This window comes from Paraglaciecola sp., from assembly GCF_039942875.1.
Lineage (GTDB): Bacteria > Pseudomonadota > Gammaproteobacteria > Enterobacterales > Alteromonadaceae > Paraglaciecola.
Map to the genome: position 1 here is coordinate 1 of NZ_JBDVBQ010000039.1, position 57,671 is coordinate 57,671.

At 38.6% G+C, this 57,671-nt stretch carries 49 protein-coding genes and 1 tRNA gene (1 of these 50 running past the window's edge); 43 read left to right on the forward strand and 7 right to left on the reverse strand.

Annotation, left to right across the window (positions count from 1 at the left end):
• The first annotated feature begins 153 nt into the window (after positions 1 to 153).
• From ABJE44_RS12620 to ABJE44_RS12665, 10 genes are all read left to right on the forward strand, one after another.
• On the forward strand, positions 154 to 396 hold the full coding sequence (locus ABJE44_RS12620) for a hypothetical protein (RefSeq protein WP_348110095.1): 243 nt from the start codon (positions 154 to 156) through the stop codon (positions 394 to 396).
• Positions 397 to 486: 90 nt separating this feature from the next.
• Positions 487 to 1,110 (forward strand): hypothetical protein, encoded by a 624-nt coding sequence (locus ABJE44_RS12625; RefSeq protein ID WP_348110096.1) that lies wholly within the window; start codon positions 487 to 489, stop codon positions 1,108 to 1,110.
• Between the two features lie 166 nt (positions 1,111 to 1,276).
• Complete coding sequence (locus tag ABJE44_RS12630) at positions 1,277 to 2,593, forward strand: nitrate- and nitrite sensing domain-containing protein (RefSeq protein WP_348110097.1); 1,317 nt, start codon at positions 1,277 to 1,279, stop codon at positions 2,591 to 2,593.
• A gap of 123 nt (positions 2,594 to 2,716) precedes the next feature.
• Positions 2,717 to 3,235 (forward strand): hypothetical protein, encoded by a 519-nt coding sequence (locus ABJE44_RS12635; RefSeq protein ID WP_348110098.1) that lies wholly within the window; start codon positions 2,717 to 2,719, stop codon positions 3,233 to 3,235.
• Positions 3,236 to 3,312: 77 nt separating this feature from the next.
• Complete coding sequence (locus tag ABJE44_RS12640; RefSeq protein ID WP_348110099.1) at positions 3,313 to 3,648, forward strand: cupin domain-containing protein; 336 nt, start codon at positions 3,313 to 3,315, stop codon at positions 3,646 to 3,648.
• A 359-nt stretch (positions 3,649 to 4,007) separates the two neighbouring features.
• Complete coding sequence (locus ABJE44_RS12645; RefSeq protein ID WP_348110100.1) at positions 4,008 to 4,544, forward strand: hypothetical protein; 537 nt, start codon at positions 4,008 to 4,010, stop codon at positions 4,542 to 4,544.
• A gap of 91 nt (positions 4,545 to 4,635) precedes the next feature.
• Positions 4,636 to 4,971, forward strand: coding sequence for a cupin domain-containing protein (locus ABJE44_RS12650; protein ID WP_348110101.1), 336 nt, complete (start codon positions 4,636 to 4,638; stop codon positions 4,969 to 4,971).
• A gap of 237 nt (positions 4,972 to 5,208) precedes the next feature.
• A complete protein-coding gene (locus tag ABJE44_RS12655) occupies positions 5,209 to 7,926 on the forward strand; it encodes a M14 metallopeptidase family protein (protein ID WP_348110102.1) in 2,718 nt (905 codons plus the stop codon).
• Positions 7,927 to 7,983: 57 nt separating this feature from the next.
• Positions 7,984 to 8,568 (forward strand): glutathione S-transferase family protein, encoded by a 585-nt coding sequence (locus ABJE44_RS12660; RefSeq protein WP_348110103.1) that lies wholly within the window; start codon positions 7,984 to 7,986, stop codon positions 8,566 to 8,568.
• Between the two features lie 21 nt (positions 8,569 to 8,589).
• On the forward strand, positions 8,590 to 8,922 hold the full coding sequence (locus ABJE44_RS12665; RefSeq protein WP_348110104.1) for a DUF1244 domain-containing protein: 333 nt from the start codon (positions 8,590 to 8,592) through the stop codon (positions 8,920 to 8,922).
• A 74-nt stretch (positions 8,923 to 8,996) separates the two neighbouring features.
• Here ABJE44_RS12665 and ABJE44_RS12670 read toward each other — a convergent pair whose 3' ends face one another.
• Positions 8,997 to 9,635 (reverse strand): NAD(P)H-dependent oxidoreductase, encoded by a 639-nt coding sequence (locus ABJE44_RS12670; protein WP_348110105.1) that lies wholly within the window; start codon positions 9,633 to 9,635, stop codon positions 8,997 to 8,999.
• Positions 9,636 to 9,928: 293 nt separating this feature from the next.
• Here ABJE44_RS12670 and ABJE44_RS12675 point away from each other — a divergent pair, with 293 nt between their 5' ends.
• Genes ABJE44_RS12675 through ABJE44_RS12695 form a run of 5 tightly spaced genes read left to right on the forward strand, consistent with a single transcriptional unit; the run spans position 9,929 to position 15,045 of the window.
• Positions 9,929 to 10,618, forward strand: coding sequence for an ABC transporter ATP-binding protein (locus tag ABJE44_RS12675; protein ID WP_348110106.1), 690 nt, complete (start codon positions 9,929 to 9,931; stop codon positions 10,616 to 10,618).
• 5 nt (positions 10,619 to 10,623) lie between these two features.
• The gene (locus ABJE44_RS12680; RefSeq protein ID WP_348110107.1) at positions 10,624 to 11,625 is read left to right on the forward strand and encodes an HlyD family efflux transporter periplasmic adaptor subunit; all 1,002 of its coding nucleotides are present in this window, start codon (positions 10,624 to 10,626) and stop codon (positions 11,623 to 11,625) included.
• The gene (locus tag ABJE44_RS12685; protein WP_348110108.1) at positions 11,622 to 12,629 is read left to right on the forward strand and encodes an efflux RND transporter periplasmic adaptor subunit; all 1,008 of its coding nucleotides are present in this window, start codon (positions 11,622 to 11,624) and stop codon (positions 12,627 to 12,629) included. The genes ABJE44_RS12680 and ABJE44_RS12685 overlap by 4 nt, the downstream gene beginning before the upstream one ends.
• Positions 12,626 to 13,807 carry an efflux RND transporter periplasmic adaptor subunit gene (locus ABJE44_RS12690; RefSeq protein ID WP_348110109.1) on the forward strand — a complete coding sequence of 394 codons (1,182 nt, stop codon included), beginning with the start codon at positions 12,626 to 12,628 and terminating at the stop codon, positions 13,805 to 13,807. The genes ABJE44_RS12685 and ABJE44_RS12690 overlap by 4 nt, the downstream gene beginning before the upstream one ends.
• Positions 13,804 to 15,045 (forward strand): ABC transporter permease, encoded by a 1,242-nt coding sequence (locus ABJE44_RS12695; RefSeq protein ID WP_348110110.1) that lies wholly within the window; start codon positions 13,804 to 13,806, stop codon positions 15,043 to 15,045. Before ABJE44_RS12690 ends, ABJE44_RS12695 begins: the two co-directional genes overlap by 4 nt.
• A gap of 375 nt (positions 15,046 to 15,420) precedes the next feature.
• Here the strand turns inward: ABJE44_RS12695 and ABJE44_RS12700 are convergent, their stop codons facing one another.
• Positions 15,421 to 15,975: a carboxymuconolactone decarboxylase family protein gene (locus tag ABJE44_RS12700; protein WP_348110111.1), complete on the reverse strand. Its 555-nt coding sequence runs from the start codon at positions 15,973 to 15,975 to the stop codon at positions 15,421 to 15,423.
• A 157-nt stretch (positions 15,976 to 16,132) separates the two neighbouring features.
• On the opposite strand from ABJE44_RS12700, the gene ABJE44_RS12705 reads away from it, so the two are divergent.
• Positions 16,133 to 16,720, forward strand: coding sequence for a TetR/AcrR family transcriptional regulator (locus ABJE44_RS12705; protein ID WP_348110112.1), 588 nt, complete (start codon positions 16,133 to 16,135; stop codon positions 16,718 to 16,720).
• 12 nt (positions 16,721 to 16,732) lie between these two features.
• Here the strand turns inward: ABJE44_RS12705 and ABJE44_RS12710 are convergent, their stop codons facing one another.
• On the reverse strand, positions 16,733 to 17,152 hold the full coding sequence (locus ABJE44_RS12710; protein ID WP_348110113.1) for a cytidine deaminase: 420 nt from the start codon (positions 17,150 to 17,152) through the stop codon (positions 16,733 to 16,735).
• A 232-nt stretch (positions 17,153 to 17,384) separates the two neighbouring features.
• Between ABJE44_RS12710 and nlpI the strand changes: the two genes are divergently transcribed.
• The 3 genes from nlpI to nadA all read left to right on the forward strand — a co-directional run bounded on the left by nlpI (position 17,385) and on the right by nadA (position 20,477).
• On the forward strand, positions 17,385 to 18,296 hold the full coding sequence (gene nlpI / locus ABJE44_RS12715; RefSeq protein ID WP_348110114.1) for a lipoprotein NlpI: 912 nt from the start codon (positions 17,385 to 17,387) through the stop codon (positions 18,294 to 18,296).
• Between the two features lie 45 nt (positions 18,297 to 18,341).
• The gene (locus tag ABJE44_RS12720; protein WP_348120789.1) at positions 18,342 to 19,331 is read left to right on the forward strand and encodes a hypothetical protein; all 990 of its coding nucleotides are present in this window, start codon (positions 18,342 to 18,344) and stop codon (positions 19,329 to 19,331) included.
• An 87-nt stretch (positions 19,332 to 19,418) separates the two neighbouring features.
• Complete coding sequence (gene nadA, locus ABJE44_RS12725) at positions 19,419 to 20,477, forward strand: quinolinate synthase NadA (protein ID WP_348110116.1); 1,059 nt, start codon at positions 19,419 to 19,421, stop codon at positions 20,475 to 20,477.
• Positions 20,478 to 20,536: 59 nt separating this feature from the next.
• On the opposite strand, the gene ABJE44_RS12730 is transcribed toward nadA, so the two are convergent.
• Positions 20,537 to 21,655 carry a diguanylate cyclase gene (locus tag ABJE44_RS12730; protein ID WP_348110117.1) on the reverse strand — a complete coding sequence of 373 codons (1,119 nt, stop codon included), beginning with the start codon at positions 21,653 to 21,655 and terminating at the stop codon, positions 20,537 to 20,539.
• Positions 21,656 to 21,964: 309 nt separating this feature from the next.
• On the opposite strand from ABJE44_RS12730, the gene ABJE44_RS12735 reads away from it, so the two are divergent.
• From ABJE44_RS12735 to ABJE44_RS12790, 12 genes are all read left to right on the forward strand, one after another.
• Positions 21,965 to 22,552: a beta-phosphoglucomutase family hydrolase gene (locus ABJE44_RS12735; RefSeq protein WP_348110118.1), complete on the forward strand. Its 588-nt coding sequence runs from the start codon at positions 21,965 to 21,967 to the stop codon at positions 22,550 to 22,552.
• A 443-nt stretch (positions 22,553 to 22,995) separates the two neighbouring features.
• A tRNA-Ser gene (locus ABJE44_RS12740) sits at positions 22,996 to 23,085 on the forward strand.
• 166 nt (positions 23,086 to 23,251) lie between these two features.
• On the forward strand, positions 23,252 to 24,499 hold the full coding sequence (locus ABJE44_RS12745) for an integrase domain-containing protein (protein ID WP_348110119.1): 1,248 nt from the start codon (positions 23,252 to 23,254) through the stop codon (positions 24,497 to 24,499).
• A gap of 34 nt (positions 24,500 to 24,533) precedes the next feature.
• On the forward strand, positions 24,534 to 24,839 hold the full coding sequence (locus ABJE44_RS12750) for a hypothetical protein (protein WP_348110120.1): 306 nt from the start codon (positions 24,534 to 24,536) through the stop codon (positions 24,837 to 24,839).
• 90 nt (positions 24,840 to 24,929) lie between these two features.
• Positions 24,930 to 25,787, forward strand: coding sequence for a hypothetical protein (locus ABJE44_RS12755; protein WP_348110121.1), 858 nt, complete (start codon positions 24,930 to 24,932; stop codon positions 25,785 to 25,787).
• 178 nt (positions 25,788 to 25,965) lie between these two features.
• Positions 25,966 to 26,145 carry an AlpA family transcriptional regulator gene (locus tag ABJE44_RS12760; RefSeq protein ID WP_348110296.1) on the forward strand — a complete coding sequence of 60 codons (180 nt, stop codon included), beginning with the start codon at positions 25,966 to 25,968 and terminating at the stop codon, positions 26,143 to 26,145.
• Positions 26,139 to 26,438, forward strand: a complete 300-nt coding sequence (locus ABJE44_RS12765) for a hypothetical protein (protein ID WP_348110122.1) — start codon at positions 26,139 to 26,141, stop codon at positions 26,436 to 26,438. Before ABJE44_RS12760 ends, ABJE44_RS12765 begins: the two co-directional genes overlap by 7 nt.
• Positions 26,435 to 29,323, forward strand: coding sequence for a DUF927 domain-containing protein (locus ABJE44_RS12770; protein ID WP_348110123.1), 2,889 nt, complete (start codon positions 26,435 to 26,437; stop codon positions 29,321 to 29,323). Before ABJE44_RS12765 ends, ABJE44_RS12770 begins: the two co-directional genes overlap by 4 nt.
• Positions 29,320 to 29,994, forward strand: coding sequence for a hypothetical protein (locus tag ABJE44_RS12775; RefSeq protein WP_348110124.1), 675 nt, complete (start codon positions 29,320 to 29,322; stop codon positions 29,992 to 29,994). Before ABJE44_RS12770 ends, ABJE44_RS12775 begins: the two co-directional genes overlap by 4 nt.
• A gap of 1,138 nt (positions 29,995 to 31,132) precedes the next feature.
• Positions 31,133 to 31,747 carry a DUF5677 domain-containing protein gene (locus ABJE44_RS12780; RefSeq protein WP_348110297.1) on the forward strand — a complete coding sequence of 205 codons (615 nt, stop codon included), beginning with the start codon at positions 31,133 to 31,135 and terminating at the stop codon, positions 31,745 to 31,747.
• A 319-nt stretch (positions 31,748 to 32,066) separates the two neighbouring features.
• Positions 32,067 to 34,211 (forward strand): hypothetical protein, encoded by a 2,145-nt coding sequence (locus ABJE44_RS12785; RefSeq protein ID WP_348110125.1) that lies wholly within the window; start codon positions 32,067 to 32,069, stop codon positions 34,209 to 34,211.
• Positions 34,212 to 34,560: 349 nt separating this feature from the next.
• Complete coding sequence (locus ABJE44_RS12790; RefSeq protein WP_348110126.1) at positions 34,561 to 34,854, forward strand: hypothetical protein; 294 nt, start codon at positions 34,561 to 34,563, stop codon at positions 34,852 to 34,854.
• Between the two features lie 376 nt (positions 34,855 to 35,230).
• Here ABJE44_RS12790 and ABJE44_RS12795 read toward each other — a convergent pair whose 3' ends face one another.
• Entirely contained in the window at positions 35,231 to 35,452 is a 222-nt protein-coding gene (locus ABJE44_RS12795) for a helix-turn-helix transcriptional regulator (RefSeq protein ID WP_348110127.1), read from the reverse strand.
• A gap of 167 nt (positions 35,453 to 35,619) precedes the next feature.
• On the opposite strand from ABJE44_RS12795, the gene ABJE44_RS12800 reads away from it, so the two are divergent.
• The 10 genes from ABJE44_RS12800 (at position 35,620) to ABJE44_RS12845 (ending at position 51,138) form a co-directional block, all read left to right on the forward strand.
• On the forward strand, positions 35,620 to 36,450 hold the full coding sequence (locus tag ABJE44_RS12800; protein WP_348110128.1) for a hypothetical protein: 831 nt from the start codon (positions 35,620 to 35,622) through the stop codon (positions 36,448 to 36,450).
• Positions 36,443 to 37,285: an HD domain-containing protein gene (locus tag ABJE44_RS12805; RefSeq protein ID WP_348110129.1), complete on the forward strand. Its 843-nt coding sequence runs from the start codon at positions 36,443 to 36,445 to the stop codon at positions 37,283 to 37,285. The genes ABJE44_RS12800 and ABJE44_RS12805 overlap by 8 nt, the downstream gene beginning before the upstream one ends.
• 836 nt (positions 37,286 to 38,121) lie before the next feature.
• Positions 38,122 to 39,489 (forward strand): hypothetical protein, encoded by a 1,368-nt coding sequence (locus ABJE44_RS12810; protein WP_348110130.1) that lies wholly within the window; start codon positions 38,122 to 38,124, stop codon positions 39,487 to 39,489.
• A gap of 670 nt (positions 39,490 to 40,159) precedes the next feature.
• Entirely contained in the window at positions 40,160 to 40,417 is a 258-nt protein-coding gene (locus ABJE44_RS12815) for a hypothetical protein (protein WP_348110131.1), read from the forward strand.
• A gap of 398 nt (positions 40,418 to 40,815) precedes the next feature.
• Positions 40,816 to 41,685 (forward strand): WYL domain-containing protein, encoded by an 870-nt coding sequence (locus tag ABJE44_RS12820; protein ID WP_348110132.1) that lies wholly within the window; start codon positions 40,816 to 40,818, stop codon positions 41,683 to 41,685.
• 9 nt (positions 41,686 to 41,694) lie between these two features.
• Complete coding sequence (locus tag ABJE44_RS12825; protein ID WP_348110133.1) at positions 41,695 to 43,698, forward strand: ATP-binding protein; 2,004 nt, start codon at positions 41,695 to 41,697, stop codon at positions 43,696 to 43,698.
• Between the two features lie 37 nt (positions 43,699 to 43,735).
• On the forward strand, positions 43,736 to 45,388 hold the full coding sequence (locus tag ABJE44_RS12830) for a class I SAM-dependent DNA methyltransferase (protein WP_348110134.1): 1,653 nt from the start codon (positions 43,736 to 43,738) through the stop codon (positions 45,386 to 45,388).
• Positions 45,385 to 46,596 (forward strand): restriction endonuclease subunit S, encoded by a 1,212-nt coding sequence (locus ABJE44_RS12835; protein ID WP_348110135.1) that lies wholly within the window; start codon positions 45,385 to 45,387, stop codon positions 46,594 to 46,596. The genes ABJE44_RS12830 and ABJE44_RS12835 overlap by 4 nt, the downstream gene beginning before the upstream one ends.
• A gap of 36 nt (positions 46,597 to 46,632) precedes the next feature.
• Positions 46,633 to 50,094 (forward strand): DEAD/DEAH box helicase family protein, encoded by a 3,462-nt coding sequence (locus ABJE44_RS12840; RefSeq protein WP_348110136.1) that lies wholly within the window; start codon positions 46,633 to 46,635, stop codon positions 50,092 to 50,094.
• Positions 50,095 to 50,097: 3 nt separating this feature from the next.
• Complete coding sequence (locus ABJE44_RS12845) at positions 50,098 to 51,138, forward strand: hypothetical protein (RefSeq protein ID WP_348110137.1); 1,041 nt, start codon at positions 50,098 to 50,100, stop codon at positions 51,136 to 51,138.
• On the opposite strand, the gene ABJE44_RS12850 is transcribed toward ABJE44_RS12845, so the two are convergent.
• On the reverse strand, positions 51,135 to 52,895 hold the full coding sequence (locus tag ABJE44_RS12850; RefSeq protein ID WP_348110138.1) for a retron Ec67 family RNA-directed DNA polymerase/endonuclease: 1,761 nt from the start codon (positions 52,893 to 52,895) through the stop codon (positions 51,135 to 51,137). The two genes, ABJE44_RS12845 and ABJE44_RS12850, sit on opposite strands and share 4 nt — an antisense overlap.
• 565 nt (positions 52,896 to 53,460) lie before the next feature.
• Positions 53,461 to 53,820 carry a replication/maintenance protein RepL gene (locus ABJE44_RS12855; RefSeq protein ID WP_348110139.1) on the reverse strand — a complete coding sequence of 120 codons (360 nt, stop codon included), beginning with the start codon at positions 53,818 to 53,820 and terminating at the stop codon, positions 53,461 to 53,463.
• Between the two features lie 979 nt (positions 53,821 to 54,799).
• On the opposite strand from ABJE44_RS12855, the gene ABJE44_RS12860 reads away from it, so the two are divergent.
• The gene (locus ABJE44_RS12860) at positions 54,800 to 57,466 is read left to right on the forward strand and encodes a hypothetical protein (protein ID WP_348110140.1); all 2,667 of its coding nucleotides are present in this window, start codon (positions 54,800 to 54,802) and stop codon (positions 57,464 to 57,466) included.
• A gap of 3 nt (positions 57,467 to 57,469) precedes the next feature.
• Positions 57,470 to 57,671 carry the beginning of a hypothetical protein gene (locus tag ABJE44_RS12865; protein ID WP_348110141.1) on the forward strand. The gene runs 1,577 nt beyond the window's last position, so 202 of the gene's 1,779 nt are visible here — the first part of the coding sequence; its start codon is at positions 57,470 to 57,472; the stop codon falls past the right edge of the window.

Consider the following 57,671-nt stretch of genomic DNA (forward strand, 5'->3'; position numbering starts at 1 on the left):
ACATCGAAAAGAAAATTATCCTCAAAACGCACCAATGAATTGAAAAATACAGATGTTCAAGGCAAAGTAGTGAAAGATAAAAATTAAAAAGAGCAGTAGAAAGTGCAAAGTCAAAACAGTCTTTTTCTACAGGCTCGTTAGGTGTTTTCGTAAATGGGTGTCACTAGTTTTCTAATTAAAATCACCCTTACGCTAATTGGCGTTGGCTTGGGAGGTTTGATAGGGTTTTGGGGATTATTTGTAGTCTCATGGATGTTAGCCCAGGTTGTAGAAGATCAAACAAGTCTAGGATGGCTTTGGGTCTTCGCCTTAATAACGACTCCATTGGGCGCCATAGTTGGTGGGGTATGTGGTTTTAGGCTACACAGTGGATCTACCAATCAAAAAAACACCTAACAAACAAAGTCAGCGGGACTTTTACTCGCTGCCTTCGGCAAAAACACTCGTAAAAGCCCCTGCTTTGGGGCGTTAACACTTGGTATGAAAATGGAATTCGAACTAGTAAAACTATCAAACTCGCGGAATGAGTCATTGTTTGAGGATATAGAAGAATTTAAATTTCGAGCCTCAGACTTGTGTAACTTTGCGAGAAATACGAAATGGGGCGTATTCGAATATTCAGTCGACCGTTCAAACCCAGATCGACCTATTATTTCAGGTACGTTACCTGATGAATCATTGTTAACGACTTTCTATTCAAAGTATAGACATGTCTATTTGACAAAAGAAACTGCGTACTTCTTCAAAATTGCAAAATCGTTGTCAATAGCTAGTAATTCAGATTTATTTACTTTGTATCATCGCTATCATCTTAAAAAAGCATTTTATAAAGAATTTCTGCTGAAATTTGCATTTATCCAAAGTCGTACATCTTTTTCACCTGAGCAAGTTATCGACATTTGGTTCAACGCTTATTTTTTTCATGGTCAAGTAAAAGAGAGAGAAAAACTAAGATCACTTGAACATTTGGTCTCAGAGCAAGGAGCCAAAGTTGCCCTATGGCAAACTATTTGGCAATCTCATTTGGTTGTTGGGGAATTGATGCAAAATCTTGAAAATACGACAAAGGACAACCCATATATGAAAGTACCTAAGTTATGCAGAATCTAGGTGATTTTAGTGCTAACAAACCAACCATGATAAAAGTGATGCCCCTCAACGATTCAAGCAGGTTACCTAGATGAATAAAATAAGCATAAAAATTGCATTACTTATTATGTCAAAAACGATTTAGCGTTTTAATTAATCATCATCTTGTAATAAATTCGGATTGTCTATGAACAAGTATAGTGACACTACCAAGCAGTTTTTACTTGCCACTAAACGATCAGAAATAGAAGCACTGCACCAACTTGCATCAAATTGCCAAGTTATTACGTTTGTTTGTGAGCTGATTCACCAATTGCAGCGTGAGCGGGGTATTTCTAATATCTTTTTAATCAGCAAGTCAACGCGATTTTGCGAACAAAGGCGTAAACAAATAGAAGCAAGCATAAACACAGAAGAAATGCTTCGAAGTCAACTTAAAGCCAAATACTTACAAGCCAGTGATAGTGCCAGTAACATGCGCTTATTCAACTTAATTGCACTAGCCTTACAAGATATAGATCATGTGCCAAGCTTAAGACGAAAAATAGAAAACCAACGTTTGACAGCTGCCCAATCAACCCGAGCATATTGTCGAGTCATTTCAGCCTTATTGGCTGTGGTCTTTGAAGCGTCTGATGTCGCCAGCGATCCTAAAATCACCCAGCAATTAGTGGCTTTATTTAATTTTATACAGGGCAAAGAGTTTGCTGGGCAAGAACGAGCATGGGGGGTAGTGGGGTTTTCTCAAAGTATATTTGATAAAAGGCTCTGTGAACGAATTAAGCAACTAGAGGTAAGCCAACAAAATAGTTTTAAAACTTTCTTTGAGTTCGCACTTGAGAGCGACAGCCAACAGTGGCAAAGCCTAGAAAGCGCTGATTCAGTTGAGCCACTGTCACAGATGCGAACCATGATCCAGCAATTAGCTAATGGCTCTCCAATAGCGGCTGAAATAAGCGAAGTCTGGTATGAATTAACTACGGCACGCATAGATAAAATGCATACAGTCGAAGAACAGTTAAGCGAAGGGCTGCTCAATCAAACTAAAAGCCGAGTGGCCAAGGTGGAAGAAGATTTGCTCAACCATAGAAAACGAGTGAATACTGCTGCAAACAAACTTTCGGATATGGATTATTGGTTGTCTACCCAAGTAACACCAAATGAAGATGCAAAAAATACCCTTCAACAATCTTATATAAAGACAAACAATCAAACCGATCAGTTAACGGGTAACCGAGCGTTTTATGACCTGATTAAAGAGCAATCTGATCATATTAAACGGATGGAGCTGGAGCTAGATACAGCAAAGCAAGCATTTGTTGAGCATAAAAAGATCGATCGAGCTAAATTACTCATCATGCAAGAAATGAATTTTGATGAAGCCGAAGCCCACAGAGTAATACAAAGGCGAGCTATGGACGAGCAAACTAGTTTAATGGCTATTTCTGAAACAATTATTAAAACCGCAGCTGCCTTGCATAAAAGTTTGAAGTCTCTTGAATGATAAGTACTGACCAATATAATGTTAAATATCATTATTTTACCAAGTTATTAGTATTTATAGTTTAAATAGAACTCATTCTCGTTTATAAAGTGGGGCAATTTTAAAATACAGAAAATTAAACTAATGGCAGCATCAAAATTACATCTTACGTTTCGCAAATATCATCGTTGGCTTGGCTTTTTCTTAGCGGGAATTATGGGAGTTTACGCTGTTAGCGGCATTCTTCTTATTTTCCGTCCTACTGACATTCTAAAATATGATCAAGTTCAAGTTAAGCAGTTAGAACCAGGCCTTAATAGTAAAGAGCTGCTTTTAGCACTGCGCACCAAGGGGAGCAAAGTAGTATCTGAGACAGATTCAATCATTACCCTTAATGTTGGTGAATACGAAAAATCCAGTGGCACGGCGACAGTGACCCGTAAAGAATATCCTATTGTACTGTCGAAAATGGTAAAGCTACATAAAGCGACTAACAATAGCCCTTTATTTTGGCTGAATATTAGTTTTGGCTTAGGGTTATTATTCTTTGTGATTTCCGCCTTTTTGATGTTTTTACCTAAGTTGCCCATTTATAAAAATGGCTTGAAAATAGCTGGAGTTGGGGCGCTAGTGACTGTAATAGTCGTGATTTTTGGTTCCTAATTTTGGCGCATAACGATCTGGGTATGGTTGTCACAGTCAAAAGGCGGTGATATTGCAATCAAGATGAGAGGCTAGCTTTGAAAATTACTTCACTAAATACATTAACAGAGTCTGATGTTTCCCATAACGCTCAGATTAAAAAGAAAGTGTTAGTGGCTAATGGTGATATACCTCATATCACCTATTTTTCTAAAGCGGTGTTCCCTCCGGGTGAATTGGCTAATGCCCATAGCCACAGTGATATGACTGAGGTGTTTTTTATTGAATCCGGTACGGGGACGATTACCGTTAATGGTGACGATATCCCCTTAGAGGCGGGCATGTGCATTACCATTGAGCCCCTTGATATCCATGAGTTAAATAACACAGGGTCAACAGATTTGGTTGTCTTGTACTTTGGGGTAGAGACCTAATACTGGGCAGTGCATTTTTCATTTAATAAAAGCTGCCACAATAAAAGTGGCCCTTTTTAGCCCTCATTTATAGCGAAGTTTTTACCTCTTGGCTGAGTATTTTGTATTGAAACATCAGAAGGTATTTGCTCAACCACTGCTAATTTAGACGAATGTCTTGGCCTATCTATTTGGGGAGCTATGGGGTTTACTTACCTAGATCCCCATTCTAAAAAAGTAACAAAAAATCAGCATTGTTCTGGGCTTTAATGTATTCAGTGAAACCAAGGCTGGTCGCTATGCCTCAGTCCCGTAAATCTCAAATTAGTTTAATTGATACCCCTCCTTTTTTGATATATAGCTTGTTAAAACAGTAGTGTATGGGTACTTTATTACTTGGATATCTAGTTCAGCTCAACGCTGATGATGAACATCACATACATGGAGATTTAATTGTGAATAAATTTTTTTATATTGTTTTATTATTTTTGATATCTAGCATTTTTCAAAGTTGTGGAAGAGATGCGAATGCAGTTAGCGTTTTATTTAAAATGGAATACGAAATATTGCATGAGTCAGATCATAACGAATATGGAGATTATACTAGTAAAGCAGCCATTGTTATTGATAACCAAATTGCCTATGAAAAAGAACTTGTTTTAAGAACTAGTGATTTAGCTACAGATGTCAATTTCAACGAAGAGTCTATTTTATTAATTGATATGGGGGTTAGAGGGACGGGAGGACCTAGCATCAATTTAATTAGTCTGGTAGATCATGGCGACCATATAGTCGCGACTATTGAACTTAATGTTACTCCGGGTGCGTTACAATGGGTAACGAACCCTTATAAATTTATAAAAATTAAATCTACAAAAGAAATATTGTTTGTCGAGCAGTTAAGTACTGATAGTTAAAAAACAATACGCTTAATTCGAGACTAATAGCTTAGCAAAGGTGGTGCATTTCAACCTTGAAGCTGGGTTCTATCAACATAAGAGGTTAGCTTTGAAAATTACTTCACTAAATACATTAACAGAGTCTGATGTTTCCCATAACGCTAAGATTAAAAAGAAAGTGTTAGTGGCTAATGGTGATATACCTCATATCACCTATTTTTCTAAAGCGGTGTTCCCTCCGGGTGAATTGGCTAATGCCCATAGCCACAGTGATATGACTGAGGTGTTTTTTATTGAATCCGGCACGGGGACGATTACCGTTAATGGTGACGATATCCCCTTAGTGGCGGGCATGTGCATTACCATTGAGCCCCTTGATATCCATGAGTTAAATAACACAGGGTCAACAGATTTGGTTGTCTTGTACTTTGGGGTAGAGACCTAATACTGGGCAGTGCATTTTTATTTAATAAAAGCTGCCACTATAAAAGTGGCCCTTTTCACCCCTCGTTAATAGCGAAGTTTTTATCCTTAGGCTAGCTATTTACTAATAAGCTAACGTTAATTCTTTAGCTTGGCATATTTATTTTGTGTTTCAACTCACAGTAATTGCAGTTGCTATTACATTCACTTTATTATGATGGTTCTTGTTTGAACTGTAATTTCTTAGGAACCTCCCTCGATGAGCTTTAGTTCTTTAGCTGTTTTTCATGGTGTTACTCGTTTATATCGTCACTGCCTTTTTCTAGGCTTAGTCGTTTCTGCTGGTTTAGTCAGCTTTATGGCTCAAGCTGAATACGATCTATGGCCGGGGGCGCAATATAGTGCTGATATTCCCACACACCAGCAGGTTTTAGGGTATGAAGTAGGAGAGCGGATCAGCAATCATGGTGACATGCTAAGGTTTTTTGAGGCATTAGAGCGTGCAGCACCAGACAGAATACGTTTATTTGAATATGGCCGCTCATGGGAAGGCCGCAAACTAATTTATGCTGCTATCGGCAACCCAGAACTACTTAAAAACTTAGACGGGTTTGCCGGCGACATGCAAAGCCTGTCTGATCCCAGAATTACCGATAAAACCCAAGCTAAACAATTACAAGACGTTTTGCCTAGTTCTGTTTGGTTACAATATGGTGTGCATGGCAACGAAATAAGCACGACAGATGCTGCCATGATGACGGCTTACCATTTACTTGCTGCGCCAAATGAGCCAACCAATAAAAAAATATTAGATAACAATATTGTGTTTATTGACCCATTGCAAAATCCGGATGGAAGAACACGATTTACGCAGCGTTATTACGCCAGTGTAGGTATCAGTCACAGCCCAGACCGTTTGTCAGCTGAGCACAACGAACCTTGGCCAAGAGGGCGCACCAACCATTACTTGTTTGATATGAATCGAGATTGGTTAGCTCTAACTCAGCCTGAAACCCAAGGTAAGGTTAAAGCCTTTAACAAATTTCGCCCATTAGTAGTGATTGATTTGCACGAAATGGGTGGTGACTCTAGTTATTTCTTTGCACCTTCGGCCCAACCATTTAACCCCCATATTCACCCTAAACAAATAGAAAATATCACCTTAGTGGGCCGTAATAATGGCAAGCACTTCGACAAGTTTGGTTTTGATTACTTTACCCGAGAAGTCTACGACGCGTTTTATCCAGGCTATGGAGATAGCTGGCCAACATTTTATGGTGCGGCTGCGTCAACCTACGAAGTCGGTTCTTCACGGGGTGAAGTTTTCTTAAAAGACAATGGTGAGGTATTAACCTTTAAAGACACAGTGCATAAGCACTTTGTTGCGTCTATTTCTACTGCTGAAGCGGTGGCAGACAACCGTGCTAAATTACTGAAAGATTTCTATCAGTATCAGGTAGATGCCATTAAAAGTGGTAAGTCTGACAAAAAAGAACGTACTTTCATTTTGCCCACTGGTAAAGACCGCGCCACAACACACAAGCTTGCTACCTTGATGGCGCAGCACGGTGTTGAAGTACAAAAGGCTACAGAATCCTTTAAAGCCTGTGGTGAGACTTACCAAGCTGGTACGTATATTATCGATACGGCTCAACCCAGAGGGCGCTTTGTTAAAACTACATTCACCCAGCAAGTTGACATGTCGAAAGCTTTTATCAAAGAGCAAGAAAGACGCCGAGCTAGGTTGTTGCGAGACGAAATTTACGACGTCACCGCTTGGTCGTTACCGCTAATGTTTAATGTAGATACAGACACTTGTGGTAAAGCCGTATCAGCGAAAACCATTCAGTTAAATGCTACGGATAAACTAGTAGGCAGTGTTGCTAACCTAGATGCAGACGTGGCCTACTTAGTGCCTTGGGGCGATATGGCCTCGGTACACTTTTTAACACAGGCATTACAGCAAGGTTTGATTGTTAAAAGTGCTGACAAAGCCTTTGTTTTAGACAGTAAACAAGCGTTTCCAGCTGGCAGTTTGATTGTTGAAACGCGCCGTAACGGTGAAGACTTAGCTGCTAAAGTACAACAAATAGCGGCCGACACCGGCGCGGTAGTAACGGGCGTAGATAGCAGTTGGGTGATAAATGGACCAAGTTTTGGTAGTGGCGATGTAGTAGACATGCCTGCGCTGAATATTGCTATGGCATGGGATGAGCCGGTTTCTTCGTTAAGTGCCGGTAACTCGCGGTTTGTCATTGAGCAGCAATTAAATTATCCAGTAACAGCCATTCGCACCGATAAATTAGGCTCGGGCAATTTAGCCCATTACCAAGTGTTAATTCTGCCATCTGGTCGATACGGTCAAGCCTTTTCAAAGGCTGCTTTAGATAATATCAAACAGTGGGTAAGTAATGGCGGTGTATTAATTACCTTTGGTGATGCCACTGCATTTGCTGCTTCTGCTAATGCTAGTTTGTTAGATGTGAAGCGAGAGCTTGCGGTGACGGATAAAGAAAAATCTAAAACCACCACATCTAATCAAGTTAAAGGGCAACTGCTAACAGACAAGCAAGCCTTGTTAGACGCAAGTGTTGACGCTAAGCAACAGCCAGACTATGTGGCTGGGATTTTAGCAAATATAGAAGTAGATCAGGAACATTGGCTTACCGCTGGTGTCAATCCTAACGTGGTGGCTATGGTGACGGGTCGTAACATTTATACCCCAATTACCCTTACCTCTGGCAAAAACCTTGCGTGGTTTGCTGGCAAAGAGTCTCTATTGGCCAGTGGTTATTTATGGGAAGAAAATACCAAGCAGCTTGCCTACAAACCGTTTTTAATTGTGCAGCCACAAGGTAATGGCATGGTGATTGGCTATACTCAAGAGCCTACCACCCGGGCATATTTAGATGGGTTAAATATTATGTTAGCCAACACTATTTTTAGGGCTGCTGCCCATGCTCAGCCTCTCAGATAATAATGAGTGGCTGGCATAGTGTTGATAAATTGATAGCAAAGCGTTAGGAGTAAATTAATGTTAAAACTATATGGGTCTACTACTTCTCCATATGTACGTCGTATACGTATTTGGTTAGCGAATACTCAACATGAGTTTATAAATTTGCAGGTATTCTCTGAGCAAGACAGAGAACTGCTTATGATCAAAAATCCCACCATGAAGATCCCGATGTTAGAGGATGACGTGGATGGGGCGACGCAAATTATTTATGACTCTCGAGTGATTTATCGCTATTTAACCGAGAAGTTTGCAGACCCTGCGTTGACATGGGAACAAGAAAACCAATTAACCTTAATTGATTCTGCCAATGACTCTTTGGTGCAGATGTTTATCTTATCCAACTCAGACATTCAAGCAGATGAAGACAAGCTGTTTTTTAAGTTACAAAAAGAAAGAGTGAATGCGGTATTAGTGCAATTAGACGCTTATGTTGCTAGCGGTAAGTTCTCTAGTTGGAATTACCCTACAGTGTGTTTATATTCGCTGATAGATTGGATAGAATTTAGAAAACTACACAATATGCAGGGGTTAACCAATTTGTTGGAGTTTCATGATGAAAACTCCCAGCGAATTGAAGTAACCGCAACTGACCCTCGTTAATCTTTATACAATAGGCAAAAGATGAATCAAGAACAAAAAACAGAAGCCGAAGCCGCGGCTTTTAGACACTTACTTAAACACCTTGATGCAAACAAAGATGTGCAAAATATTGACTTGATGGTTTTGGCCGATTTTTGCCGTAACTGTTTGGCCAAGTGGTACATGGCTGCTGCCAATGAGCAAGGCGCAGAGATGGATTACAATCAAGCCCGTGAAGAGATATACGGTATGCCATTTAGCGAGTGGAAAGAAAAGTATCAATTGCCTGCGTCAGCAGAGCAATTAGCTGCATTTGAAGCAAGACAAGAAGCCAAAAAACTAGCGACTGAGCCTTCAACATCTGGTTGTCAGTAATCTTGATATAGGCAGGTTTAATCATGTAAATGACTAAACCTGCACACATAATATCCCGTTTTTAGAAGCGGGGTTTATTTTACTTCAGTAATAAAGTTCTCTGTATCCCGTCTTACTTTTTTTAAGTCAACTAGCCAATCGCCTGACTCGGCACGGTAACCTAAAGGTAGCAACAATACAGATTTCAAACCCTTTTCCTTAAGGTTAAGAATTTCGTCTACCTTGTCTGGGCTAAACCCTTCCATAGGGGTGCAATCTACTTTCATCTCTGCTGCGGCAATTAATGCAGTACCTAAACCTATATAGGCTTGTCTTGCAGCATGTTCAAAGTTGCTTTGTGCGTCGCGATCTGGGTAAGTAGATAGCAACATTTGACGATAGTTTTCCCATCCTTCGTTTTTAAAACCCCGTTGCTCGTTTACCAAATCGAACATGTGATTAATGCGCTCTACGGTGTAATTGTCCCATGCTGCAAATACTAATAAGTGCGAGCCATCGGTAATTTGTGCTTGGTTCCAAGCATGAGGCACGATTTCAGCGCGAACATCTGGGTTTGTCACCACTATCACTTCGTAAGGTTGTAACCCACTAGAGGTCGCAGTTAAGCGAATAGCTTCTAATATAAAATCAATTTTTTCTTCACTGACGGCCTTAGCAGGATCCATCTTTTTAGTGGCATAACGCCATTTTAAATTTTCTAATAATTCAGACATCTAATACTCTCGATTGGCCAGGGGTAGAACGCTTTGGGAGGTAGCACTAACGTTCTCGTTTGTCATCTGTATTAGTATGGGCGGCTCTAAGGGATATCAATGGAGTAACATTAAACGACTAGGTATCAGGAAGGGGATTTTTTACATCTAGGCTGCAGTTTTAAAAAAATACTCCCAAAATACATATTTTGAAACATTTGAAACCCGTCAAAACCTTCGTTTAGGTGCAGCCTAATTGATACTTATTCAGTATCTGTATATGGTTAATACAAGACTCTTAATATCAAATCATTATGCTTGAACTTCGTAACATAGCTAAGTCTTTTGCTAACGGCACTGAAATTGTCCATGCACTGAAAGATATTTCTTTATCTATCAGGCAAAACGAATTCGTTGCCTTTATGGGCAGTTCGGGTTCGGGTAAGTCAACACTTATGAATATATTGGGGTGTTTAGATACACCTAATGACGGCCAGTATTTTTTAGATAACAAAGACGTTGCCACTATGGATGACGATACTTTGTCTGGTATCCGTAATAAGCATATAGGATTTATTTTCCAAACCTTCCATTTATTACCTAAGTTAGATGCTATCGAAAACGTAAAACTGCCTTTGCGCTATAGCAATATCTCAGAGGAAGACGCTAACCAACGTGCCCATGACTTGCTCGATAAAGTGGGGTTGGGGCATCGTAAAACCCATAAACCATTTGAAATGTCTGGAGGGCAACGCCAAAGAGTCGCCATCGCGAGAGCGTTAATTAACCAGCCAACAGTTGTGCTTGCTGATGAACCCACTGGTAATCTTGATAGTAAAACGTCACTCGAAATCATGACTTTATTGACTGAATTACATCAGCAAGGACAAACCATAGTCATGGTGACTCACGAAGACGATATTGCGACCTATGCTCAGCGGGTGATCACTATGCGTGACGGTCAGGTTCTAACTGATAGCCAACTAGAAGTTAAAAGGGCTTGATATTAATGAAAGTAAAAATGACTATTTTTATTTTATTGGGGCTATTCACAGCACAGGCCTTAGGGAGTGAACAGCCTTTAATATTAACAGGGATTATTACGTCTTCAGATAATCAGGTAGTCACTGCCCCTAAAACTAATCGCTGGCAAGTGCAGATTCAGTGGATGGCTGAAGAGGGCAGTATTGTTAATAAAGGTGAGCTAGTAGCCGTATTTGACTCAGGGGGAATTGAATCTCAATTAGAAGAAAACCAAGAGAAACTTGAGACGCAATCCTTGGAGTTATTGCAGCTAGAGATGGAGCAAGAGCAAGCGGTATTAGAAGCCGAAGGCAAAGTCAAACTCAGTTCTATTATGGTAGAAAAAACAAGGATTGAAGCCTCTGTGCCAGATGGTGAAGTGAGTGCTTATGAAAAAGGTAAAAGTGTTATTGAATACGAGAAAGCTCTAACAGAAAAGATTAAAGCTCAACAAAGTTACGCACTTGCCTTGGAAGAACAGCAAGTAGAGGTACGTAAAAAGAAAATTGAAATTATTAAACTAAAAGAAAATATCGCATATCAAATCAGCCAGTTAGACAAGTTAAGTGTTAAGGCGCTAGTGACTGGCCCTGTCACCCATGCCATGCATAGGTGGTCTTCAAAAAAAATTGAAACAGGAATGAATATTCAAGCCAGTTGGGATGTATTGACTGTGCAGGCTGCAGCAACTTATCAAGTGAGTGCTTGGCTACATGAAGTTGACGCTGCCAGAGTGGATTTAAAAAACAGTGATTATCGGCTCACATTAGACGCCTATCCTGAACAGAGTTATAGCGGCAAGGTATTAGCTGTTTCTAGTCAGGCTGAGCAAAAAGCACAATGGAGTGATAGCGCTTACTACCGGGTAGAAATAGGGTTTGATGATGACCTTAAACGAAGGTTATTTCCGGGGATGAGCGTCAGAGTTAAGATGACACCTAAGGCCATTGCACAGCACTCAGACGCGCAAAGGGAGCAGCCATTATGAAGCTAAAGTTAGGTATGATGATAGGCGATATCAAAGGTTTGGTATTATCTCTAAGCTTAATAATGTTGGCCTGTGGCTCTGAACCTGATGTGGTTCAAAAACCAATAGAAGAGTCCAAAGTAACAGCGTCTGCTGAGCTTATCTCGCTTCACAATGCCTCTATTGGCCCGCCTAACGTATCGCGCATGTGGCAATACAAGATTCAAATGATCGCCACTGAAAATCAGCAGGTTGCAAAGGGTGATATTATTTTAGTGTTTGATGGTCAAAAGTTAAAAACGAACCTAATTGACAAAAAAAGTAAGTTAAAAGCAGCTATTAAAAAGGCAGAAAGTGACAAGTTAAAAGATCAAGCCAGAAAGCAAGACCTTATCTTGGAGCTTGCAGAAGCAAAAATGGAATATCAAAAAGCTAAACGTAAAGCAGAGATAGTGGATGCTTCAAGTTCAAAAATCGAACGTTTGAAACAACAGGCAGATTTTCAATATCAAACAGAAAACCTATCTCAAGCCCAACAAAAATTAGCTCACCATGAAAAAGCCATGTTAATCAACGTGCAGGTTGCAAAGGGCACCATTAAGGGCTTGCAAAGTAGAGTGGACAATATTCAACAAGAGATAACTAAACTTAGCGTAAAAGCGCCCAAAGATGGCTTGGTAATGTACCTTGAAAATTGGGAAGGGGAAAAACCAGCTGTGGGTGAAACAGTTTACATGGGGCGCAGTTTGTTGCAGTTACCCTCCTTAGATTCGGTGGCTCTCAAGGCTGAATTTGCAGAGCCAGATAAGGCCAAATTAAGTGAAGGCCAAACCGTAAAAGTTATTTTTGAGGCATACCCAGAAATGTCTTATTTAGGTTCTATTTCAAAGTTAGGGCAGTCGTTTTATTCAAAAAGTGCCAATAACACTAAAGTGATTTTTGATGCACAAATTGAACTTGGAGAGCAAAGGCCTGAAGTGATGCGCCCGGGGATGAAAGCAAAAATTGAAGTGGTAGGTGCATGATTAGATTACCTTGTTTAGGGAGCTTGTTGTTTCTACTACTTAGCTGCGGGAGCGAACAAACACTAAGTGTGCCGATATATGAGGTCCAAGAAAAACCCTTTGCGGTAGTTATTCCTGCTCATGGTGAGCTAGAAGCTGCCATTGCTAAAAGTATTAATGCACCTGGGCGCAGCCCTATGGTTATTGATTGGTTAGCTGAAGAAAATAGCTGGGTGACAAAGGGGCAGGTTGTGGCAAGGTTTGATGCAGAACAAATTTCACTGGATAGTCGCAAAGAAGAGTTAGATATGATGCTGCTAGATATGGATATGCGGCAACAATACGCTGAAGAAATGCAGCAACAAGGTGAACTTAATTCTGACAAAGCTTTGGTAGGTAAAGAGTTCACTTTTGTTGATACCTTTGCCATTGATGATTTAAGGCTGTATTCCAAATTAGAGATTATCGACACCTTGTCTAACCGAGATTACCTAGGGGCCAAAGAAGAGTTTATTGAGTGGAAAGAAAGCAGTATAGATGAACGTAATCAAAGTGCTTTAGACGTATTAAATATTAAAAAAGGGGGACATCAGGAAAAGTTTCAACAGCATCAAGCTGCCTTGGCCCAATTAGAGGTACTAGCTCCTTATGACGGTATGTTGGTTTATGAAAAAAACTGGCGAGGTGATAAAGCCAGTATTGGGCAAACTGTCTTCCCTGGACACACAATAGCAAAAATTCCCAACCTCACTAAGATGCAGGCACGGCTCTTTGTGTTAGATAAAAATGCCATTAATTTAGAGTCAGGACAAAACGTTACGCTTAGGTTAGATGCTTACCCAGATAAACAATATACCGGACAGCTACAATCAGTCTCGGGTTTTTCTAGGACCATAAAGCGCGGTAATCCCACTAAATATTTTGAGTTAGTGGTGTCTATCCAAGAGCAGTCGCCCCTATTACAACCCGGTGTCAAAGTATCTGCGTCTATAAATGTAAGTGAGCCAAAAAATAAAATAGCGATCCCATTACAGGCCATCTTTAATGAAAAAAGTGAAAATTATGTTTACAAGAGAGACGGAGCAAACTTTGTGCGGCAGAAAGTTATCACGGCAACAAAAAACCTGCATGTTGTAGAAATCACTCAAGGTTTAACTGCTGGCGATAACATTGCTTTAAGTGTACCGGAGGCGTTATGAATAATAACTTTTTACTGCTAGTAAAAGATGCATTAATTGAAATGGCCTCCCATAAGTTACGCACACTGTTGACGCTATTAGGAATGATTTTTGGTGTAGGCGCTGTGATTGCAATACTCAATATTGGCGAAGGTGCCGAACGCCAAGCCTTAAAAATGATTGACTCTATGGGTCTCAGAAACCTTATTGTAGAAGCAAAACCTTTTGCAGATGATGAATTAAAAGAAATTCGCCAAGAATCACAAGGGTTAACTTTGGCTGATGTAGAAGCCGCTATGCAAACCTTACCATTTCTGGAAGATTATAGTGCCCAGCATCTAGTGAAAGTCCAGTCTCTTTACAGTGATTACGAAATCGCAGATCTTAAAGTGGTTGGGGTAAGTAGTAGTCATTTTGGCTTGTCAAACTTGCAAGCAGAAACTGGCAGAGTGTTAACCGCACAAGACAACAATAATGTTTCCCAAACTGCGGTTATAGGCGCTAGTGCAGCGGAACAATTATTCCCAAATGTGAGTGCTATTGGGCAGTATATTAAAGTCAATCACCTTTGGTTAGAGGTGGTGGGGGTATTGAATAATCCGCTTTATGACAAGGATGAATTTCAAGGGGTAAAAATAGGAGGGGACAGTGCACGAATTTTTGTACCTTTAAGTACCAGTTTGAAAAAACTAAGCAGCCCTATTTTAGCCAGTGAATTAGATCTAGTAAAATTGAAAGTAGCGGAATACATTGACCCTGTGGTTGCCTCTAAAGCAGTATCACAGCTGTTTGAATTGCGCCATGGCGGTGCCGATGACTACCAACTTGTTATTCCGGCAGCACTCTTGGCGCAACAAAAACAAACTCAGCAAATATTCAACATAGTGATGGCCTGTGTTGCAGGTATTTCTTTATTGGTGGGTGGGATTGGTATTATGAATATTATGCTAGCCAATGTGTTAGAGCGCACCAAAGAGATTGGTCTACTAAGAGCAATAGGTGCTACGCAAAAAAATATAAAGATGCAGTTTATTGCAGAGAGCTTTTCGATTTCAGTATTAGGTGGTTTATTAGGTGTGGCTTTTGGTCTCATTTTGTCTGAAATTATTGGCTTTTATTCAGGTTGGTCAGTGAGCTGGTCAATCACCGCTATCTTTTTATCTTTAGGGATCTGCTTATTGGTTGGCATAGGGTTTGGCGTTTATCCTGCCATTAAAGCATCGCAGCTTAATCCTATTGATGCGTTACACAGCGATTAGTCAGTTTTATAGTCACCGGAGATTAGTGAGGCAACTTGAAGCCGTGAATGTTTTGCATTCACGGCTTTTGTTTTTTATTCCAGTAGGCGCTGGCGTACATTTTTGATTTATCGTATTCGCTGTGCTCATTCAGATGTGTTTTTAATTGACGAACTACACCGGCTTCAAGGGCGATAAAAATAGCCGTGTTGAGTAGGTCTTTAGGTTGGGCCTGTAGAGCCTGAGAAAATAGACGACTTTATTGCGGTGTCTCAAAAGCTAAAAGCTAATTTAGAAAAGCTTGATAAGTAGCTTTACTCATTAACTTGGAATACAAAAGAAAACGCCCACTTGTATTAAGCAGGCGTTTTTTAAGGGTATTGTATTTAAATAACCTTAAGCTTTCTTTTCCCATGCAAATTGTGCAAATGCGTCATCAACAGGGGTTTCTGCTAGGTGATTGGTGTAGTTACTCATTACCTTTTGGGCTAGACCTAAAACAATATTAAGTAGGTTTTCTGAAGTGTAACCTGCTTCGTAAAAGGCTTTAACTTCTTGCTCTGACAATACGCCACGGTTACGCACTGCAAGTAGAGTTGTGTCGTGTAATACCTGTAGTTTTTCAGTTGGCATGGCTTCTTGATTACGAAGTGCTTCTGTTAATTCAGGGTTAACTTTCATCATATGAGCGATGCCAGTATGAGCTGGTACACAGTAGTGACAGCCGTGCTCAACGTTAATGGTTTGCCATACAACTGTTAGCTCTTCTGCGTTAAAAGAGGTCTCACCAAATAAGGTATGCAGTACTTTGTAACCTTCAAGTAACTGAGGTGACTCAGCCATAGCAGCGTGTAGGTTTGGCAACATTCCAAAACCTTTTACTGAGTCTTCTAATAGCGGTTTGCTTTTTTCTGGAGCAGACTCAATTGTATGTAGTTTGATATCGTTCATGGTTATTTCCTAGTCAAAATTAAATGTCGTTGTTCAGACGAAGCTAAGTGGCTTCTAAGTGTTGAACACAATATATCTGTACTTGAACGATTGTTCAAGTTAAAATTGAACAATCGTTCAAATTCGTATTGAGTGATGAACTTATTGGTGAGAGTTGATGATGAGAAAAAACGCTAAATTTGACCGAGCAGAGGCAGTAGATAACGCCACTAAGCTATATTGGGAAAAAGGCTTTAATGGTACATCTATGCGTAATCTACAAGATGTAATTGATATGCGCCCAGGTAGCATTTATGCCACTTTTGGTAGTAAAGAAGGCTTGTTTAAAGAAGCCCTTAATCGTTATGCAGACATGGGGATAGAAGAATTATTCGCCTGTAGGAAAGCCGTGGACTCGCCTTTAAAAGCCCTTCAACTATTTATGAAAAGTGCGGTGTTAGATTACACTAATAGCGCACCCAGCAGAATGTGTATGTTAGCGAAAACCATGGGTGAGTTAACTGAAGATAATGCCGATTTGTTACAAGAAGCCAAAAGGTTACTGGCTAAAATTGAAGCTGAGTTTGTAACATTACTGCAAGAAGCCCAAGAGCTAGGAGAAGTCGATAGCAATAAAGATGTTCATAAACTTGCTCGGCATATTCAGGTGCAAACCATGGGGTTACGCACCTATGCCAAAGCGTGTGATGATCACACTATCTTAGAAACTATGGTGGATGATGTATTTAAACATCATCCGTTTTAGGTCAGTGTTACATTAAGACTCTTTCTTTTCGAACCCAAACGCCAAAGGTAGTAATTCAGAGAAATTAACGGTTTTTACTTCACCGTTTTGTTTAGCTAAGTGCACCAGGGTTTGTTCGTTAGCGAACTCTGCAATTTTTTGACGACAGCCGCCGCAAGGAGGGCAATAGTCATCGTTTGGGCTTAGGATTAAAATTTCGCTAATGCTTTGACTGCCAGATACCACCATTGATGATATGGTTCCTGCTTCAGCGCATTGTCCTAATGGGTAAGAGGCGTTTTCTACGTTACAGCATGCGTGATGTTGATTTTGGTCATCAATGATGGCTGCGCCTACTTTGAAGTTTGAATAAGGTGTGTAGGCTTTAGATTGTGCTTTTGTAGCAAGCTCAAATAATGTTTTTTGTTTTTGTTGTGTGTTTGCCGCTGTCATTCAACATTTGTCTCAAAATTGTCGGCTGCTAAGTGTGCGACATTATTTAGGTTGGAATCAAGCCCCTTAATACTTTAGTTACTGCATCTAAGTAGAAACTTTACTTTTACCACTAAATAAGAGACTCTTAATTTATCTAATTTGTTGCTATTTAAATTGGACTTAGTGAAACTACTGTTAGCTTCATAGGTCAAATTATTAACTTTTTTCAGGTCACGATCACCCAATCATTATGTATATCCGTATAGCCGTTTTATCTATTTTCAGCATTTTGTGCGTTAGCTGTGCAAATACCTCCTCTACACTTGCGGATGGCTCGGGGCAGATGGGCAACTTATTGCTGGCTGAGCCTGCGCCTATGAATCAACGCTCACAATTGGCTATTGCCCGCTACAGTCATATTTTAGGAAGTACTGAAATAGAAAATGAGCAAAGAGCACAGTTGTTACATCAAAGAGGCGTATTGTACGACAGCGTAGGTTTATCTGGTTTAGCCCAGTATGACTTTAATCAAGCACTTCGTTTAAAACCAGATTTAGCAGAAGCTTATAATTCGATGGGGGTGCATTACACCCAACAGATGGATTTTATCCAAGCTTATGAGGCGTTTGATGCCTCACTAGATATTAATCCAACAATGGAGTTCGCCTTTTTAAATCGCGGTATCGCTTTATATTATGGCGGTCGTCCTGATTTGGCGGTTGAAGATTTTGGTAAATTTTATAGCAAAGATGCAACTGACCCTTACCGAGCTATTTGGAGTTACTTAGCTGCCAGCGAATTAGACAGTGCTCAAGCCCTTTTAGAGTTGACAGCGTTGCGCAAAAACCTCAATGAGCAAAACTGGGCGACACAAATTGTTGACCTATATCTTGGTAAAATTACTGAAAATCAATTGCTTAGCGTATTGATTGGTGGAGTTGAAAGCCAACAACAATTAACCGATCGCTTATGTGAGGCGTATTTTTATCTAGGTAAATATCATGCGGCTCGCGGTAATCGTGGCGTAGCTTCTAATTATTTTAAATTAGCATTAAGCACTAACGTGTTTGAATATGTAGAGCATCGATATGCTCGTTTAGAGCTAAGCTTATTACGTGAAAATGCCGATAGTCCAGAGACCGAATCTACAAAAATACAATAAGCAATGATCGTTGGTATTAAAAGGGGGCTGGCTTTTTTTCTGGCTGTGCTCCCACTTTATCTTTTAACTTTTCATGATTTTACCCCGCAACACGATACGTCGTCAGAACCCTTATTTGTCTCAAAAGCTTCAAGTAAAGAAGCACTAGCCAAGGTTGTAGACTTGTGGAGCAACCATGAGTACTCGGCTGCTAATCAGGCTTTGGCGATGATTAACCCCCTTGATCAACCCTTGGTGAGTTTATATCAGCCTTATATCGAGGATTATTTGGTAAATGGGCAAAATCATAGCTGGGAACAACAAGGTGCGTACCCTCCCAGCTGTAAGCAAAAACTACTATTTGTCACGGGCGAGCTAGAATCACTTCATCAAGCTAGTCAATTTAAACAGCGTCTTTCTGACGATAAACGGCTTGGCACCTTACCCATTTGTGTACACCAGGTGACATTTTTTGACCCTGATACTGTGTTGTGTCAAAACAACTGGCTGAATAGAGGGCGATTGGGCTGCGACTTACTATCGTTTGCTAAGCAATTGAAAAATATTGATTTTACTCATTTAGTTATTTTTGCAGATGAAGGTAAAGCTAATGTTCATAACGGTATTATGTTTTTAGACAAACAAGATACCTATGATGTGTTTGTTCACGAGTTAGCTCATTTTTCGGGGTTTATTGATGAATATCCTCTGAGTGCGGGTTTAGCAAAAAGAGTATGTGCAGGAATTGATGCACCCAACTTAACCTTTAAATACGCAGGTGACAAAGCCAATCCAAGTACCGAATACTTGGCTCGAACCTGCGACAATCATGCTGCCCAAGCCTTTAAAGCATCGAGTCAGCTAACCTTTATGGAATACCATGATTTGGCTTATATTCCCCCGCATTACCTTAGTGCTTGGAAAACCTTGTTGATTAACCTCCCTAAGCACCCGTCTGCTCATTTGAATTTTGCACAGCTTTATGAGGATGCCAATAATCAAATCGATAGTCAGTTTTGGCGAAAAGAATATCAATCATACTTAGCGGGTATTTGATGGATCGGCTTGATATATGTCATTTTCGTGACAGATAGGTATAATACTTGGACAATTTAGTTTCTTCCAAAGTACTTATTTACAATTATGTCTCAGGTATTTGCTGTCGAGCCAATCGACTATCCTTTTCCCGCTAAACCTACTCCTCTTAATGTTGCTCAGCAGCAGCATTATGTGCAGGAAATAAAAACACTATTGAAGCAAAAGAATGCGGTACTGGTTGCCCATTATTATACTGACCCCGAAATTCAAGCCTTAGCCGAAGAAACCGGCGGGTGTATTTCTGACTCCTTAGAAATGGCTCGATTTGGTCGTGATTGTGACGCCGACACATTAATTGTCGCGGGTGTACGTTTCATGGGCGAAACCGCTAAAATTCTAAGCCCAGAAAAAACCGTATTAATGCCTACATTAGATGCCACTTGCTCATTAGACTTAGGATGCCCAGCTGAGCAGTTTTCTGCTTTTTGTGATGCCCATCCTGATCATACAGTTGTGGTTTATGCTAATACCTCTGCAGCAGTTAAAGCCCGCGCTGATTGGGTGGTGACCTCTAGTATTGCCCTTGAAATTGTTGAGCATTTAGATAGCTTAGGTGAAAAAATTATCTGGGGGCCAGACAGGCATCTTGGGGCATACATTGCCAAAGAAACCGGTGCAGACATGTTGCTGTGGCAAGGTGAGTGTATTGTTCATGACGAGTTTTCAGCAAAAGCCCTAAGAGATATGCAACACCTTCATCCTGATGCGGCTGTGTTAGTGCACCCAGAGTCTCCAGCTAGTGTGGTCGAGATGGCCGATGCAGTTGGCTCAACAACTCAATTAATTAATGCCGCTAAAAGTTTGCCCCATAAGAAATTCATTGTGGCGACCGACCGCGGAATTTTTTATAAAATGCAGCACGCCGCCCCTGATAAAATTTTATTAGAAGCGCCCACAGGCGGTAACGGTGCAACCTGTAAAAGTTGTGCCCATTGCCCATGGATGGCGATGAATGGACTACAAGCTATACATCAATCTTTAACAGAAGTGACAGGTCACGAAATATTTGTTGATGACGCTTTACGCCATAAAGCCCTCATACCATTAAATAGAATGTTAGATTTTTCTGCAGAACTAAAAATGAAGGTGACAGGTAACGCTTAATTTGCATTACAATAGAGCGTAGATGTTTTCGATGCAGATATAATGGCTAGTAGTGGTTGTTATTCGTTGTGTAACATAACTTGATTACGGCCTTGATTTTTAGCTTTGTAAAGAGCCTCATCTGCTCTTTTTAATGTGGCTTCTAGGTTACTTTCTTCGAAGTTAAATTCAGCTACTCCAGCACTTATTGTGATATCTACGTTACGTGCCTCGAGATTAACCGGGGTACTGGTGATATTTTTATGTACCTTTTTCGCTAATTTTTGCGCATCTAAAATATTTGTTTGAGGAAGTAATATTAAAAACTCTTCGCCACCAAAGCGAAAAGCAAAATCTGATGAGCGAATATTATTTGAGATAGAGTCAGCCACACTCCTAATAACCCGATCACCAGCATCATGCCCATATTGATCATTAATTGACTTGAAGTGATCAATATCAATACTTACCAACGACAGAGATGACTGGTAGCGCTGGCTAGTTGCCACGGCTTGCTTTGCAATTGCACTAAATGAGCGTCTATTATGCAACTCCGTTAAATAGTCAAAATGAGCGGCCTTTAACAGCCCTTTAGAATAACTATCTGATTTCAATAATAGCGGCCCTAAAATAAACAGTCCTTCTATTAACACCGTCAAAATGATTACAACGAGAATTAACTGTTGAGTGTGTCTTAACTCATTGACTTTATTTATGCTTTCTTGTTCGTACTGTTTCACCACAGTGTCGAAACTATGTAGCATTTGATTTTTTAGCCGTGGTAAAAACGAGATGTCGGTAGATTGTTTACTTAAAATTTGTGTAATGAGTGTTTTTAATTCAGTAATATTTTTATCGATTTGATGAGGTGCAAGAAAATACATTGCGTACATATCATCTGATAAGGGAGATGGGGTATTTGCGTCAACAGCTTTGAAATGTTCTTTAAGTAACATTTTGTGATTATTTTGCATTTTATTTAATGCCGCCAACGCCTCATTTTTTGCATATTCGCCGCTCTGGTTCATATATTCAGTCGTAAATAAGGTGACACGTTGTGACAGCATACGCTGCTGGCCACTAATATTGATAACTTTAGCTGAATGGCTTTGCTCTGAAATGATTTCGTCAAGGGTGAAATGAACAAATAGCGATAACCCAGCTATAAAGGTAAGAGAAACAATATACGTCAACGTCATCGTTCGTGCAGGGTTTAATATTTTTTTTATACTTGAAACTGAATCCATATTTTTTAAAGAGAGCTCTTATTTTTATACGTAATGGAAATCTAACCTAATAGTAAGCAAATAACCGCATTTACAATTGTGCAGCAATTTAATGCAATGACCTTAAAGCAAATTTAACGCATTATTATAAGATAACGTTGTGTTAACAGCAACGGACAAAAAAAGACCTATTTAATACAAGAAAAATAGAGTGAGTTTGTTGTGCCGTTTTTACGATATGTGCGGTATAAAGTACTCATATTAATACCCTAGGAGTTAAGCATGCTCGATTTGAGTCGTTACAAAGGCATTGTATTTGATATGGACGGAACCATTATTGATTCGATGGGAACCCACAGCATTGCATGGCGTAAAACCTGCGAAAAATACGGTTATCCATTTGATGCAGAGTATCTTTACGGTCTAGGAGGCGTGCCCACCAATGAAATAGTCAAGCTTCTTAATGAAAAACATCACATGAGCCACAACCCAGATGATGTGGCAGTATTTAAGCGTGAGATCTTCAACCAGCTTAAAGACAAGCCCGTGGTGATAGAAGACACCTTTGAGGTTATGCAGCGCTATCAAGGCAAACTGAAAATGGGAGTGGGCACAGGTGCAGACCGCAGTAACGCTATGACCTTGTTAACTGACTCTGGTTTGCTAGAACGCTTAGAAACTGTAGTAACGTCAAGTGATGTTACCCATGGCAAACCCCACGGCGAGACCTTCATAACCGTTGCGACTAATATGGGCTTAGAACCAAGTGATTGCGTAGTATTCGAAGATACTGAAATAGGCCGCTTGGCTGCAAAAAATGCAGGTATGGATTGTATAATGGTAATAAACGGTAAAATAGAATTACCATAGCTTGCTTGATTAATAACCGTATCAACCTAGTTACAGCAGTTAATACTTGCGAACCCGAGCGGTTTTCCCTAACATACGCGCCACTTTGTAAGAATGGCAGTTAGCCACAAGTTGTTTTTACAAAAATTACTGGTGTAAAGCGGTTACCTAACGCTTAAGCTTATCGTTAAAGCTTTGAAATAAGGTATGAAATTTAGGAGAGGTGGGTTAAACCGCTCTCTTTAGGAGCACTGCTCCGCGCGGTTTAACATCGAGTCAAGGATGGCGAGATTGGATGCATATCATCATGGACGTGTATTTGACTGCGATGAATTATGTATAAATGTATTGCTTTAAAACCTTATAAATAAGGTTCTATGCCAAAAGTAATAGATAAAGCGCACGCCTTGCGTTGAGTTAAGTTCAAGCAACTCATTTAAACAGGCTTACAATTTAAAAGTTTTGGAGAGGTGGCTGAGTGGCTGAAGGCGCACGCCTGGAAAGTGTGTTTAGGGTTAAACCTAACGAGGGTTCGAATCCCTCTCTCTCCGCCAAATGACGGTCTAAAGAAGACCAGTAAAGGCCCGCAAGGTATTGATAATGCTGCTCTTGCGGGTTTTTTGTATCCGTTGTACTCCGTTAGGGTCTTGTAACATCCATCAAATATTGTAACATCTTATGTAACATTTACTTTAGTGTTACAAAACAGGTGTTACATAAATGGCTAAATTAAGTAAACCTCTTACCAATACAGAAGTCAGTCAAGCAAAACCACGAGATAGGGAATACAACTTATCAGATGGCGGTTGTTTAGCTTTGAGGGTTAAGCCAAATGGAACTAAAACTTGGCTTTTTAATTACTTCCACCCTCACACTAACAAACGTACTAATATCAGTTTTGGAACATTTCCTATTGTGAGCCTTAAGCAGGCCAGAGAAAGCCGAGAGGAAGCAAAGATCCTCTTATCTCAAAATATCAACCCTAAAACACATAGAGAGTCAATTGCACTTCAACAAGCGCTAGAGCACAGTAACACTTTAGAAAAAGTGACTGCTGATTGGTTTGCAGTTAAAAAACCATCATTAACACCAGCCTATGCAGAAGATGTAATCCGCTCTCTTGAAAAACATGTTTTTCCAGCAATAGGTAAAACACCTATTTCAATGGTTAATGCAGTGGGAACAATTAAGGTGCTTAAGCCGTTAGCGGCCGCTGGAAGTCTGGAGACTGTTAAACGATTATGCCAAAGGCTAAATGAGATTATGACGTTCTCAGTTAATACTGGTGTTGTAGAACACAACCCATTAGCTGGTATTAGTAAAGCCTTTGAAGCACCTGTTAAGAAAAACATGCCAACGTTAAGGCCTGAACAGTTAGGTGAGCTTATGAACTCCCTTAGTACTGCAAGTGTTAAGTTGGTTACACGGTGTTTAATTGAATGGCAATTACATACTATGGTTAGACCTGGCGAAGCGGCTGGTACTCGTTGGGATGAAATAGACTTTGAAAATAAACTCTGGACAATTCCCCCTCTTAGGATGAAAAAGAAACGTGAACATATCGTGCCACTTAGTGAGCAATGTATTGCTCTACTTGAATTATTGAAACCTATTAGCGGCCATCGTGAACATGTTTTCCCCGGTGATAGAAACCCAAGAACACACATGAATGAATCAACGGCAAATGTGGCCTTAAAACGTATGGGCTTTAAAGATACGCTTGTTGCCCATGGATTAAGGGCATTAGCAAGTACAACTCTAAATGAACACGGTCATGATCCTGATGTCATTGAAAGTGCCTTAGCTCACGTTGATAAAAACGGGGTTAGACGTGCCTACAATAGAGCCGACTACCTAGAACGAAGAAAAAAGGTTATGTGCTGGTGGTCTGAACATATTGAGCTGGCAGCCACTGGAAACATGAGCTTAGCCGATGCAAAGCACTCACCTAGATTAGTTAACGAGTAACCACAACCAACCAACAGCAAAAGAGGAAAAGACGATGTTAGATATAAATGATATTGAATGGTACTGTCATACATTTGGGCCTAATAGTATCTCATTACAAATTAGAGACAATGAAGACTTTGCAAAGTGTACATTTGTAAAAACCTACACCGACTATAAAGTGATGGTGAATGAGTATAACCAGCTTTCAGAATCTAACCCCAGCCTATATATGACGTCTGAGAAAATTATTGACTTAACATGTGAAGTTTCAGAGTTAAATAAAGAGAACTTTACAAATTTGATAGCATTTGAAAAAGAAGTAGAAGAATATGTTGGCAAACATAAAATAGCAGCTTAACCAGTTTACCAAGTCTAGGTTTGCTCCCGAAAAGGCGTTACCCATGGCCCTGACTTGGTATTATCTCTTGGGTTCCGTAGGGGTACGCTAATGAGTGATTTCAAGTATGAAAGTTGGATCCCAGAAGATGCTAAACACACTTGGGAAGAAGAAATATTCCCAAGAGCTAGAAATTTAGCTAATCAATATGTACCTTCGGAAATAGTAGAATCAAATAAATTCTCTAAAGATGAAAAATTCTCGATTAAACTAGAGAATACTCAATCAAATAGAAATAAAGCCGCTTTATTAGATATCCCCAAATTATTTATGAAATTTGCTATGGGTAAAGCCCCAGTGGAGTTATGGAAACATACTGAAGACTATAGCGGATCTGATTTGATTTGGAGTATATACAGCGCGTATACAGGCCCATTTTACCAACAGGAAATGATGAAGCCCAAGGAAAAGGTAAAATGGGAGTCAGATGTATACGAAGCAGCCAAGGCGCTAAGGCTTTTAACTACCCATTCAAGCTATACGGATATTCCATTCAATAGACACCAATACATGTATAACTTACTTATCAACACATTAACAAAACACGATATCAATATAACTAATGAACTAGGTTCAGAGTTAGAGCAATTATTCAATCCCGCACCACCATGGCAGGATCTAAACGGTATTCTTCACGATGTTCAACTTGTTGCACAGGGAAAAGAATGTTTCGATGAACAAGGAAAAAGGGATATATCACTAAATCCAATTGCTTTAAAAAAGCCAAATGATGAACATTCACATAGGGCATATTTCGCCAAGTATATGACCTGTTTTTTTGGGGAAACTACAGGCCAACCAAAAAGGTCAGTTGTACAGTCTCTAATTGAATGCCTATTTGATGGGATAGAGATTAGGGCATTAATAAGAATAGCCCCATGGCCCCCAAAAGCTGAGGGTGATAGATAATATTAATTTAATCCCCTGCTAGATTATTTAATTAATTGCCATTAATCTGACATCACAGTAAACAACATTTTTTATTTAACCTTACTCCTACGCTAATTGAGCGTATTTAAACCTAATCGGAGTAAGCAAAGTGAATACAAATTCTGAACAACACTATCAAGATGATCCCATCTTAAGAATGGCCGAAGTAGAACGTACAACAGGCCTTAAAAAAAGTACCATTTACCTTTTAGTCAAACAAAATGAATTCCCCAAACCAATTAGTTTAGGCCTTCGGGCTAGCGGGTGGTTAATGTCTGAAATTAATCAATGGAAGCAAGAACGCATAGCTTTATCTAGAGGTAAAGATAAATGCTAAAGGCCAACCATAAATACGTTGTTTTTAATAGCGTGTCGGTTGCCAATGTAATTATACAATCAAAAAAATTAGGTAAACGGCCTCGGATTATTCTCGAATATAAGTCTAATGACCCCACTACGCGCATTTGTAATTTTAACCGCATCACCATCAAAATAGATGATAGTAAAGAAGTTCCTATCTTTGTAAAAGAGCAAGCTATGCCATTAGAGAAGAGTAAAAAATGGCGTCATGGTGCAATTTTTTGCTGTCCACATTGCGGCTATGAATCTGATATGACGGGGAAGCAATGAGTAAACTAGATTTTAAGCATGTTGCAAGTATTGCCCTTTCTCAATTTCCACAAGTTTTAGACAAGTATTTACCCGGTGGAAAATATAACGGCAATGAATATACAGTCATCAACCCTAAACGAACTGACAGCAATGCCGGTTCATTCAAAATAAACATAACGACAGGTATATGGGCTGATTTTGCTACGAATGATAAAGGAGCCGATGTTATATCGTTAATTGCCTATGTGGTGAATCTATCACAAGGTGAAGCATGTAAAGAACTAGCTAACTATTTAGGGGCTGGTGGACTTGATAATTCTAAGCCACCAGCAAAGAAACCAAATAAAAAACTAACTTGGGAAGCTATAACGCCAGTACCAGAACATGCTTTATCTACCTGCTATACAAAACATTTAAAATTAGGGGTTCCCACTTATACATGGGAATACCGTAATGAAGACGGCTTTTTAATTCTTAAAGTCCTTAGATTTGAAAGCATGGTTGATGGTGAGATAAACAAAGAATTTAGGCCACTAACATATTGCCGTTCTGATAAGGGGCAAGAGGCTTGGAAGTGGAATGCTCCGTTCAGCATTAAACCTTTATATGGGTTAGATGAATTAGCAAATAAACCTAATGCACCAGTGGTCTTGTGTGAAGGTGAAAAAGCGGCTGATGCCGCTAAACAATTATTGCCTTCCAGTGTCTGCATGTCTTGGTTAAATGGCGCTAAAGCAGAAAAGAAAGCTGATTTTACCCCACTAAAAAACAAGAGCGTTTTAATTTGGCCTGATAATGATAAAGCAGGCAAAGAATGTGCGGCCAATTTGGTAAATATATTAAAAGGAATTGGTTGTAACAAGGTTGCTTTACTTGATTTAAAAGCATTTGAGCAAAGCCCCGCATTAGATGAACAGGGCAAAGCTTGTTTTGCTGGTAAAGTGAAATGGCCGGATAAATCAGATGCCGCTGACGCCTTAGAAATGGGGTGGACGGCTGACCACATAGCACTATTAAAAACCAATAAACAACTAATAGATAAACCTAGAGGGAGTACTTCGGTTAATACCATTGAACCTACAGTATCGAATGGATTTAAGTTGACTGAGAAAGGTGTTGAAGCGCTAATCAGCTCAGGTGACGATGATAATAAGGTTTATCGTTTAATTTGCTCTCCACTAAAAATTATAGCTAGGACTTCTGACGCCTCTGGAGGTGGGGTAAATTGGGGTATTTTAGTTAGCTTTAATGATTATGATGGCAATGAAAAAACGTGGAATATCCCAATGAAACTTTTTGCTACTGATCAAGGGACTGATATTCGAAAGGGGCTACTTGATAGAGGTTTACGGATTGAGTCTTTTAGAGACTCAGGGCGAAGAGTATTACAGTATTTACAAGCAAGTGAGCCAACTAATAGAGTTGGGTTAGTATCTAAGTTGGGGTGGCATAATGGCGCATTTGTACTACCTGATATCACCCTTGGTGATACAGAAAAACCACTGCTTTTTGATAGTGAATCTATTGCCCCTTGTAAATTAACAGTATCTGGTAGCGTTTTAGACTGGCAACAACAAGTAGCTTCTTATTGTTCAGGTAATGAATTAGCGATCCTAGCTGTATGTATCGCATTTAGTGGCCCGTTAGTGGGGATGCTTGGTTTATCCGAAAATATTGGTTTTCATTTTTACGGTGATAGCTCACTGGGTAAGTCTACTTTGCTTAACGTGGCTTGCTCTGTCTACGGTGATCCTAACGAGTACAGAAAAACATGGCGTACAACTGATAATGCTCTAGAAGGTATTGCTGCAACTCATTCAGACATGTTACTGGCCTTGGATGAATTAAACCAAGTCGATCCACGTATTATTGATAACGTGGTTTATATGCTAGGGAATGGTAAAGGTAAAAATCGCTCTGGCTCTGATTATAAAGGCCAATCATCTTTAAGTTGGCAATTAGCCTTTATTTCAAACGGTGAGAAGACCCTAGAGCAATATTTAAGTGATACAGGTAAAAGTGTCACAGGTGGAATGGAAATGCGTTTCCTTGCTGTCTATGCAAGCCCACACGATGACGAAACCACAAGGAAGAAGTTAGGCATATTTAACGATAGCAAAGGCTTTGCTGGTGGCGCTGATTTATCAGATCAATTAAGAAAGGCCGTTAATCAATATCATGGCGCACCGTTCCAAGAATTCATTAAACTTTTAGTGGGTGGCAATCAAAAAGATTTTAAAGATTTTCTCTATGGAGGAATAGAAGACTTCAAACAAAAAACATTAGGTAATAGCGCAAATGGGCAAGTAGGTAGAGCCGCTGAAAAATTTGCAGTTGTTGCTTTAGCTGGTGAATTGGCAACGCACTTTGGTATTACTGGGTGGCCTGCTGGTGAATGTATTAACGCAGCTGAGAAGCAGTTTAAAGCATGGTTAACTAGGCGAGGTGGGACGGGCAATATTGAAGAAATGCAGATACTTAAGCATGTGGCTTCACAAATAGAATTGTTCGGTGAAAAATACTTTCGAAGGTGGGATAAAAGCAAAGGTGGTAATTCAGCAGTTATCGATGAGCACGTACCAAGTAGAAATGAGCTATGGGGCTTTAGATTAACAGAGTTAATAAGAAACCCCTTAGAGGGTGATTGTACAGAGCATACATATTATGTAACTAAACAAGCGTTTGAAGTTCAACTCTGCAAAGGGTTTGATCATAAGCGTGTTGCTAGGTTATTGCGCTCTGAAAATATATTGATTTTGAGAGATAGTGAATTGCAGCGCAATAGGCTATGCACTAGAGAAAAATTACCTGGATATGGAAATAAACCACAGCAAGTTTATAAGTTTAAATCATCATCGTTAACAACGGTTATTGAGCGTTTTAACGGGGATAAAGCCGCATGAGTACTGGGTTGCCTGAATTAGCTCCGTTTTTGACTACCTGTGAATATGAATCCTTGATGGATGAATCCTTACCTTTTGATGCTATAGCGCTCTATTTTAGGGTGTTTTGTGTGCTTGATAGTGGAAAGGATAAGCCATTGTTAGTTAGCCATAGGGTTATGGCTGCAAGTAATGGCATTTACTCAAACAACCGTTTAATACCAATGAGGGACGCAAGAGTAAGAACCACTATCAAGCATTTAGAGCGAGTAGGGTTACTTGCTAAGGCTACACCTGAATCAGGTCTGAAATTTAAACGAGTTTACATTCGTTCACTTGCTGGTTGGCTGTGTTCACTCACTCCCTTTGAGATAAAAAAGCTAACAGATATTAACTTAAGCTATGAAGCGGTAACTCTTTACGTTAGATCTATCAGACCACACCTGAGTATTTATTCATTTACAGCTATGGTCTATATAGACGTCTTGGAATTAGCGCTAACCTTCAACCCTCTTAATAGCTCCCCAGAACATAGTGTTAATGGAAGAGTATTGCTAAAGGCTACAATACAAGAGTTGATTAACTCAGGCCTGATTGAGTGTGAAATAGACGATCTTTACTATGTTTTTACCTGCCATGTAAGCAAAGGTTTTGATTCGTATTGGCTTAAATCATTGAGTAAAAACTCATGACTTTGTTTAGGTTAGGCACTAATAGTGCAAATATTTGCACTCTGATTTGTACTGTTACATAAAAGTGCAAATCCATATATATCTGTTTTTACTGGTAATTATCAGTTAATTTGCACAATTTGCATTTTTTGCACTCCAAAACAAAAGGGCTAGAGTTCACCCCGTACCCCACTAAAAAGTGATTAGTGCGGCCCTTGGCCTGTTACTAACATAATGATGGTCTTTCCCTTGGGTTTTATTAAATTACTTATTAAATATTCTTCGCGTTTAAAGCTGCTCAACAGCAGGTGTTTGTCTTAGTTATATCATAACTACTATATTGATATGTTTGGTTGTAGATGGGGCAAACGGTTAGGTATAAGGCCAATACATAATGGCTATTTCTACTAGCGGCTATTACCTTTTTAATTGTGAACTAGCTTTGAGTAACTAGCCTTAATGGTTGGGTCCTTTGAAAAATACCTAGTATGCGAGGCAATGAGGCCCGAGTTTTTAACAGCTATAAATTTATTAAGGGGGGTTATATTCTCAATTAGTAAGTTGGGGGGGGCTAAAAGTTCAAAAAAGACCCGCCGGACATCGCCGCCCTAGTGCCATTTTTATGTGAACTACTTTAAAAAAGAGAAAACCCAATAAGGTATGTATATTGATTAAGTACTAGTAAGGTAAGGGGGGAGTACTTTTAAGTATTAAAGTAAATATCCTTTGGTTAATTCTATGGGTAGGCCTTCGGGTTAGTTCTATTCTATGTCAGATAAAGGCCTTTGGCCGCGCTCAGTATTGTACGAAGGGGACAGGGGATAAACTTTAACCCCCTACTTATAGAGTGCAAAAAGTGCAAATTGTGCAAATAATTAAATAATTTTCATTTAAAACAATTAGATACTAGTTTGCACTTTTGAAGTACAAGTGATTTTAGAGTGCAAATATTTGCACTATTTAGCCAATCAGGCTTGCTTTGTGCCGTTTTAATCGATTTATTTAGCCATTTAGTACCAAAGATATACTCCATCACTTAGAGTGCTAGTTCATGAATATTGAGGATGTTATGAAAGAATTTCAGGAAGAATTTGAAAACGCAGTTAACTATATTGACATGTTACGTTTCGACAAGAAGCACCCTTGGCATTGTAACCTTATGCTATTGTATTGCTCTCTAATTGAGTACTCTGATTCACTATTGTTAATTTTTAAGAGTAAGCGAAATATAAGCGGGCCCATTATATTTAGAGCTTACTTGGAATGTTATGTGGACTTTATAAATTTAGCGAACGATCGTAAGTATGGTTACTTTATGCAAGCTAGTTTTCATAAAGATTGGATTAAAATATTGGAAGAACAAAGCAAAGGAGCAAATCCATATTTGTCTGCCATACCAACAACTACACTTGACTCTAAACACATGTTGGAAAACAGTAGAATAGAGCTAAAAAGCTTAAAAGAGAAAGGTTACTCGCCCCTAAGTATTTTTAAAAAATTTCATCGAGCAAATGTTGTAGATGAATACAAGTCAATTTATGCTACTTTGTGCGCTTTTTCGCATAATAATATTAGTGCACTTCGAAATAGGTTTTTCTTTCTACAACCTGAAAAAGAAACCTTTGATATTGCCTTATTTAAAGAAACTGACGATGTAACGCCGTTTATCGAAACTGGGTATGAGCTTTTGCGAGAGAGTAGTTTTACAATACACACTATTCTTAATTCTGGTCATGCGAGTGCCTTTTTAAGTAAGGAACCATCAAAGGAGTAACCAATACATTCTTTGAAAAGTAGAAATGTACGGCTTTTACAAAAAATATATTAATAAATTTAAAAAATAGTTCTAGTTCCCTTATAAAAATTTAAGTGACATTATGTTTTTGTAACATGGGATGTAACATTTTTGTTTTTGATTTTCGTTAAAAGTTATATAAATCAATGTGTTAATGGTTTTATTTTTCTCCCTCTCTCTCCGCCAAATAATCTTGAAAGCCCCATTTTTAGGGGCTTTCTCGTATCTGGATTTAATCAAAGAGTAAAGCTCTGTCACAGAACTCTGTCACAAATTAAAAAAAGGCTGACAGAGCATCATGCAAAAATCACATTCTACCTATCTATACAAATACAAAAATTCATCTAATTATTTTTTTCGTGCGCGTGAGGGTATTTTTGATCGATTGGGATATGTTAAGTCAGGTGGTTATTTTGTTGCTTCACTTCACACAAGTGATTATGAAGAAGCGAGATGGCTGGCTTTATTTATTAAATCCAGACTTACGGAGATTACTCTTATGGATAAGAACGTTATATCAAACCCAGTTCAAAATGATAACGAGTCCTTAATCGGACTCGGCATGGTTAGTAAAGATGAAGAGCATGCGCTCTTAAGGCAAAAGCATCAAAGGCTTAGAGCTATGATGCAGTTTAGAAAAGCGCTTAGAGTGAGGTTTGAAGAGCTGTTAAAAGCAGGTAAGGCGATGATTGACTATGAGTTGGAAAGTGATATTTCGGTACCAATGCCAATTACAGAAGAGAAGCGCCTAGTCTTTAAGCAGCACTGTGAAGAAAATACGCCAAAGGCTCTGAAGGTGTCGCTTGTGGATGGGTTGGTACCATCATTTCAAAATGATAATGATGGCGAAGCTCAGTTTGCGGCGTGTGTAAGTATGTTGAACACGCTGATGAGTAAATTGAACGACTTCAAAGAGCAGCGAGATGATTTCGCACTAAATGATGAAATTGAGCATGATATTGCACTAGAGACTCAGCAAGACGTCACTAGTGCAGTTAAGTTGTTCGAGAACATGCGCAGTAGTTTTGATGAGCATCAACGGGCGGAAAAGCTTAAGAAGGATGAGTATTTCACTTTGGCTTATCAAGCACCATTGTTCCTCAACGAAAAGAAGACTGAAGTTGCCGCAAAGACGTTCAAGAAGTACGAACGCTCATTTTCGTTGTTGCTTGATCACTTTCCCAGTGGCATTGATCTTCGTGATTTTACGAAAGTGCAGACTCAATCAGTAAAAGACATGCTTAGTAATTTGGATAAGCATCAAAACGTTGGTAAAAGCGGGGGCCGACTCACACCTAAAACGAAAAATGGTATGTTATCGAATTACCATTCCTTCTTTACTTGGCTATCAGACAACACTGATATTAAAGTCCCGAATCCATTCAGCAATGTTTCTTTTTCTAAACAGAAGAACGCCCCAAAGCGAAGATCTTTTTCGAACTGCGAAGCTCGAAAAATACTCTCATATGACTTCGGTCATGGTAGCGAAGCCAGAGAGTTTCGCACTGATGCGCACTGGTATCCAAAGGTGGCGTTATATTCAGGTATGCGCTTGAATGAGCTTTCAGCTTTACCACTCAGCCACATTAGGCAGGATGAGAGTGGCATTTGGTATTTCGACTTAAATGGACTCGATGTGAAAAACGAAGCAAGCGAGAGAACAGTGCCAATAGCCCAATATTTGCTGGATTTAGGCATATTGCGGTATATCGATGGTTTGCGTGCAAAAGGGGAAGTATTTCTATTCCCGCAAATTCGAGGAGGCGTTGATGAGCCTGGTAGCGCAGGCTGGGGGGACCCTATCTCACGTTGGTTTAACAGAACGATGCTCAAGAATATTGGTATTGATTCTGAGGCCGAGTTGGCGAAACGCTCGCTTATTAGCTTTCACTCATCTAGACGTACAGTGATTTCTACTTGCGTGGTTAATGGCGAAGAGCACTACCTGATCAAACGCATAGTGGGTCACTCTGTTGACGATGATATTACACTGAGCGTTTATGCTGATATGGATCAAATCCCGCTAGCAAAGCTTAAAGAAGTGTTAGACAAGAATCTCACATGGCACAAAAGAGAGGTACCAATGAATAATGCAATAGCATCGACTTTCAGACTGTTTGAAAATTGGGGCATAACTGATGAACAGAAAAGTTCGCTTTTGGGCATTCCTCAATCGGTTTCACTAAGCAAGGTACCATCAGAACCAGATGCTTTTATAGCATTCAGCCCAGACTTGAAAGACCGATGTATTTTACTTCTTGATATACAGGTGAGACTTAAGGAGTTGTTTTCAAATCCGCTCAATGTGAACGGCTATATGATGATGCCGAATGAAAATAATCCATTTGTGGGGAGTAGTCCATTAGAGCTTGCTTGCAGCAGCTACGAAGGCTTGAAGATAACACAGCAGGCAATGACAGCATTAGCCAATAGTGTTGGCTAATGAGTCTTATAAGCCGTATATAGAGAGTGCAATTCCCTTCAATATTCGAAGGGCATTTTTCTTCGTCAAGAAGATTGTTAAAAAACCGATATGAGTAACGTGATTGATTGTGTACATCAATCAAAGCCAACTCACGAAAATTTATCATAATGAAATACTAAGGCCGACTTCAATATCGGCTTTGTCTTTTACAAAACTAAACCACAAGAAATGATTAACAAAATTTTTCATTATGATAATAAGTTATTGATTTTAAAGGGTATTATTGTATTTGTCTGGGCGTTGTGATATCTTCAAACACATAGTTTAAAAGATAAATTTTGAGTAGAAGAAACCGGAGTGATTAACTATGAAGTACGATGATCTGTCTCAAGAGCAGCAGCGATTTGCACGCTGGCTGCACGAAAAGATGCCACAATTGTTACCGCTTTTTGATTTCAATAAGCGAGCGCTCAAATGTGACAAAATCGATTCGATTCTGATGTGGTCGAACGACTGTGAGAGAATAATGGCAAATTTTATAATGTCAGTTTGGACCGGTTCTGATGATTTTGACTTTGATTTGTTTGATGCGTGCAAAAAACTTGATCGCGAAAATATAAAGATAATTCGCGATTGGCTTCTAGATCCAATCTGGCCATAGTATAAACGTGAGTAAAAAGATGAAGAGTGAAATTGATCAAACATCATAAATTTTGAAGATTTGGGGTGTTTCAGTTTCTCAATGAACCACACTATTAGGGCTTCCGAAATCAAACACGATTTCGAATCAAGCAAACGCCGAAATGCTTCATTTTGATAATACTGAGGCGACCTTGCGTTTTTATTTCATTAATTTTTGATATCTTATCAGACGCTTCTGCATCTATTAGGTTACCCGCTTGATGTTGAAAAACGCGGTTCCCGAATCCTTTACCTACGTAAAAACAGAATTATCACGCGGATCTTGTAAGAGATAAACATAGTATTTTAACTTTTCAATGACACTTTGAGAGAACATTGTTTAATTCTTTTGCACGTCAACGCTTTACTTTTTGAAGCAGATCTCCGGGCTCACAAGCGAAGTAATCGCAAAGTTTATCAATGATGTCTGTAGTGGTTATGTAATCAGGTTTATTAGCTATTCGTGTCAATGTGGCGCGGCCTATTCCTGTACTATTAGCCACCTCTTTTAAGGTAATTTTTCGACCTTCTGCAAAACTTTTATTATCTAATTTTTGCACTAAAAGTACTCTAATCACGCCTATTACCTAATCATCTAAGTTTATAAATTTCGTATAGTGTACCAAACTAATCATACATGATTAAAATCAATCTTGACATTGAGTCTCACATGATGATCTAATGACTCATGTGAGTAATATTGCTCATATGTGATTATCCTATTGGGTGGAAAAGTGAGGTCAGCATGCAGTTAAAGCAAACCAATATTTTATTGAAAGACGCAGAAAGGTACAGAGTATTGAAAGGCCACTATCGCCTTTTAGATATTAAGATGTACGACCATTACCTTGCCGATTTCGAGTTTATAGTTACGGTTAGTGACGGTGAAACAGAGCTCAAATTAAGTACTTTTAAAGCAATACGTTATCCGCGCGGTGGTTTCGTTTATGTCGAAGCAAGCTTCAAAGATAATAGGGTAGGTGGGCTTTGGATCTTACATGATATTAGGCTGTCGGGAGCCGCCGAGGCGTTGCGTAGTTGTGGTTTTGAAGTCGATGCAGAATATCAACTAGCGACAAATGATACACCGCTTCCAGCTCATTTAAGGCAGATATCAGATAGGTCATTGCTTGAAATTAAAGATATGTTTATTCGCGGCTACAATGGAGAAAAGGATATACAGAAGTGTTATTCATTTTATGATGCAATTCTATTGCGAGAGTCGATAAGTTGGCTGTTTTCTGTGAAGTTTGAGAACAATAAACAACGAGACTATGCTGTTGTTGGGTCATTGTTATGGATGGGGTTCAAACACTACTTGGATCCAAGCTATAAACTCAATGCCGAGTATCATGACATGCAAAAGTTTCGTGAGTTTATCGCCCAAGGTATCGCAACCATTGCTAAAGTTGATGAGGAATTAGCTGGTTATTTTGAGCGCATCATGAGTCAAACACTAATGCTCAATTCGAAGGAAAGCATGCTTGATGAATGCCCGTTAGTAAAGGTCTTACAGATAGTATATTTCCACGCAGTTACAGTGCCTAACTTTTACAACGAGAAACGTTATGGATAATCAGTATTTGGTACCGCAACGACTGATTGTTGCATTAAATATGGCAGCAAAAGCGCATGCAGCGCAACGTAGAAAATACGATCAATCACCTTATCTCAATCACCTGGTTGAGGTTATGTTACTGCTAGTAAAGTTTGGGCATGATGATGAAAACCTGCTTATCTCAGCGCTTTTACATGATGCTATTGAAGATACAAACATAAGCTACGACGAGCTTAATCAGAAATTCGGAAATAAAGTAGCTGAAACGGTATTAAGCCTGAGCGACAATAAGCGATTGAGTCTACAAGAACGCAGATTAGAGCAGTTAAAAAAAGCTAAAAGTGGCAGTCAAAATCATCAATTGATAAAGCTTTCTGATGCAATTAGCAACGCATCTTCGATACCTTTAAATTGGTCTATTAAACGGGCTACAGAGTCACTTGAACACCTTAGAAAATTGGCTGATGTTTGCGACGATGCATGCCCCGGTTTGCATCAAATGCTGATCGAAAAAATCGATTTTGCTATGGTTGCACACGATGAAAATATACGTGAAATAAGTGATAAAGTTGATGATTATATAAATCAAAATCGGGTGTTTTATTGCATTATAAATGATGACTTTTATCTATCAGAAAGTGCTAAAAACTTTCCTAAAAATGTCGTGAAAATGAGTGGTGAATTTGATTTTTATATACGTTCAATTCGAACTAAACGATTGAGTTTTTATGTAGATTCAATTGCGTTTGACGTACTTAAGTCGAGTGCAAATATGCTTGGTATAAAGAGCTCTGAGCATTCAATTGAATTTAGTATGTTACGAGTGAGGCTTAAAAACAAAAGCGATCACTGATTTAATAGACCGATCATTGTAATAGCTATTTTTACGCCTTGTTTGTTCATTTTAGCAATATGGTTCCTCATTTCACTAAAAGCGTTACCACTGAAATAGTTACTAGGGGCATTTTAAACCCTCCTCCCCCCGTTACCACTTAAATTATTTTTTAAGTGGTAACGCATTTCAAAATTTAAGTGGTAACGCATAAAATTTTAAGTGGTAACGCTTTTAGGGATTCAGTGGTAACGCTCGATAAAATTCAGTGGTAATGCATTATTAGGCATTGAATTAGACTGAATTTAAGGTTCTATTGATTGACGCACTGTCAAAGATATTTTTTATGGTGACCTGCACGGCAACGTTGATGCTTATAGTCTAGCTTGGGTTGCTAGGTTAGATGTTGCGTAGCGCAAAACACTAGGAGAGTCTCGTTCAAATTACGTAATTTACTTATCTCGTTTAGGCGCTCTAAAAATTTTTGTTATTACTCCTTTATAAATCGATAAAAAAGTTATTGTCTTAAAGTAAATTAGAGAGCCCATTTCTGAGCCCAAAAGTGAGCCCGCTAAAACAACTAAATCAACTAGTAAAATATAGTGGACGATCTGGATAAAATTTGCTCGGCATGCGGACAACATTGATAATGTTAGCCCACTTATACTGATGAGAGGAGCATCAGATTCCACTTTCACGTAGTTATAGATGCGACACCATTAGAACGTTCGCTGATTACCTTTTGCTTTGTTAAATATTGGCTTTGTCGAGTGCCTATCTATAGTTAGGCAAATTTCTATTAAAACGTAGCTTTTGTTCTACACTCTTAATAATGCCCATTTACACAAGGAAGTACTATGTCGTTATTTAAAACGAGCAGAGTTGTACTAGTCAGCTTTGCATGCACAATGGTAACAACATTTTCATCAAACGCTTATTATTACGAAGAGCATAAACTCATAAGCCAAATTGCATTAGAGTTGGCAATCAAGCATAAAATGTTAGAGATTAATTCAGACCAGTTAAAAAACGCAATTGGCAGTGAATTCATTTGTGATGACGTTATGGAGCCTGAACCTGCAAAGTGCATGACCCTCGCAGATTTACCCGCGATTGCGGGCGACCATGCAGGCTCTCCAATGCTGGTTCAATGGAAGTGGCTAAACGATTCAAGGAATGCACCTTGGTTTTTCGGAGTTTCTGATTATCTTGCTTCAACTCGAATCATCTTTGATAAGGGCTGTGAGTCATCGGAAACAACGATAAGCAAAATTCCCGCCCGAGAAGACTTTATTGAAGTGGTTCATAAGAACCAAGATGCAACCGCTTTTGGTGAAACAAACGAGATCATCAATCATGACAATAACTACGCTAGAAGTGCAGCCCACAACTGTAATCACTTTCGTAAAATCGAGAGTCTTTCGGTAGATGACTATGAAAAATCGCTGAGCGATAGTTATCCGACTAAAATTTGGAATACCCGCTTCTTTCTGCCTAATGCCATTGGAAAAACGATCCCAATGGTTAAAACAAATGAAAGAGTAAGATTTAAACCAAAATTGGAATCAGACGCATGGTACGCACAGCTCCACGCAACAGCGTTGGAACTTGCAGCAAGAGACGGTGACAACAATCTTGCTGCGGCTTGGCTGTTCGAAACGTTCGCTCTACATTTTTTGCAGGATGGCACTGCATCTGGCCATATAGTCACACCGAATCATGGTGGCTTGTCAGTGGTTGAAACAAAGAAGGTCCATGACAAGTTAAGTGAAAATGGTTTAGAGGTTACGATTGGGAGTGCTTGTATAGCGCTTAACACAGAGTATCAAGAACTAAAAGACGATCTACCCATGCTGACTCAGGCTTGCACTAAAGAAGGTTTTGAAACGACAATTTACGGGGATAGAAATTTAGTAAAAAACCAATCAAGCAGTCCGACTAAGGATTTGGCGGTATTTCTGACGGTTGTTTCGCTAGCGGAACTTGGAGACTCATTTAAGCATGGTCAGTCATTAGTTGTGTTAGATGACAGTCAGGCCGACTACAACGACCCCCACTGGACTTTTCAGGGGCAATCAAACAATAGGCTAGCGGAAACACTTTTCGCATGGTGGGAAAGCGGAGGCAGTGCGAACGCCACAACAACGCCTATGGCTGAGGCTGCTAAAAAGCATTTAGATGAAGGAAGTATAAAAGCCATTAAGTTATGGCCACAAGCGATGTAGGGGCGCTCTAAGGAGGCCAACTACACGTCTGAAATAAACTTTACACCGCTGAGAATCGTAAGCGTAGACATGGGTACGTATTATTGTGAATAGTCATCTGGACGCGCTGGTTTCGGGCAGGAGAGTCTCACAAGATAGTATACGAGAAACTCTAGCAGACGAAGTGTGGTGTTGTTGGTATCCGGCCGCATCGGGATGGGATAATTAACTCCCAGAGGTGACAAATGCTTTCTTGTTAAGAAAGCATTTGTCACCAGTGCAGTAAATAGGTGAATTTGAACGGTAGCCTCCGGCACATTACTGACCACTAGCAAAGTCACTTGGTTTTAGCGCAAATCGCTTATGTAGGTCAGGGGCACATCTTTGGCAAAGCTTAAGCCTTTTCAAAATGATAATCTTTACTCTTCTTGCCTGAAATCCTATCAGACATAGACTCTACAGCGGCGTGTCTGGATGTAAATGCTTGTATTTTCTTATTCATATCAACTTTGAATTAAAATAAAAGTGTAGTTTTACAGTGCTTTTTGCCTACTCGATGCAAATATCGCTGTTTTATGCTGATTAAAGAGTCCAATGGGATAAATTACTAATAGTTGATTCAATCAAGCAACTCGTTTTAGAGACGCAACTAGTTAAAAAAGACTTAAACTAAATTTCATAGGATGTGAAAATGAAAGAAATTAACGATATAAAAGCAGTTCTTACAGAGCACCGCTATTGTCATTCATCAGAGCTACTTGCGCAAGCCTTAGCATCTGCTTGCAACAGGCGTTACACCGTAAATTTGCTAACGCTAAGCGAGGTGCTCGACGAGTATAATCAGGACTTAGTCAAAGGCTTGATCAACATCAACTATCGCTTTTTACCTGATTTAAAAGCTCACGAGGAGGCTTTGCAGTGGCTAAAAAAAGAAAAGTTTATCAAGTGAACGCTTTATCTAAATGATCTTAAGTGCACTCACTGAGTGCTCAACTGTAAAGCACCGTAAGTGCAGTCCATCACAGGTCCATTGTTGTTAATGTCAATACGGACCTGTGATTTTTATCAGATGCCGAGCAATAGATGAGTTGGATAGCAAGTAGTTAATCAAGACCATTAGACAGTGAGTGAAATAGCACTTTAATAATTATTAGCTATTGATAAGTCCTTACGTAGAAAGCGCTGTAGCTGATTTTAAAAATATAAAAATATAAAAATATAAAAATATCCAAGTATTGATATAAAAATTGATATGTATGCAATCATTAATAAGTTGAATTGTAGATCATAATGATACAGACTTGATTTGGTGAAAATTTAATAAGTGGGTAGCTTGGTAGAATCCTAATGAATGAGTTTAGTTATGCACAGAAGCAGCGCTTAGCTTATATCGACTTTAAGCTCTATTTTACTGGGATGGTAACTCGCAGTGAAATAGTCAGTCATTTCGAATTAGGCATGGCAGCAGCAACCAGAGATTTAAAGTTCTACAAAGACAATGCGCCCGAGAATATGGCGTATGACAACGTAGAAAAAAAATACTTCATCACAACAAAATTCAAGCCCATATTTAAACATGATGCTCGCCGCACGCTTATTAAGTTAGCGAACAACATTAGCGATGGTTTTGATGCGATTGGTGATACTTCATTTCCTATTGAATCACCCAGCCCGTTAAACGTACCTGATATTGATATTATCGCTAAGTTATCCCAAGCCATTATCAACCGGAAGCCTAGTAGCGTCATATACACGTCTTTAAGCAGTGGTTCAGGTGCAAGGGAACTAGTGCCACACTCAATTGTAGATAACGGCTTACGTTGGCATTTAAGAGCGTATGATCGCAAATCCAAGTCATTTAGAGACTTTGTGTTAACTCGTATTACCAAAGTTACAATTATTGCACAGACACCATCCCCTGAAGAAGATAAGTTAGAAGATAATCAGTGGATGCGTATGGTGCCATTACAAATTATTCCACACCCAAATAATGTTAAACACCCAACCGCTATTAAGCTCGATTTTGGTATGGAAAAAGGCATGTTAGAAGTTAATGTGCGTGCCGCAATGGCGGGTTACTTATTAAGACGTTGGAACGTGGATTGTTCTGAAAGTGGTTCACTTTCAGGCCCAGAATACCAGCTCTATTTACAAAACTGCCAAACATTATACGGTGCTGAAAACCTCGCTATTGCACCAGGTTATAACTCAAAATAAGGATGTAAAATGAGTAGTGTAAACATTAGGCGTGCAGTAGAAAACATTAAGTTTGGTATCAATATTTATACTCCATTGGTTGAGCTAGTTGTTAACGCAATTCAAGCAATTGAACAAAATGATAATGCCGATGGCAAAGTCGAAATCTTAATAAAAAGAGCACAACAACAAGGTTTAGGGTTTGATACTCTTCCTGACGTTATTGGTTTTACTGTTAAAGATAACGGTGTCGGCTTTAACGACAAAAACCGAACCTCGTTTGATACCCTTTACTCAGAACACAAAATTGATATCGGTGGCAAAGGTTTTGGCCGTTTCACCTGTCTTAAATATTTTGAAGATCTGGTAATTTCAAGTAATTACATTGATGGTGACACTAAGCTCAACCGCTCATTCAAAATGGGTAAGAAAAATGACATCATTGAAAATGAACAAATTACCCCTACAGACTTTGACCATACCGGCACAACAGCTGAATTAAAATCTATTAAGAAAACCAAGTTTGTAGAAAAAGGCCATAAAACCATTGCTCGTACTCTTTTCGAAAAGTTACTACCTTACTTTTGTACTGAAGGTTATACGTGCCCAACGGTAGTGCTTAAAGATGAATATAACGGCGCAACAATTACGCTTAACGATTACCTTAAAAAAGAAGGTAAAGATTCGATAATTGAACTCACAAGCTATAACCAAGAATTTATATTGGGTGAAAACAACGGCAACAATCAGGCTTTTGATGTCCGAGTGTTTAAGTTTTACTCACCTAAACAACAAAAAAGCCAAGTTAACTTGGTTGCACATAAACGAACAGTAACAAGTACACCTATACAGACCTATATTCCTGAGTTTGAAGAAGAGTTTAGTGAAACCAATGATGCCGGTAAAACTAGAAACTTCATCTTAAAAGTGTATGTTTTTTCATGCTTTTTAGATGATAACGTTTCTCTCGAAAGAGGAAACTTTGACTTCAGTAAAGAAAGCGACCTTCAATATGGTATTTCACAAGTACAAATTGAAGAGCAAGCGGTAAAAACTGCTCATGAAGTAGTGTGTGAAGAAGTTGATAAACGCACGAGTAAAAAGCAGCGTTTAGTGGTCGATTACATCAATGAAGAAGCGCCTTGGCATACGCAAATGCTTGATACCGTTGATATATCAAACCTACCAATGAATCCATCAGAAGAGCAAATTGAACTAACATTTCAAAAAGCCAAGTTTAATGTTGAAGGTGAATTGAAAAAAGATGTTAAAGCTATTCTCGCGTCAGAAGATACTGAATCATTACATGATAAAGCTGCTGATATTTTAGGTAGAATTTCTGATTCAAATAAAAATGATTTGGCACATTATGTTGCGCTAAGATGCAGCGTTATTGATATTTTCAAAAAGAGCCTTGAATCAGGGGATGATGGGAAATTTTCATCTGAAGGTGTTGTTCACGACATTATTTTCCCTCGTAAAGGCGACTCACTAAAAACACCATTTCAAGAGCATAATTTATGGCTTATTGATGAACGATTAAACTTTACAGAGTACTTATCGTCAGACTTACCGCTTGAAGGAAGCCATTCAGACCGTCCTGATTTACTCGCCTATGACAAGCGTGTTGTATTTAGAGGGGAAAACGAAGCTAGTAACCCTGTTATGGTCTTCGAATTCAAAAAACCGAAACGCAATGATTTTGCGAATCCTTCATCTAAAGATGACCCTGTTAAACAGGTTATTCGTTATGTTCGTAAAATTAGAAATGGTGATTTCGAAACCCCAGAAGGTCGTGAAATTAATATTGAAGACAACACACCATTTTATGGTTATGTAGTCTGTGATTTTGATAAAAAAGTAAGAACCTGGTTAGAAGAAGAGCATGATTTTACACCAATGCCAGACCGTAAAGGTTATTTCAGATGGCACGCGAACCTCAATTTGTATATCGAAGTACTAAGTTGGGACAAATTGTTAAAAGACGCAGGTATGCGCAACAAAGTATTTTTCCATAAGTTAGGTATAAACTAGCACTAACTTACACTCAAGAATTTAAGGCAAAACACAAATGCTAACAGGCAAACTTAAAAATCAAGTAGACGAAATCTGGGAAGTATTCTGGACGGGTGGTGTAACCAACCCTATCTCAGTGATCGAGCAATTTACTTATCTATTGTTCATTCGCCGCTTGGATGAAATTCATACTTCGCGTGAGCGCCAAGCGATGTTGCTTGAAACTGACATTGCTCAGCCTATATTTGACACAGAACAAGCAAATTACCGCTGGAATAAGTTTAAAAACTTAGATCCACAAGTGATGTTTGATTTAGTTAAAGACAAGGTATTCCCGTTTATTAAAACGATTAACGGAGAAGACACAACCTTTGCTAAGCATATGTCTGACGCCATATTCATGATTCCTAAAGCGCCCGTGTTAGATCGAGTAGTTACGCTTATAGACAAAATCCCGATGGATGATCGTGATACCAAAGGTGATTTATACGAGTACATGTTATCTAAGCTGCAAAGCTCTGGTACTAATGGTCAATTCCGCACGCCTCGCCACATTATTCAAATGATGGTTGAAATGACGCAACCTAAACTTGATGGTAATAAATCAGACGTGATCTGTGATCCTGCATCAGGCACTTGTGGTTTCTTAATGGCGTCTGAAGAATACGTGCGTAAGCAGTTTGAAAACGAACTAATGAAGCCAGAAAACAGCGAACATTTTCATAACAAAATGTTTAACGCTTACGACTTTGACCAACACATGTTACGCATTGGTGCCATGAACTTAATGCTACATGGTGTAGAACATCCAACCGTTGAATATAAAGACTCTTTAAGTGATCACGGTGAGCAAAACATTAGCGATAAATACACACTGATTTTGGCTAACCCGCCATTTAAAGGTAGTGTCGCCTATGACGAACTTTCACCGGATTTATTAACAGCACTAGGTAAAACACCGAAAAAAGCAGCGCCTAAAATTGAAACTGACGAAGACGGTAACAAAAAGGCGAAAAAAGGCCCGTCAGAAAAAACGGAGCTACTTTTCTTAGCGCTTATTCTGCGTATGTTACAACCCGGTGGTCGTGCAGCGGTGATTGTGCCTGACGGTGTATTATTTGGCTCAACCAAATCTCACAAAGAAATCCGAAAAACCATTATTGAAGATCATAAATTAGATGCTGTGGTATCACTGCCATCAGGGGTATTTAAACCTTATGCAGGTGTATCTACGGCAATACTATTCTTTACTAAAACCAACAGTGGCGGTACAGACGATGTGTGGTTTTACGACATGCAAGCCGATGGTTTTTCGCTAGATGATAAACGCACTCCGCTTATAAAAAACCAAGAACTAACCACCGAAGCCGATGCCATTGATAAGTCACTATTAGAATCTGACAAAGCACCATCAGAACATGCTAATCATAAGCTCAACAATATTCCTGATGTCCTCTATCGTTGGCAGCAGCGTGAAAATGAAAGCAGCCCTGAGCATTCTGAAAAAAATAGAAAGCGAACAGAGCAAAGCTTTTATGTGCCAGTAGCTGAAATTACCAGTAACGACTATGACTTATCCATCAATCGCTACAAAGAATTGGTTTATGAAGAAGTAAAATATGACGAGCCTCAGGTCATTTTAAAACGCATTAAAGAGCTACAACAAGCAATGGATAAAGGTATTGCAGACTTGGAGGCAATGCTGTGAGTTGGGAAAAATCTACTCTAGGTGAGATTTCTGATTTCATTAGAAATGGAGCATCTATTAAGCAAATGGATGGTGCATCAGGGTTGCCTATTACAAGAATCGAAACGATTGCTGCTAGAGCCGTCAATTTTGATAAGTGTGGATATGCAAATATTGGAGATAACGAATACGAAGATCGTAGGATGCAACCCGGTGATATTTTAATTAGTCACATCAATTCAGAAAAGCATCTCGGTAAGTGCGCTATTTTTGATTCAGACAGGAAAGACCTTATTCATGGTATGAATTTATTGTGCTTGAGACCTAATGAAAAAGTATTTCCAAAATTCGTTTTCTATTATTTAAATAGCCAACTGTTTCTTAACCTGTTACCCAAAATAACTAAGAAATCTGTAAATCAAGCTAGCTTTACTGTGACTCACTTTAAAGAGCTACCAATCCCACTCCCACCATTACCAGTACAAAAACAAATTGCGGCGGTATTAGAAAAAGCTGATACCTTGCGTGGCCAATGCCAACAAATGGGACAAGAGCTGAATACCCTCGCTCAATCTGTGTTTTTGGAAATGTTTGGTGACCCTGTAACTAATCCTAAAAGCTGGAATGAATATTCGATCGCTGAGCTGCTTATAGGTAAACCCCAAATTGGAACTACCAAACCCGCGCATGCGGGTGGTATACAAAAGGTTGTAAGAGTCGGTGAGTTAGGAGAGCGTGAATTAAATTATCAAAAATGTGCGCCTATTACTCTTGAGGGTAATGAGTATGAAAAATATCATTTAATTGAGGGCGATTATTTATTAGCGCGTGCTATCGGTAGCATTAGTCATCTTGGTAAAGCCTCAGTATATATTAATCAAGAAACTGATTATGTTTATGATTCACATGTAATGAGGTTGCGTTTTGATCATAAAAAAATATTAAGTCAGTTCTTTTATCAGTTTATGAAAACAGATGGTGGTAGAACTCTTTTTTTAAGAAGTTCAGCTCAAACTTCCGTTCAATTTAATATAAATTCGAAGCAAATATCAGGAATAAAAATTCCAGTACCACCTATTGATAAGCAAAAAGAATACATTTCCACCTTGAATGAAATCATCGAAATGAACAATTATTCTTTAGCACAACGAGAAGAAGCTTTGAGTAATTTTAATTCTCTCATGCAACGAGCTTTTAAAGGCGAACTTGAATTAAAGGATGTGGCGTAACGCCATATTAAAAAGGTAGTAGGAAAGGATAACCGAATGTCGAACTTTAACTTTTTAACAGAATGGCCAGAGTTACAAGAGCACGCGAAACAAGCGGAAGCTGTGGTGAACTCAGATCCTCGTTCAAGCTGTTTTTATAGTCGCTATACCTTAGAGCGATTAGTACAGTGGATGTATGAGTTCGACAATTGGTTAGAAAAGCCTAAATACGACACCACGCTAAATACCCTAATTAACCAACGAGAATTTAAAAACTCGTTGGGCAGCAATATTTTCCCTAAAATTAAAGCGGTACAAAAGGCCGGTAACAATGCGGTACATAGTGAACGCAAAGTATCGCAACTTGAATCAACACAAAGTTTAAAAGAACTGCATCATATTCTGTATTGGTTTTATCGCACTTATACCGCCTCTAAACCTGTAACAAACCAAATATTTGATTTAGCCAATTTACCTAAAACTATTCAAATTGACGCTAACTTGGTGATGAACAGCGCCAAGAAACTAAAAGAATTACAAAAGCAGTTATCTGAACGTGATGATAAACATCAAGAAAAGCTTGATAAAGAGCGTGACCAAAATCTTGAACTGCAAAATCAATTAAAAGCGCTGCAACAACAGTTAGCAGAGCAAAAAGCACAAAATGCCAAAGTTGCAGAGCAGGTTAAAGACCCACACGATTATAATGAAGCAGAAACTCGCACTTTTATAATCGACCAGTACCTAAAAGAAATGAGTTGGAATTTAGATGCGGCTAACGTTAAAGAGTTTCCAGTTAGTGGTATGCCTATTTCAAAGCAAAACCCTAAAGGTAATGGTTTTGTTGATTACGTGTTGTGGGGAAAAGACGGCAAACCGTTAGCAGTAGTTGAAGCTAAACGAACCACCATTAACGCCAAAGAAGGTAAGCGTCAAGCAGAGCTTTATGCTGACTGCTTGGAAAATGATCCCCAGTTCGGAGGGCAGCGCCCACTAATTTATTACACCAATGGTTACGATATCTATTTTTGGGATGATGAAAATTACATTCCTCGCTCTGTTCAAGGCTTTTTAAACCAAGACGAAATGCAGCGCATGATTGACAGGCGCACCTTGGCTAAACAGCTTAAAGAGATAGAGCTAGATACCAATATTGCAGGTAAAGGTAGGCCGTATCAGCGCTTAGCGATTGAATCGGTTTGTGAGCAGTTTGACGCTGAAAAACAACGGAAGTCATTACTAGTTATGGCAACGGGTACAGGTAAAACCCGTACTACCATCGCCTTGGTTGATATTTTAATGCGAGCTGGTTGGGCTAAGAATATTCTGTTTTTGGCTGATCGCAATGCGTTAGTAAACCAAGCAAAAAAAGAATTCTCAAAACTTCTGCCTAAGTCGTCACCTGAAATATTATCAAGTGGCACCAGTGCTTTAAAAGGCAGGTTGTACTTTTCAACCTACCCAACCATGTTGAATTTGTTAAGCGCAGCGCCTGATACACGATTATTTGGTGTTGGCCATTTTGATTTAGTGATAGTGGATGAAGCGCATCGGAGCGTTTATAAAAAGTACCGCTATATTTTCGATTACTTTGATGCTTTATTGCTTGGCTTAACTGCAACACCAAAGAGCGAAATAGACAAAAACACTTTTGATATTTTTGAGCAGCCAGACGGCGACCCAACCTATGCTTACGAGTTAAAAGAGGCGATAGACGATAAGTTTTTAGTACCACCTAAAGATGTACAGGTCGATTTAGGCTTTATACGTAAAGGTATTAAATACACTGAGCTTTCTGAAGACGAAAAAGAAGAATGGGAAAGCAAAGAGCAACTTGAAGATAAAGACGAGGTATTACCGTCTGAAGTAAACAAGTTTTTATTTAACGAAGATACCGTAGATAAAGCGCTTGAAGTATTAATGGAACGAGGCGTTAAAGTTGCCGGTGGTGATAGATTGGGTAAAACCATAATCTTTGCCGCTAATAACGACCATGCTGAGTTTATTGTCGAGCGTTTTGATGCAAACTACCGTAAATATAAAGGCAAGTTTGCTCGGGTTATTACCTATAAAGAAACCTATGCCGATTCGCTAATTGAAGAGTTTAAAGGTGAGAAGAAACCTTCTGATCCTAATATTCCGCTAACAATAGCTGTGTCGGTAGATATGCTTGATACCGGTGTTGATGTACCTGAAGTGGTTAACTTAATGTTCTTCAAGGTGATTAAATCGAAAGTTAAGTTTTTACAAATGCTTGGTCGTGGTACTCGTTTGTGTGAAAACCTATTTGGCCCTGAAGACAATAAGCTTTTCTTTAAAGTGTTCGATTGCTGTAAGAACTTTGAATATTTTGAAATGAACCCTGATGGTGCTAAAGACAATGGTGCTAAATCGCTCTCGCAAGCCATATTTGAAAAGCGATTAACCATATCGCAGCAGTTAATTGATAACGAGCAATTTGGTATTTACGGTGCAGAATATCAACGTTACTTGATTGATACGCTACATAACCGTGTCGCTGGAATGAACTTAGACAACTTTGTTGTCCGTCCTAATCGACAAGTGGTAGAGAAATATCAAAAAGTTGAAACATGGTTTAAGTTAACTAATGAGCATTTAGCTGAGCTTGAGAAGCAAGTATCGGTGTTACCAACAGAAGCTGAGCCGTTAGAGCCTGATGAGAAAGAAGAAGAGTTAGCGCTGCGTTTTGACCACATGATGCTAACCATGCAATTAGCATTAACTGAAAAAACAGGTATAACTGATTTCTACCGCGATAAGCTGAATCAAATTGCCGCAAAACTTGAAAGTAAAGCAAGTGTACCAGCTGTTGGTGAACAACTTGAATGGCTGCAATACGTGCAATCAGCGAACTTCTGGACTGACTTAACACTAGAAGAGCTAGAGCAAACTCGCCGTAAATTGCGTTTATTAATGCGTTTTATCGAAAAAGAAAGTACTGGCGTGGTTTACACCAACTTCCAAGATGAAGTATTAGGCGTGCATGAAAATGAAGGCGTATATGAATTTGGCCAAGATGGTGGTTTAGAGTTATATCGCAAGAAAGTTGAGTCTTACATCAAAGAAAACCAAGACAACTTAACCATACAGCGGATTAAGCGAAACCAACCGATCACCAAATTAGATTTGGAAGAATTAGACAATAAGTTATTTGAAGCCAGTGGCATTGATAACATTGAAACCTACCAATCAACCATTCACCCTGATAAATCACTCGGTGTGTTTATTCGTGAGCTAGTTGGTTTAGACCGAGGCGCAGCTAAAGAAGCCTTTGCCGACTACCTAGATGAAGCTAAATTTAACAGCCAACAAATACGCTTTGTAAATACCATCATCGATTTCTTAACTCAAAACGGCGTAATGAGTCCAGCCATGTTAGCTAAGCCACCGTTTTCAGATATTCACTTTGAAGGTGTATTCGGTTTATTTGACGATGGTGCAGTGATGGATTTAAGAAATCGTATTAAACGTGTGGAAGCACAAGCAGTGGGTGAGTAAATAATGAATACTAGAGAGATTGTCGAGGAAACTATAGCCTCTACTGGTAGTGGTAAATCTGCTGATGTTTGTGCTCAGGCTATTTTGTGTCATTTGATTCAAGATGAGATGCCGTTTCGAGGAATAGAATTAAGAAGTTTCGATGAGCTAGCTATAATGATGAGACAGGCTGATTCTGCTCATATATATGCAGAAGGAGGCATTTTTTATTTTTCCGCATTTTATAAACATACTGATAGATACCCTATTGGGAGAAACTATTTCATTCAAACAGCTAAGTTATTTGAGGTACCTCAGCTTAAATCAAAGTTTGAAGTTAACGGTATTAAATTACCCATTATTTCAGCACATGATTTTGGACTTCTCCTTGAAGAGCATAATTTCAAAAAAAGAATTAAAGCATTCAGGGAGCGTCAGTCTAAAGAAACAAAGCTTTTTAAAGGGTTATTCGAAGGTAGGACAGAATCGACCAATGTAGAGAAGGCGATGTTTTTAAATACTACTGGTTGTTTAGTTTGTGGTAACGATGAATACCAGATGGTCAGTTCAACTCTTAGTGCTCAAAAGGGCTTTATGCTTGGTTTTAATCTTTGTAGTAAGCATATTGATATAGCAAAGGATGAAAACAGTTTAATTGAATATTTGGCTAAGGCATATGATCAACCTTCACCAATAAAAGTGATGCCTTTGGGGGCTGAAGAGCATTTTAACGAAGTTAAAAATTGGTTGCCTGAGGCTTTAGGTTGTGAACTTTTAAAAGCCAGCAATAACACTTTAACTTTAATTCGTCCTTCAGGATTGAAAGGTATATTTAGGCTTGATGATTTGTGTGATTACGCATATATGATTATTGACTCTAAGGGAAAAGAGGTTGCTAGAATTGATTCTGCCAACCATCATGATGTTGATTACGGGCCTGATCACCTTCACCCTAACTTAAGAAAAAATAAAAAAGCAGTGGAATCAAGTTTTACAACTGGTAGCCCTTTAATCGATACAAAGAAAATTATTGGGCTTATTGAGCAATATGAAGCTAAAAATTAAAGTTTTGAAAAGTGTTTTTTTACTTTTTCAATTTCATCAAAGATGTATTTAAATTTATCAAAATTAATGTTTGCCTTACCTGAGCGCACTACCTTCGTGGAAAAAATATGCTTGCCGTAATGTTTGGTTTCATCAAAATGCTTGGCAGTTGAAAATGTCTTGCCATTGATCTTTCTACCCAAAGTTCCAGCATCAAATAGGTCTTCCATATCGGAATCTTTACCGGTGGGGGTCAGTGGAGTCAAAATAAGATACAGATTATGGAACAAATGAATAAAGCCGCTACTTTTTAACGTGGCTATATTATTGGGGCATGATTTAACATTATTTACTAAATGGTTTAATAAATCTTTAGGTCCTGTGTCATTATCAAGCACTAGTATTACTGGATTCTTAGCTTTCTTGTTTTCGAAGTATTTTAAATCGTCAGCATATCTTTGAACAAACCTTAAAAAAGGTGTTGCACCATCACCTATATCGAGTAAGTACATTGTTTTACGATTTAAATCGGGAAATTTTAGTTTCGGCGAATACTGTGCTTTTTGTGACTTACAGTTAACTAAGTTAGGGTAGGTAGCTTGAAGACGACTTAAAGCACTTTTTAAATAAACGTTATCTGTTTTACCTTCAGTCAGTATTGTTGGGTATTCGTTCGCAAAAAAGTGCTTATATTGCAAAAACCTCCCATAAACTTTTTCCCGCGAATTTAATTTGCCACGAAATTTATTAATGCCAGTATGTATCTTCGGCTCAGATTTTGGCTCTGGCTTTTTCTTTTCTTCGAGGTTGTTATAAAAGTCGACAGAATCAATAAAAGTTAACCTACCTTCAAGCTCTGATAAATGGCCGTCTCTGAAAGAGTCATCTTGTTCGGAAATCAGAAACTTTCCTGTCTTAAATAAAGAGTGAGCCATAGCTCTGGTTAAACGCCAATATTCTGATTTAACACTTACTTTTTTGTTTACAACTAGGCCCGTAGCTTCTTGCCTTGAATCTTTAAATTGTAGCCTAGTTTTTTTGGGGTTTACGGAAAACCCAGCTCGTCTTATTTCACCTAGTAACTTTAAACCTAATGTTAAACTTTCAATGTCGCTAACTATTGCAGCGGGAAAGCTCTTTTTTCTGGTTGAAAAAGTAATATCATCAGCATATTTGGTATACGAGCAGCCATTTCTTTTAGCTAGCTTTGATAACTTAATATCAAGACTGTTAGTTATGAGGTTAGCAATCACTGGAGAACATGGACTACCTTGAGGTAAAGTGTCTTTGTAGCACGCTATTTGAGCAATAACTGTTGCTATATAGGGATCTATCTTGAAATCCTTGTTGGCAATGAAGTAGCCCCGAACTCTACCAAGATTGAAGCTACCAAAAAAATCTGCCAAATCTAAATTTAATACATTTTTTTTACCACGGTGTATGCGGGCATTAGTAATGATGGATTTATCTCGCTCATACCCATGTGAAAGAGTGCATTCAACTTTCTTGTCAAACTGAATTACCGTTTTACAGTCCAATAATAAATCGGACAATTTACGTTGTAAGTCTTTTAATTCATCTGATGGAGCACAGATTGTCCTAACGCCACCAGACTTTTTAGCTATGTCGAATCGATGATAGTGAGAATTTACGTGCGACTTAACACCTGGCTTATACAAGATATTTGTAAGAAAAGCAGCTGAAACGCCTAAAACTGAGGCTAACTCTGATTTGGTCTTAGCCTGCTTTAACAGTAAGTAGTTTCTTCTATGAATCAAATTATGCCCTAATGTATTTTTCCTAAGAAAAGTAGCTCACATGCACTCTTACGCGCCGCGAGCGAGTAATTCAAGAAAGCAATTTAAGCAATCCGAGAAGGCGAGTCACTTGGACAATGTTGTCACAGGTTGCGAAACGCAACCAACAAATCTGCATGTGAGCAAACACGATAATATTTAGTTTTATTATAAAGGCAATACAAGCTGTATTTTTAACGCAAAGATTAAAAAATAACACTTTACTGTTTCACAAAACTCTATCACATTATAACCATACGGACTCAAAGGCACGATTTTTGTGGCCTGAAGTAATTTGATATTTGTTAAAATCAATGACTCTTTGGGTTAAACATCCAAAAGATAGCCTTTATTGTTGCCATTTATGTAAAATATGAGTTCAAATGTCATCAGTAGCGGTATAACTTAACCTTCGTTCAGTATTGAATCATCATTGGTTCAAGTATCCTAAGTTCCGTACAGCTCACATAATTAAAGGCTTTGAGGCTTTTTAACTATGTAGTAAGAATGTCAAGAAACGGCAACGAAGTTGCCGCTCTCAGCTATATTATTTTTTCTTTACAGGCGTCTCATCCTGAGCCTTTAAATATGACATCATCAAACGGTGCTGGTCTTCGTATCGCCCACGATTAGTGACATTAGGGTTAAGGATAAAAACACCACCGCCTCGATTAACCATCAGATCTAGCCTACAATATTTTGACAGGATATTGTTGACGCTATTTGGTTTAATGCCGACGGTTCTAGCTGCTTTATCTTTATCGCTTCTCGTCAACGAAAGTTCGTTTCTAACCATTTTTACTTCCGATGCTAGGTAGATGTACATCTGTAACTGTTTAGTAGACAAACCGCTTAATGCACGCACGCTGTGACCATAAAACTTCGCATATTTCATTCCATTTGACATAACTTTACTCCTTTTTTATTAATGCCAAACTAAACATAACGTAATCGCCAAACTTTTCTGTGTTGGCCACTAAAATATATACTGTGGTGTGTAATGGTAGTGATATGCAGTGGGGGACGGTGTACATTTATCCTGAAAATTTACTATATACTTAGCAAAATAAATGATTTTGGTTTTCATATGAAAAATGAAAATTCATTAACTCAATAGTGTTTATTCTTTTTAGAAGAAATATTGCTTCCGCTTGGCCTTTTTTGCTGACGTATTAAGTAAAAAAATGTGTATATTTACAGTGTGAAACTCAATTTAACGGCATTCGTGTGGATTTCCCTAACTTTTGTGATAGTGAAAAAGAGCCCTAAGATCGCCATCAAAATTTAACACTTTACTCTGTCACAAAACTCTGTCACGTTATAGCCATACGGACTCGAAGGCACGAGTTCTGTGGCCTACAGATTTCGGTCAGAGAATCCCTCTCTCTCCGCCATATAAATAAAAAAGCCCCAGCGTTGTCCGCTGGGGCTTTTTTATTTACGCGGAGTTGGGCGAATTCGGACTCTTTAGGAGCGAAGCTCCGCCCGAATGAGCGACAGGCCAAGGATGGCCTGTCTGGGTGCATATCATCATGGACGTGTATGTGACTAATTACCGCTTTACCTACCATCCCGAACGCCCAAGCACCCATCAAGTATCTGTATGTAACTCAGCTTTTTGTATATGGCGGATAGAGGATTTGGTTCGAAACCTAAATTCGACTAATCGACTGGAAAATTTGAAAAATGGATGATTTGGAATGTAGTCGTGAAATGTCAGATGTATTAAATAAGCTTGTCGGGTGTTTTAACTTAAAATTGGTTGTAAATACTACTTATAATTCTCCTTAAAAATATAGATGTAACTTATTGAATAGTATAATTAATAAAGTTATTGTAATTTTATAAGAAAAGTATTTCGTTTTCACGCCTAACAAGGAGAGATAGTGAACACTGACCAAACCTTCCAAAAATTAAAATCAACCCTTCATACTAGTGCTGATGATTTATTGATTGTTGGCAAACTACATAGAAATACCCCATCAAATCCTAATTGTGGTTTTATATCGGCGTTTTTTCAAATTGAAAATGGAATAGTTGAGCCTATTACGTCAGATCTTTTAATGACTGGTCAAGGAGATTTAACCCCATCAATTTTTGTCCGTTCAGGTTACGAACAGCTTGAAAAAGACTATGGTTCATCAATTTTTATTTGTAGAGCTGAGGCAATTCCTAACCCTGATAGGAGTTGTAAATATTGGTTAGCATATAGTGCTGGTAACAGTAAAAATCACTCTAAACTTACTAAAGAAATGGGTTTCATAGCTGAAATATCTAATGACTACATTGATGTTGTTGAGTTAGAAAACTCCCCATTTCAACATAAAATTGAATCTTACGAAAAATTGTATTTTGATACGCCTTTTATATTTGAATTAGACAGTGATAAAACAAAACTCGTAGGGCCTTTGTATCAAAATGCGAACTCAGATGAGATGTTTCATGGCCCCGGTAATAGAATGTCGTATCCTTTTTGGAATGGAAAAAAGAGAGAAGAGTTTAAGTCGTTTGTAATCGACATCGCTGATTATCAAAGGTGTATCGCAACCATTAAAACTGAAGATGGAGAGCGAAAGTTTTTGATTAATTTAGAGTTGCTCTCTTTAAATGAAGCAGGAAAAATACGGAATGAAGCATTTAAGTCAATTGATCTTGCACCTTATAATGTTGTTTTAAATGAATTTTATAAATTGGCTGACAAGTCAAATTCTATAAAGGCATACCCCAAGTCTAAGGTAAAGGAATGGCTCGAAAATAAGTCAATAAAACTAACAGAAGAGAGAAAACTTCTAGTTGAAAGTTTACTCCTTAACTATTCATATGAACTTGATAATAAAGAAGAAATATTTAAATCTATTCTAAATTCTGACAATGCTGTTACGTTATTGAAACAAATAGCAGAGGAGAATGAAGATAAATATTTGTCAAAGTATAGAGACCAAAAAAATATAGAATTGGAAAAGCTAAATATTGAATTTGAGCAGCAAAAAAGGGAGATTGCCCAACAAAATTCAGCGATAAAAGAAGAAATTACAAAATCCAAAAAAGAATTACAATTAAAATATGATGAAAGAAAAACACTTCTTGATGAAATAGAAAATAAGATCAAAGTTGAGCTAGAAAATGTTCAAAACTCAGAGAAGTATAAATCGCTACTTGCCCAAAAAAACCAAGAGTTAACTGTATTAAATAACCAAATAAAAGAAGCGACTGATAAATATGGGAACTTTGACGATATTGAAAAAATTTCGTCAATCAAAAACGATTTAAATGAAGAAATTAGTAATCTAAGTGCTGTACAGGAACATTATAGAGCGACACTTAGTAAGATTAAAGATGACATTAACGCAGAGATCCCAATTCTTGCGCATAAGTATCTCAATCAACAAATTATTTCTGATATCCAAAATTTTGATTTTTATAAATATAATGAAAATAGAACTTCTGAATCTGAAGAAGTTCAAAAGATAAGCGCAGTTAAGACAGCAACAGATTTTCAACTTGATGATTTACAATTGAACAGGTCATCTGTAATCGAGAAGGTTGCTAACCGTCTTCAAAAAATGAATAGAACGGTTGATAAATTTTTTGTGGAGTCATCGTTAGTAGCTATAATGCAAAGCCAATATGCTGTATTTATGGGGCTCCCGGGTACAGGAAAAACGTCATTTGCAACACAACTTACACTAGCTCTAGGTTCAAACGATAGTACACTCCTAGTTCCGGTAGCCAAAGAATGGACTAGACCAAAAGATTTAATCGGTTATTACAACTCTCTAACTAAAAGTTTTGAAACTGGGACAACTAAATTTAAACCTTTTTATGATAGGTTGAACCAGCTAGAAAATAATGAACTCCCTCCATCATTTCTTATTCTTGATGAATTTAATTTATCCCAACCAGAATACTACCTATCTAGTTTAACAGGATTAGCTGATTTAGGTTCTAGTCGAGATATTGAAGTAGGTGCAAACAAGCATATAACAATTCCTGAATCAAACAGATTTATTTGTACTGCTAATACAGATGATACTGTACAAGGACTTACACCTAGAATGATCAGTCGTTGTGTATTTATAAAATTTGATGATTTACCTGAATTAAGTGAAACACAGGATGATTTAATTTTTTCGACTAAGTTCTCACCATTCATTTCTGGAAAAGATTTAGTAGATTTATTCAATGTTGATGAGACTGATGTTCTTTCCGATCATCTTCAAGAAGCGATTAACCATCTTATAAGTATTCTTCGTTTAGTGGACTTCAGTTTGGGTAACACTGTTTCTATTACTCCGAGAAAATACAACCAATTGATAAGGTTCTGCAAGGTAATGAATAGCCAAGAGTATGGTTCTGATAAAATCTTGGATGTTGCCTGTCAATATTATCTGCTTCCTATTATATGTGGGAGCGGTGAAAGATTTAAACAGCGATTGTTAAAATTGAAATCTGCATCTGAAGATTTATCTCTCGAGAAATTTACTAATGACATTGACTGCCTTATACAATCTGGAGAAAGTAACTTTGATTACTTTCAGTTTATAATGGGGTAGCAAGTGAGAGTATCTATTGTTGAGCTTAGAACTAGAGTATTAAAAGAATTATCTATAGATTGCAAAATCGAAGTTAAAGATGATGCCGAATATCAGATCATAATTGAAGTCGAGCAATTTAATGAGGTTATTATTACCGCCCCAACATTAAGTTTGGGAGATGTTTCTTTACCGCTGTCAGAAGGGGAGCACATACTTGGGAGCA

Bases quoted from the DNA above. Each gene is read 5' to 3' on its own strand.
- ABJE44_RS12620 (WP_348110095.1), top strand. From the start codon at position 154: ATGGGTGTCACTAGTTTTCTAATTAAAATCACCCTTACGCTAATTGGC.
- ABJE44_RS12625 (WP_348110096.1), top strand. From the start codon at position 487: ATGGAATTCGAACTAGTAAAACTATCAAACTCGCGGAATGAGTCATTG.
- ABJE44_RS12630 (WP_348110097.1), top strand. From the start codon at position 1,277: ATGAACAAGTATAGTGACACTACCAAGCAGTTTTTACTTGCCACTAAA.
- ABJE44_RS12635 (WP_348110098.1), top strand. From the start codon at position 2,717: ATGGCAGCATCAAAATTACATCTTACGTTTCGCAAATATCATCGTTGG.
- ABJE44_RS12645 (WP_348110100.1), top strand. From the start codon at position 4,008: ATGGGTACTTTATTACTTGGATATCTAGTTCAGCTCAACGCTGATGAT.
- ABJE44_RS12655 (WP_348110102.1), top strand. From the start codon at position 5,209: ATGAGCTTTAGTTCTTTAGCTGTTTTTCATGGTGTTACTCGTTTATAT.
- ABJE44_RS12660 (WP_348110103.1), top strand. From the start codon at position 7,984: ATGTTAAAACTATATGGGTCTACTACTTCTCCATATGTACGTCGTATA.
- ABJE44_RS12665 (WP_348110104.1), top strand. From the start codon at position 8,590: ATGAATCAAGAACAAAAAACAGAAGCCGAAGCCGCGGCTTTTAGACAC.
- ABJE44_RS12670 (WP_348110105.1), bottom strand. From the start codon at position 9,635: ATGTCTGAATTATTAGAAAATTTAAAATGGCGTTATGCCACTAAAAAG.
- ABJE44_RS12675 (WP_348110106.1), top strand. From the start codon at position 9,929: ATGCTTGAACTTCGTAACATAGCTAAGTCTTTTGCTAACGGCACTGAA.
- ABJE44_RS12680 (WP_348110107.1), top strand. From the start codon at position 10,624: ATGAAAGTAAAAATGACTATTTTTATTTTATTGGGGCTATTCACAGCA.
- ABJE44_RS12685 (WP_348110108.1), top strand. From the start codon at position 11,622: ATGAAGCTAAAGTTAGGTATGATGATAGGCGATATCAAAGGTTTGGTA.
- ABJE44_RS12690 (WP_348110109.1), top strand. From the start codon at position 12,626: ATGATTAGATTACCTTGTTTAGGGAGCTTGTTGTTTCTACTACTTAGC.
- ABJE44_RS12695 (WP_348110110.1), top strand. From the start codon at position 13,804: ATGAATAATAACTTTTTACTGCTAGTAAAAGATGCATTAATTGAAATG.
- ABJE44_RS12700 (WP_348110111.1), bottom strand. From the start codon at position 15,975: ATGAACGATATCAAACTACATACAATTGAGTCTGCTCCAGAAAAAAGC.
- ABJE44_RS12705 (WP_348110112.1), top strand. From the start codon at position 16,133: ATGATGAGAAAAAACGCTAAATTTGACCGAGCAGAGGCAGTAGATAAC.
- ABJE44_RS12710 (WP_348110113.1), bottom strand. From the start codon at position 17,152: ATGACAGCGGCAAACACACAACAAAAACAAAAAACATTATTTGAGCTT.
- nlpI (WP_348110114.1), top strand. From the start codon at position 17,385: ATGTATATCCGTATAGCCGTTTTATCTATTTTCAGCATTTTGTGCGTT.
- nadA (WP_348110116.1), top strand. From the start codon at position 19,419: ATGTCTCAGGTATTTGCTGTCGAGCCAATCGACTATCCTTTTCCCGCT.
- ABJE44_RS12730 (WP_348110117.1), bottom strand. From the start codon at position 21,655: ATGACGTTGACGTATATTGTTTCTCTTACCTTTATAGCTGGGTTATCG.
- ABJE44_RS12735 (WP_348110118.1), top strand. From the start codon at position 21,965: ATGCTCGATTTGAGTCGTTACAAAGGCATTGTATTTGATATGGACGGA.
- ABJE44_RS12745 (WP_348110119.1), top strand. From the start codon at position 23,252: ATGGCTAAATTAAGTAAACCTCTTACCAATACAGAAGTCAGTCAAGCA.
- ABJE44_RS12750 (WP_348110120.1), top strand. From the start codon at position 24,534: ATGTTAGATATAAATGATATTGAATGGTACTGTCATACATTTGGGCCT.
- ABJE44_RS12755 (WP_348110121.1), top strand. From the start codon at position 24,930: ATGAGTGATTTCAAGTATGAAAGTTGGATCCCAGAAGATGCTAAACAC.
- ABJE44_RS12760 (WP_348110296.1), top strand. From the start codon at position 25,966: ATGGCCGAAGTAGAACGTACAACAGGCCTTAAAAAAAGTACCATTTAC.
- ABJE44_RS12765 (WP_348110122.1), top strand. From the start codon at position 26,139: ATGCTAAAGGCCAACCATAAATACGTTGTTTTTAATAGCGTGTCGGTT.
- ABJE44_RS12770 (WP_348110123.1), top strand. From the start codon at position 26,435: ATGAGTAAACTAGATTTTAAGCATGTTGCAAGTATTGCCCTTTCTCAA.
- ABJE44_RS12775 (WP_348110124.1), top strand. From the start codon at position 29,320: ATGAGTACTGGGTTGCCTGAATTAGCTCCGTTTTTGACTACCTGTGAA.
- ABJE44_RS12780 (WP_348110297.1), top strand. From the start codon at position 31,133: ATGCTATTGTATTGCTCTCTAATTGAGTACTCTGATTCACTATTGTTA.
- ABJE44_RS12785 (WP_348110125.1), top strand. From the start codon at position 32,067: ATGCAAAAATCACATTCTACCTATCTATACAAATACAAAAATTCATCT.
- ABJE44_RS12790 (WP_348110126.1), top strand. From the start codon at position 34,561: ATGAAGTACGATGATCTGTCTCAAGAGCAGCAGCGATTTGCACGCTGG.
- ABJE44_RS12800 (WP_348110128.1), top strand. From the start codon at position 35,620: ATGCAGTTAAAGCAAACCAATATTTTATTGAAAGACGCAGAAAGGTAC.
- ABJE44_RS12805 (WP_348110129.1), top strand. From the start codon at position 36,443: ATGGATAATCAGTATTTGGTACCGCAACGACTGATTGTTGCATTAAAT.
- ABJE44_RS12810 (WP_348110130.1), top strand. From the start codon at position 38,122: ATGTCGTTATTTAAAACGAGCAGAGTTGTACTAGTCAGCTTTGCATGC.
- ABJE44_RS12815 (WP_348110131.1), top strand. From the start codon at position 40,160: ATGAAAGAAATTAACGATATAAAAGCAGTTCTTACAGAGCACCGCTAT.
- ABJE44_RS12820 (WP_348110132.1), top strand. From the start codon at position 40,816: ATGAATGAGTTTAGTTATGCACAGAAGCAGCGCTTAGCTTATATCGAC.
- ABJE44_RS12825 (WP_348110133.1), top strand. From the start codon at position 41,695: ATGAGTAGTGTAAACATTAGGCGTGCAGTAGAAAACATTAAGTTTGGT.
- ABJE44_RS12830 (WP_348110134.1), top strand. From the start codon at position 43,736: ATGCTAACAGGCAAACTTAAAAATCAAGTAGACGAAATCTGGGAAGTA.
- ABJE44_RS12840 (WP_348110136.1), top strand. From the start codon at position 46,633: ATGTCGAACTTTAACTTTTTAACAGAATGGCCAGAGTTACAAGAGCAC.
- ABJE44_RS12845 (WP_348110137.1), top strand. From the start codon at position 50,098: ATGAATACTAGAGAGATTGTCGAGGAAACTATAGCCTCTACTGGTAGT.
- ABJE44_RS12855 (WP_348110139.1), bottom strand. From the start codon at position 53,820: ATGTCAAATGGAATGAAATATGCGAAGTTTTATGGTCACAGCGTGCGT.